Here is a 57,671-nt window from a genome sequence, read left to right on the forward strand (position 1 = left end):
AAGGTGCTGACAGCTGCTTCTAACAAAAAGCATCGCAGCTATCAAGTGAATTGGAGCGTAAGGCGCTCTGGCTCCTTCGGGAACAGCACGTGTCCGAAGATCCACTTGGGAAACCCATTAATCCATTCCCAAGTTAGCTGAGGCCGTGCCCGAGGAAAGCGAGCGACCTGAAGCTCAAATCCACACCATAAGCAAGCAGTAATCACTTGTGAACTCTTAGCTTAATAGTTACGTCGCAATTTCCTTCTACTATTCATGTCTTTAAAATAAAGCAACAGTCTTCTACAAAAATGGCCTTATAAAAAAATCCTCCCAGTGGATTTGGAAGGATTAGTCGTACCGTTGCATGAATAAATAAGCGATATTTCTATTGCTTTTCACACTCTATATAAATGGGCAGACTAATCCTATTTTGTATGTTTTGAAAGATGTGTTTTCAAACTTTAAAAATAAGATTAGTTAATCATTGTCCACCCATCATCCCTTTCGAAATTATTGACATGATTATACCATAAAGTCATCAAATAAACAGGCTAAAAGAATACAATCATTTCTTTATTCCCTGATCGATGTCTCCTTTTGTGCCTTATCCTTTAAAAAAACTTTCATCATGGGCGGTGTAACAATGGTTGTCACCAGGACTACGACAACAAGTTCGGCAAACATATCTGCACTTAAGAGCTTCGCCTCTAAACCTATGGCAGCAATAATTAATGCCACTTCACCACGTGAGACCATCGCTGAACCAATTCCCAATGCAGGCTTCCAACTAAATCCAGCAGCTTTAGCACCAAGGGATGCTCCTAATAATTTTGTCAGGATGGCGATGATACTAAGAATCGTAATAATACCTAGATGATTAGTTATACCATAAAATTCAGCGGTAATACCAATAGAAGTAAAAAATACAGGGACAAAAATCGAATAACTAATGGTCTCCACTTTTTCAAAAACTTCATGCTTAAAATGGGTAACACTTATAGCTACACCTGCTATGTACGCACCAATGATTGCCGCTACCCCAGTATATTCCGCCAAATAGGCAAAAATAAAACAGATGATCAGCGCCGAAGATATCACCGTCTCTGTTACCTTTAATGAAGTAAATCTCTTTAAAAACCAAGGAACAATTTTCCACCCTACGAGAATAGCTCCAACAAAGTATAAAACCTTTTTGATGATAACAGTTGTTAAATGAACATCCCCTCCAGCAAAACTCATGAGGAAGGCAAGGGCAATGACCACGACGATATCATCAATGACTGCCGCACCTAAGATCGTAGCCCCAGCTGGGGTTTTTAATTGATCCATTTCTTTTAGAGCTTGGACCGATATACTGACACTTGTTGCTGAGAGTAATAACCCTAAAAACCATGATTCTAAAGGGGGTAAATTCATGATCATTCCGACAAAAAATCCAATAATAAGCGGAATAATTATGCCACCAAAACCTACAAGCGTCGCCCCTTTCCCCGTTCTTTTAAATTCTTTAATATCTGTCTCTAATCCAGCGATAAACATCAATAATATGACACCCATCTCACTGAACTCCGATAATATTTCTGTGTCCTCTACCAAGCCCAATACAGAAGGACCTAATACTATGCCGATCAGAAGTTTCCCCAGTACAGAGGGTTGTCCTAATCTCACGCTCAGGCTACCGGCTACTTTTGAAGCTAATAAAATAATGGCTAATTCAAGAATAAGCATAGCGTTCGCCACCCTTCATTCTTATCATGCGTTTTTTTAGGGAAAGCATACCTATTATAAGCCTGAGTTACCCATCCACATAGGTTTTGAATTGATATAATGTCCTATTACTTCATCTCTACACCTCTCAAGTGCTACAATCATGATTGGACGGTCATTAGTACATAATAACAATGAAGGAGTGAACAACATGCAAAAAGATCAATTAGAAAAAATAAAGAACGGTAAAGGGTTCATAGCGGCCCTTGATCAAAGTGGCGGGAGCACACCAAAGGCACTGGCGAATTATGGGGTTTCAGAAGATGCTTATTCCAATGAAGAGGAAATGTTTAAGCTTGTTCACGACATGCGGACACGGATCATTACCTCACCAGCTTTTGATTCTCACTACATTCTTGGGGCCATTCTTTTTGAACAAACCATGGACAGTCAAATTGAAGGCTTATATACGGCAGATTATTTGGCACAGAAAAAAGGCATTGTTCCTTTCTTAAAAGTGGACAAAGGCCTCGCAGAACTTTCTAATGGTGTCCAAATGATGAAGCCAATTCCGAATTTGGTCGACTTACTCAAACGCGCCAATGAGCGTCATATCTTTGGGACAAAGATGCGCTCAGTTATTAAGGAAGCAAACCCTGAAAGTATTAAAGCAGTTGTTGACCAACAATTCGAGTTAGCCAAACAAATTATTGCTGCGGATCTTGTTCCAATTATTGAGCCAGAAGTCGATATCAATAGCCAGGATAAAGAAAAATCTGAAGCGTTTTTGAAAGAGGAATTGGTCAACCACCTAAACGACTTATCTGAGGAAGATAATGTCATGTTAAAATTGTCGCTTCCTACAATTCCTAATACCTACAAAGAATTAACCGATCACCCACGGGTAGTCCGTGTGGTAGCACTCTCAGGAGGGTATTCTCGCGAAGAAGCTAATGAAAAACTCAAGGAAAACGAAGGTGTTATTGCTAGCTTTTCGAGGGCATTGAGTAATGATTTAAATGTTAATCAGTCGGATGAAACTTTTAATGCAACCCTTGAGGAAGCCGTCAAATCAATCTATGAGGCTTCGGTTAATAAAAAGTAATCTGAACGAACCCGTTTTTATGACACCAATCACTAAGGTGTTCATGTGAACTTATTAAAAACTGTACTCGAGTCTGAAACGACAACCCTCGAGTGCAGTCCTTTAACCATCATCTAATCTCTCTTTTATTGGGGATAAACCTTATGTTCCCATTCACACTTCATGAATAATTGCTGCTCCATTAATTCAGCCTTTAGACCGCCATTCATTTTCTCCATTAAACTCTTCGCAATGGATAAACCAAGCCCAGTCCCCTTTCCTGTTCTTGTTTGGTCAGCTTTATAAAATCGATCGAACATATGACTTAGATCTTGGTCACTTAATTGGGGAGCAGGATTACTAATGATCAATTGAACTTTTGTACTTGTTTGTTTGAGTTCAATGGTCACATGTCCGCTTGAATGTTTAATTGCATTGTTGACAAGATTTTCAAGCACTCGTTTCATGGCAGATGTATCAGCCATAATGACAATATCTTGGTGGGGAATATTTATTCTCGGTTCTATATTCCTTTTATTAAACGCCTCGTAAAAGCCTAACAATACTTCTAAGATCAAAGGATTTAATGAGATTCTTTCCATTTTCACTGGATAATCAGTTTGTTCGATAATCGAGAGCTCGAAAAAATCTTCAAGTAAGACCTTTAACCGCAACGTACTATTTTTGATAATATGAATATACTCATTTCTCATTTCTGGAGTAATATCCTTTGATTCTAAAAACTGAATATATCCCAATATCGAGGTCATAGGGGTACGAATGTCGTGTGAAATAGAGGATATCGCCTGCTTCAATTCATTTTCGGTCAACCGCTTTTCTGCTTGGGCTTTTTTGGTTAAATCAATTTGGTCATTGACTGCCTTCACGAGCTTTTCAAAATCTTTATCAAAATAACGAAGATCTAATTTTTTTTCTGTGACATGGGCATTGCGTTCATTAAGCTGGCGGGAAACACGTTTGATTTCCCTTTTTAAAAAATAAAGACGGGTGAGAACATATAGAAGTACAGCTGCAACTATTAACGTTACGTAAATCAGATTTCTCACCCGCTTTCTGTCTTATTTAATTTCCTTCTTTCGGAAAATCAAGCTACCAAAAAAACCAAAGATTATGAATGTCAAGATTGGAACCCCTATAAAAGTCCATAACATCTCACCGTTCCAATGATCGATTTGATCAATGGTCAAGATGGAGCTCTGAGAAATAAATATCGAATGTGTGATGATCGGTTCCAAAAATGCAACCTTAGCACTGACAAACTCTAATAAGCTTCCGATAAGGGCAAGAAACAACAGGAGAAATCCAATCGTCTTCCCACTGTCAGTAAAAAGGGTCGAAAAGAAGGCCATAACCGAGGCAAAGGCAGCTGCAAAAAGTGAAATGAGACCAAGCGTTTGGAAAAAAAACGTCCATTCGGGCATCACATCGAAGCCTTTGTAAACAGCACTCGCTCCCATCATAACAATTGGTAATATTAACATGATGATGATTGATCCAATTGAAAAGATCGTCAATTTCGCGAAATACATGCGCACTCTACTATTACCAGAAGAAACGATGCTTTTCATTGTTCCCATTGAGTATTCACTGGCAATAAAGAAACCTGCTAAAATAGCCGGGAAGAGTCTCACGATATCACTGTTGATGGAAAGAATATTCCCTCTGTAAAAGTCATTCACATTTGCCTCTTTACCCACTTCTAATATTAAGGGATACAGAATAGCGAAAATAACTAAGAAACCTGTGAGGACCCAAAAAGATCGATCTTTTCGTAATTTATACCACTCTGTTTTCAACAAATTACCCATGCTGAACACCCCCTATACGACGAGTAAAGTAGGTTTCTAGGTCTTCACCCATAGGCATAAATGCTTCGATAATCAAGGCTTCATCGGTTAAAGTCTTTGATACCTTTCCAGGTTGATCGACATAGGCAAATAATTTGATTGATCCATCAGGCATGACTTCAAAGTTTTGTGTTTCCAAAAACCTTTCGATTACAGTAACTGCTTTGTTGCAATCATCAACTTTAATATGCAAGTATTGCTGGCATTTTTCATTTAGTTCTTTTGCCGATAACTGCTCTAGCAATATGCCATTATGAATAATACCATAATGAGTCGCTAATAAATGAAGCTCGCTTAAAATATGACTAGAAATTAAGATTGTAATCCCATATTCTTGATTCAATCTCTTTAGTAATTCACGAATTTCAACGACGCCCATAGGATCTAATCCATTTATTGGTTCATCAAGAAGTAAAAATTCTGGATCACCAAGTAAGGCAATCGCAAGCCCAAGGCGTTGCTTCATTCCTAAGGAAAAATGCTTGGCTTTCTTCTTTCCTGTACCTTGTAATCCTACAAGCGTCAGCGTTTTTTCAATACATTCCTTTCCAGGGATCCCCTTTAATAAGCGATGGGTTTCTAAATTTTCAACTGCGGTCATTTGTGGATATAAAGCAGGCCCCTCAATGATTGTCCCAATCCGTTTTCTCGCTTCAATAAATTCGCCGGTATTGTTGCTTTTGCCAAATAGCTCAAACGTTCCTGCTGTCGGAAAAGCAAGTCCCGTAATAAGACGGATTAATGTTGACTTGCCCGCTCCGTTTTGCCCAATAAAACCATAAATGGAGCCTTTTTCAATGGCCATACTCACTTTATTAAGGGCCATTTTCTTCTGATAGACCTTTGATAAATCATGGGTTTTAAGAACATACTCATTCATTGCCATTTTCCTTCCCAACTCAAACTTAATTTTGACATGTTGTCTACTTAATTACTATAAGAAGGAAAACATAAGAAAGCCTTAAGATAAATCTTAAGAATCCCTTAAGTTTTAAGGCGGTAGCCCATTCCCCAGATGGTTTCAATATACTCTTCATCAGGATTCGCTTTCGAGAGTTTATGTCTTATATTGCTCATATGTACATTTATCGTATTATCGTCACCATGGAATGCTTCATGCCACACGCTTTCGAATACATTTGCTTTTGTGAAGACTTTCTTTGGAGAGGACATTAACAGAAATAATATCTCATACTCAAGTCCCGTTAATTTCAACTCACTCCCCTTCACAAAAGCCTTTTTTGCCTCTGTATCCAGTAGAAGATCCTTATGATAAAGCTGATGGTTTACAGGTAGTTCTGACAGACGCCGGTATCTTCTTAAGCAAGCCTCGATTCTTGCCGATACCTCCTCAATATCAAAGGGTTTCGTAATATAGTCATCCGCACCTGCCTTTAAAGTGGCGATTTTTGTTTCTGTTTTCAGCTTTGCAGAAATAATAATGACAGGAACGGCACTCTCAGTCGACACTTTCCTTAAAATCTCTTCACCAGACAAACCTGGGAGCATCAAATCTAGCAGGACCATATCCCATTTTTGATTTTCGATATATATCAAGGCTTCCGTTCCGGAATAAGCCGGCTTTGGCGTATAGCCGTTCGTGCTGACAATATGACAAAGTAAGCGATTGATATCCTCATCATCTTCAATAATTAAAATATTTACATTATCGTTCATCTTATCCATCCTCACCTTTATTAACATTATCATTCATCGAAATAACGTCAATGTCAAGGTGCTCATTTTATAGGGTGCTCTTCTTTAGAAGTGCGGCACATATAAACAAGGAGTCCTAAAATCCTGAATATCAGCGGCTTTGTAAGGACTCATAGAACGCGTTAATCCTACAGACGTCTCGTGAATTCCTGGTGGGTTATCATTACAATTTGTACAATAAGAAAAAACAGGGCGTAAAGCATGTCCGGTCATTATTTAGTTGGGCATTTTTCTTCAGTATCCCTAAATCCGTCACGTCTATGTGACAACGCCGAAGCTAGTACATTAATACCACCGCCAAAAGTAAAGAACACTTTTCGAGCCCCGATGGTGCGTCGAACGCCGACCCTACCCACATCAAAAAATTGTAAAACATGATTTTTCCGCGAGGATTATTCTCTTAGCAGCTTTCCATAGTCGTATGGGCATGAGGAAAGCGAGCGTTCTGAAACGGAAATCCACACCGTCCTGATGATCAAAACTTATACCTTCTTGCTTCTAAAAATAACAATCGCCCCTTTTGTATAATTAAGGTCCCACCAAAATTATAAAAAGGAGCAATTTTCTTATGAAATATATTCTTTTATTCCCTTATTTTCTTTTTTCTTATCTAAAATCAGGTGGAATACGACGCGCAACTCCAGTTAAGATCGCAGTTTCAATAACAGCATGCCTCACCTTGTCTACCACATGCTCATTGAAAATACTCGGAATGATATATTGGGCATTTAATTCCTTTTCAGTAACGACAGCCGCAATAGCCCGAGCAGCCGCAAGCTTCATAGGCTCGTTTATAAGACTTGCCCGGCAATCTAGAGCTCCGCGATAAATCCCTGGAAATACAAGCACATTATTGATTTGGTTAGGATAATCACTCCGCCCTGTAGCAAAAACACTGACATGTTCCAGAGCCTCTTCTGGAGCTATTTCTGGATTTGGATTAGCCATCGCGAAGACAATTGGATTCTCTGCCATCTTCTGAACATCTTCTCCCGTTAATAGACCGCCTCTAGAGACGCCAATAAACACATCTGCATCTTGAATAACTTCCTTCAACGTTCCTGGTTGGCTTTCCACTTGTTCTTGTTCTGCAAGCCATTGCCACATTGGATAAGGATAGTTTCCACCATAGGTAATCGCACCCTCAAAATCGACAGGAACTAACCTCTTTACACCTGCACTGAGTAGCATTTTACAAATGGCAACACCGGCTGCACCTATCCCATTGACCACCACACGGATATCTTCAATGTTTTTGCCTACCACTTTTAAAGCGTTTAAGAGGCCAGCAATGACAACAACAGCTGTGCCATGTTGATCATCATGGAAAACAGGAATATCTAATTCCTTCGTCAATCTTTCCTCAATTTCAAAACAACGCGGAGAACTGATATCCTCTAAGTTAATGCCACCAAAGATAGGGGCAATATTTTTTATTGTTTGTATGATTTCTTCTGTATCTTGAGTGTCTAAGCATATTGGAAAAGCGTCGACGTCACCTAATTGTTTGAATAGCATCGCCTTCCCTTCCATCACAGGTGCCGAAGCAAGAGGTCCGATATCTCCAAGTCCTAATACGGCACTCCCATCGGTTATGACTGCAACAGTATTCCTTTTAATGGTCAAAGAGTAGGCTTTACGTTGATCTTCGTGAATCGCTGAACACACGCGGGCAACACCAGGTGTATAGACTCTAGACAGATCATCTCTATTTTTTATTGGAATTTTTGATTCAACTGATACTTTCCCACCTAAATGAGAGAGAAATGTTCTATCTGAAACATTGATCACTTTAATGCCATCAATGGCTTTCAGATTATCAAGAACTTGCTGTTCCTCGTTGTCTCCAACCTCAATGGTAATATCACGTATTGATGATTCCCCACTTGATGTAATTACATCAATAGATATGATGTCGCCACCCGCTTTTCCTATCACAGAAGCAACCTCACCAAATGATACATGGGTGAGTTCTACCCTGGCTATCAAGCTATTGTATGCCATCTTTTTTCTCTCTCCTTCTCTACTATACTTTCTTGAAAAAATCATTGAAGGTTTACCAATAGGTATTCCCCATACTAAAAGATATTCTCTATTGATTGAAGAAATCCTTTTATTTGTAAACCCTTTCAATATATAAGCGACATTGACAGAAATTTTCTTAGCAACAATCTCCTTAAATGCCTTCTTTATTTTAACAGATTTATATTGTTTCGTTGAGTTTTTTTATCAATTTCATGAGACTTCATCAAATAAAATCGATTTTACAATGGAAACTAATGCTTTTCATTACTTTTCTCACATAGTCTTCGTACAAAGTTTTCGTACAAAATCACTGGATTGCGTCCATGGCTTGAGTTCAATACGTGTTCACAAGAAAAACTCCTTCAACGAGTGAAGGAGTTTTAACTCTGATACGCTTAATCAATTTTTTACTTATTAATCCTCTTGGAATAGTGGGGTTGAAAGGTAACGTTCACCTGTATCTGGTAAAATCGTGACGATGGTCTTTCCTTTATTCTCAGAACGCGCTGCAACTTTTTTTGCAGCAGCGATTGCCGCACCTGAGGAAATACCAACAAAAATGCCTTCTTCTTTCGCAATCTTTCTAGAGGCTGCAAAGGCTTCTTCGTTGGATATTTTGGCAATTTCATCATAAACCTCTGTATTTAAGACTTCAGGAACAAATCCGGCGCCAATCCCCTGAATTTTATGTGGACCTGAAGAGCCGCCTGAGAGTACAGGGGAATCCTCTGGTTCAATAGCAACAGACCAAAGAGATGGCTTTTTCTCTTTAAGGACCTCTGTAATCCCGGTAATTGTGCCCCCAGTACCAATCCCACTGACAACAATGTCGACCTTGCCATCGGTATCATTCCAAATTTCATTTGCGGTTGTCTGGCGGTGCACCTCTGGATTAGCGGGATTATTAAATTGTTGGGGGACAAATGAGTTCTCATACTTTTCAGCAAGTTCGTTCGCTTTTTCAATAGCTCCCTTCATCCCCTTGGATCCTTCAGTAAGTACTAGCTCAGTGCCGAAAGCCTTAAGCATGTGGCGGCGCTCAACACTCATCGTTTCTGGCATCACTAAGATACAACGATAGCCTTTCACTGCTGCCACATACGCTAAGGCAATCCCTGTATTTCCACTCGTGGGTTCAATAATGACCGTATCCTTATGCAATTGTCCTTGCTCCTCTGCTGATTCAATCATAGCAAAGCCAATGCGATCCTTCACACTCCCAAGCGGGTTAAAATATTCTAATTTTGCTAGAACCTCTGCACCTGTTTCATCACTAATATTGTTTAATCGGACAAGTGGTGTGTTTCCTATTAACTCCGTAATGTTTTTAGCAATTTTTGGACGATTGAAAGTAAAATCCATCTCAAATTCCCCCATTTCTTTTTATTACTTCATATATATGTCTTTCCACTTGTAAAAATAGCAATATAGCTGGGCCATTTTCCAATACAACTTGACTTTTTATCGGTGTTAATTCCCCCTTTTTCAATTAAGGCACCTTTAAAACGCTTACGTAGAAGGTTTTCAAATTATAGCGTCCCTGAGCCTCATCCTTTAATTGTCCAAAAAAGTCTTTTAATCTTCTAAATACTAATTCTAGGAATAGGTTTAAAACTCCTGCTTTTATTGGTATATTATCACAGAAATTTATCTCATTTTAACCGAATCAACATCGTACTTCCTTAAGATATGAAAATTGATAATAAGTCCAAAAATTTCCTCAATAGCCCATCCCTAATGAGCTGCGGCTGTGTTTGTGAAAGCGAACTGTTTTGACAGAGCAATTCGCCTCATCATAAGAATAAAGAAAAATCCGTTCATTCAAATAGAATGTTCGGATTCCTCTATGAGTAAAGGACTTCTGTCCTAATCCTCTTGTGAAATGACCGGAATTATATTTTAATCCCAATATTTTTATACAAATAAGACTTTGCCGTTGGAGGAAAGACTCGATCAAGCGTTAATATCTCCCATTGATTAGGGTAAGCTTCGTTTAGAACACCGATAAAAGTCGTCCCCAAATGAACATCGTTAGCAATCAACTTAGAAACATGAACAGTGAAAGTCTTCTTCGTCAAGAGTGATTTGAGCTCCATCGTTTCGTCTAATAGGTCAACAATTTCAAATACTCCTTCAGATGTCCTCTGACTGCCGACTTCATCTAGTAACGTTTCACGACGAATATCTTCATATCCTGTCAAAAAAGGGTTCTCGACCTTTCCTCGGTAAATCTCTAACACTCTGATCGCGCTAAGAACCTCTTCTTGATATTTCGCTTCTACTGCTTCTACCCCACTTGCAAACAAAAAGTCGTGCTTTTCATGTTCGTCCAACCATCTCGCTAGGTCTAAAATGGTTTTATAAAAGGATTGAGCTTTACTTTGCGTTTGCTCATAATCTAAATCAATATAGGAAAAGGTCAGTAATTTTTCCCACACGTTTTTTTGACACTCTTCCCAAGAAGTGAATCTCTCATTCTCCATAAATTGGGTAAACAAAGAGAGCTCAGTCCGTAGCGCTTGGCCTTCATCAGGTTGTCGCACGGCCACCTTTTTAAAAAATGAAACGATAGCTTTAGCATAAAACACTTGCGTGGTTTGAGGGCGAAACCCTAATTTTTTATATAAAGGAATATCTTCTGATTTAATTTCAAGAGCTGTATTATGTTTATGATTCAAATCGTTTACCTTCTTTTTCAACTGGATTTCTTTCCTGTTTATTGTAACATGAGACTTCTTCCTAGAAAACTTGGCTTGCGCTCCATCGGATCCACTATGCACAGCCTGTTGTTCAGGTATACGCCTTCACACATAAAGGTGGTGCCAAGCCTTAAGGCGAAAGCCAAAGTTGAACTTATAAGGTCCTCCACTATGTTATAAATGATGAACGTTATTAAAAGAATATTAATAGGGACAGCACGCTATCGCCACTATAAAATATATAACCTTAGCCGCCTTCTTTTAGAAAACGCATTGCACTCTTTGGTATCCTATCCATTTATGACTTTATACCGGCAACGAGTAGCGGCATGTGTTGTTCATGACCTAACTCATGGAACTTCATGACATCCGACGATTTAATCAGTAGGTTTGCCCTTCTGAGTGCCTGCTTCCAAAGAAAAAGGGCGCTCTCGTCTATAAGGCGTTCTGTAGTTATAAATGTGCTCTTTTCATCACGTAAAGCCTCATGTATTTTACTGAGCAAGTTTTCCTCATCATATTTAATATTTAGATGTAACAGATCAGCCACAGACTCTACTTCTGGAGGCTCAGGGAAGCCAATGATTTCGTGAAAAGTTCGCACAGAAGTAATAAGATCAAAGAAATGGGGAGAAAAGTGATGAAGGATCTCCTTTACATCAAGACTTAAAAAAGTGACATTATTGAGTTTGAATTTTTCTTTAAGCTCATTTGCCACCTTGAGGCCATTTTTTTGGATATCAATACCTATGATCTTTGACTGTGGGAATAAGAGACCATAAAAACAAGTGACAATGCCATTATCACAGCCTATATCTAGTACTTTTTCAGGCGTTTGGTACTTGTACTTGGATGTATATTGAATAAGCCATTCAAAATAACTTCTGTAAAGGTTTGTGGAGTAATTGGCGACATCAAGACTTAATTTGAGGTTTTCATTTTTAACACGGTAAATTTCTTCCTCATTTGTTCCATCAATTTGTGCAATAAAGGCATCATCTAATCGGTCTAATAATGTGTCATCATGTCGACCTTCTAAATGGTTCCAGAAAGCTTCATTGGTCTTAAGGTCCTTTAACTCCAAAGCGTCTAAATAGCGCCACATTAACTGTTGCTTCTCGAGCTTTATATTCATTCCAGCCCCAACCTTCTCACCCTTTTATTATGAAATAGCCTATTCCAGCAGTAACTTAAGGAAACGAAAGATCTAACCAAAGGTATAGATCAAAAAACGTTCATAAGGATTGTTTTTATATAATTCTCTTAGAACAATTTCTTCTTTTAATTGAAATGGCGTTTGGTCTTCTAAAAAATAGGTATAATTCTCTGATGGATAATATAAGAGAACATCCATTTCTCTAGGGGCTTCCTCATAAGACACTAAAATATGATTAACAATCCTCTTAAACACCTCTATAGAAAAAGGGTTAAAAAAATAGAACTGACTATCTAAAGGGGTAATAGCATAATCTTCAGCTTGGCAGTTAAAGAATTGTAATTCCTCGTTAGAGACTTTATACTTTTTTGCGTAGCCCTTAAGATTCTCTTTAGCAGAGCTGTACAGGCCTTCGTTCATTTCTACACCTATCACTGACACTTTAAAAAAATAATGAAGATAAAAATTGATTCGCCCCATCCCACAGCCAAAATCGACAATCCGTCCCTTATGTCTGATCTCATATGCTTTAAATAGTGCCTCTAAGCCTTCATATGGTGTCGGTTCATAAGGATGATAATGCTTATTCTTTGGCACCCTCATAGGCTTGAAGGCTGTTTTTATATTTAACACTTTGTCATAGTAATGTTCTTTATCCATGTTGATCCCCTAAAAGTCAATCGTCTTTTTTGGTTCTTTTGTTGAAATCCCAAAGCATTCTTCCCGAACTTTAAACATTATCTATGCTTAAAAAGGCCCGTTCTCATTCGGTGATTGCTTAGGTATAGGTTGACCAATATCCCATAATTCAACGATGTTGCCCTCATGAAAGCGAAAAATATGTACAAGTGCCACTCCGAGGGATTCTTGATGTTGTCTCATATAGGAGTGCACAACCACAGTATCCCCTTCAGAAACAACTTGTTTGACCTCAAGGAGCTTGTTAGGATTCTGTGCCGCATCCTCTTCCATCGCCAACATAAGCGATTGTGAGTCTCCTTTAAAAAAAGGATTGTGATGACAAAAACAATCGTCCACATAACGTATGTAGGCCTCTCGCACTTTTCCCTTTGCGACAAGTTGAAGAAACGAAATCGCCTTTTCTTTGATCGAGAATGGATCATGTGTCTTGTCTACTATAGTCACTTCAATCATCCTTTTCTATAAAAGTTGAGGTCCTAACGAAGACCTTGTTGGCCCCCTTTAAATCTATTAAAAAAGTCAATGATGAATATTGCCCAAGCGCTTCTGTTGTGATATGTATTAATTTTAACATTGATTGTAAACCATCCCAATCATTTTATTTTCTTCGTACTAGACAGGCTCCTCCAGTTTAATACTATCATTTGTAAAGAAGCCTGTCCGAATTTGGGACAGGCTATCACCTTTTATTATTTATTGAAGTATATCTTCAATGGTATTGAGGGTATCTTCAGATAATTGGACACCAGATGCTTTAGCATTCTCTTCTATTTGTTGTGGTTTACTTGCCCCTACGAGTGCACTGGCAACACCGGGTTGCCGCAAGATCCAAGCAATGGCTAATTGCGATAAAGAAAGATCCAACCCTTTTGCTAATCCAATTAACTTTTCTACTTTTTCGAGTACGTTATCCTCTAAATACGCACTCATAAACATGTTAGAGGAAGGATCTGTGGCCCGGCTTCCTTCAGGTAAGGCTTGTCCCCGTCGGTATTTTCCTGTTAATACACCTTGTGCCAGTGGCGAAAAGACCACTTGGCTGATGCCATTCTTAACACTGGTTAGAAGGACATCTTGTTCAATGTCGCGATGCAACATATTATATTGTGGTTGATTAACGACGATTCGATCTAACAAATAGCGATCGGCAGTCCCTAAGCCTTCAACAATTTGGGCCGCTGTCCATTCACTGACCCCAACATATAAAACCTTCCCTTGTCGTACCATATCATCAATAGTACGAAGCGTTTCATCAACAGGCGTCTCAGGATCATAACGATGACAATAATAAATGTCCACATAGTCCATCTTTAATCGTTTTAGGCTTGCATGTAATTGTTCAAAGACATGCTTTCTAGATAACCCACGATCATTGGGGCCATCGCCCATTGGCCAAAAGACTTTAGTAGCTAGCACAAAGGATTCTCGTGGATACTTAGATAAAGCTTGGCCAACGATTTTCTCTGCCTCACCAAGCGCATACATATTGGCTGTATCAAAGGAATTAATTCCGAGATCATAAGCCTTATCAATAACTTTGGTCGCCGTATCTGCTTCTGTAGAATTCCCATAAGTTAACCAGCTACCTAAACTGATTTCACTTACCTTCAAACCCGTTCTTCCCAGCTTACGATATTCCATTGCGAATACCTCCCTGAAAAAAAGGATAGAAAAGGAAAACTCGAAATCAACCTGTTTCCCTTTTTCTAGCCATTCTTTATTCTTCCTCTAAAGCTTCTACCACTTTTTCTGCTGTGCTTTTACTGGAATGAGGATTTTGTCCCGTGATTAAATGACCATCTCTTACAGAATGATCCGTCCAGTTAGCTCCTGAAACAAAGTCAGCACCTTTTTCTCGCAGTTTCGTTTCTAAAAGGAAAGGCATATGTTGATCCAATTGCATTTCTTTTTCTTCGGAATCCGTGAAAGCCGACACCTTTTTACCTTTTACCAAAGGTGTGCCATCTTTATAGGTCACATTCACTAGACCGGCTGGTCCGTGACAGACAGAGCCAATCACCTTGTTTTCTTCTGCAAATTGTTGCAACACATAAAGAAGAGTTTCGTTCTCAGGGAAATCAAACATCGTGCCATGTCCACCCGGTAAAAAGACAGCGTCAAAGCCTTGAGCGTCTTCTTTAGAAAGCTTCGCTGTACCCTTTAATTCTGCTTCAGCTTCTTTCCATTCCTGCTTTTCTTCGATACTGTTTGGGTCTAAAGCAACTTCCCCACCGTCAATACTTGTGACTTTGACCTCGTATCCATGTTTTTTAAACACTAAATACGGTACAGCAAATTCTTCAAGCCAAAGACCTGTTTTATGATCATCTGTAATAGTAGTATGGTTCGTGACGACCATCAATATTTTTTTAGGCATTATTTATTCCTCCTATTCCTTGCGCTCCTTTGGAAAGCTCACTTGATATTGTTGAGGATAAGCTGTTGCTTTGTTTAGCTTTGCTGCAGCTTCTAACGTCCAGTATGGATTTCTTAACATCCCTCTACCAACAGCAACAAGATCAGCCTCTTCATTACCTATAACAGCATTGGCTAAAGCAGGCTCATCTAACCGTCCAACTGCAATGACTGGTACGTCTAATGTGTGCTTGATGTCTCTCGCTAATGGGACTTGATAAGCGGCATGTGTACCAGGTCTACCATGAGCGGCAATTTGGCCTTCACCACCAGCACTGACATGAAACATATCTACTCCAGCTGCCTTATATTCTTTAGAAAAGGCAATGCTTTCTTCAATACCGTAGCCACCCTCTACATATTCTTTTCCTGAGATCCGCATAATGAGTGGCATATCAGCTGGCATTTCGCTCTTAGCCGCTTGGATGACTTCCTTACCAAACTTGGCTAAGTCCTGACCGTATTCATCTGTTCGTTTATTAGTATAAGCGGATTGGAATTCATGAATTAAGTATCCATGGGCACCGTGAAGCTCGATCACATCAACACCTGCTTTTACTGCGCGAGCGACAGTCTGACGGAATTTTTCAACCATGTCCTTGATTTCATCAATCGTAAGTTCCCTTGGCGTTTTAGAATTTTCGTCAAAAGGAATGGCTGATGGCGCTACAGGTTCAGCAGCATCTTCTGCCTTGCGACCTGCATGAGCGATCTGAATGCCAACCTTAGCACCGTATTGATGACAAGCCTCAATGATTCGAGCTAAAGCAGGAATTTGCTCGTCAGACCACAAACCTAAATCATAATCTGTAATACGACCATCTGGTTCAACATCGGTCATTTCAATGATAATTAATCCTGCACCACCAATAGCTCTGCTCACGTAATGAACATAATGCCAATCGGTAGCAATACCATCCTTATTGAATACTGAGTATTGACACATCGGTGGCATAACCACACGATTTTTGAGTTCTAAACTTTTTATCTTATAAGGTGTAAATAAATGTTCCATTGAATGCCTCTCCTTTTTAGACAACGTCATCATTGTATAAGGTTGTCCTTCAAATAACTTGATTATTAAATGTATGCACATGCATAGATTAAACGATAATAAAGGTCATCGTCAAATAAAAAAACCTACCATAGAAAAATTCTGTTATCGAGCCATTCTTATGCACGCCTCTTTCCCTTTTAGCGAAAAGCAACATATGGCCTTTAAACAGGTTTTTTTAGTCTTTGATCGGTTTTAGTAATAGGGCCCTTAGTCCCTCTTGAATATCTTTTTCTGTGATTGCCGTTTTTATTATGGAGTGACATGTCTGCATTGCTTTTTGTAATTTATCTTCACCTATTGTTGTAATCGACGTATAAATATTCCGTCGATCATCCTGGCAAATTTCTCGTTGGAGTGCTCCACATCCTTTGGCTTCAAAGCGTGCAACGAGCCTGGACATGGCACTCTGGCTCAAACCTACCATTTTCTGCAATTGGTTTAGCTTTAACTTTTTTTCAGACGTTTCAGAGAGAAAAAGTAAGACATAGAACTCTTTTAATGTTAGGTCATGGTCTTCTTGCAAAGCGCCTTCTAACCGATTCATAACTGCTGTATAAGCATTTGTCAAAGAAAGCCAACCTGAAATCAATGGCTTATCAATGTGCTCCATTTAGCCTCACCACCGTATAATGACTCCTTCTATTATAACTGATGAAAGTTTACTCGTGTTTTTTATTTTGTACATTTTCATTTATTTTTAACTTAAATGACTTACCCATGTTCTATATACCGATTATTGAATAGAGAAATGGCTTGAACCAATGTAAGGGATATGTTTTTCGTGCCCATTATTTCCTGGCTCTTTTGACGATAATTTTAGTTGTGCCCAAAGCAATAGCAAGCGCTAGGAACACGATAACCAGTGAAGGAATAACACTTGCATTTCCAAAATCAACTTGAGAGGGTAAAGTTGAGGTCGCATCCAATTAGGGGTATAAAAAAGTGTTAATACCCAACCCGATAACACCTGTAGAATAACAAAAGCAACAAGAAAAACTCCTGTAAACAACAAATATTTTTTCAACTTTAAGCCTCCCTTCCATAATATTATTACGTTGATTACCCTCAGAAGCTTTAAAATATAAAATTCATTTTTAAAATCAAAAGAAGCATTAGAAAACTCGACTTATACCTTATCGCCTCGCTAAGCACAACCTAATGTTCGTGCTATCGCACTCACTAAGGTTGTCACCCAGCCTTAATGGCGAAAGGAAAAGTTGCAATTATAAGGTCTTCCACAAAGTTATGCTTTCTGACGCTAGAATGAAAAAGAACCTTTTATCTCATGAAAGAGGAAAAGGTTCTTTTTTTTACTAACTTTCAAGATGCAGAAGCTGACTGCAAATTTCTTTCTCCAAAAAATGGTCTCTAAGGACCGTTTTTCTTTAGTTTAAACCGAGCGTTTTTGCAGTCGCAATCTGAATTTCATGTAGCAAATCAGGGTTATCCATTAAAGAAACCCCATAAGAAGGAATCATTTCTTTTATTTTTGGTTCCCATTCTTCCTTTCGTTCTGGGAAGCATTTGTCCAATACTTCAAGCATAACGTGAACAGCCGTAGAAGCACCCGGGGATGCACCAAGCAATGCGGCAACTGAACCATCCGCAGCGGTCACCACTTCTGTCCCAAATTGAAGTGTCCCTTTACCACCTGTTTCGGTGTCTTTGATCACTTGGACACGCTGACCCGCTACAACAATATCCCAATCCTCACTTTTTGCATTAGGAACAAATTCACGTAATTCTTCCATCCGTTTTTCATTAGACAACAGCACTTGTTGAATCAAATATTTAGTCAACGCCATCTCTTTAACGCCCGCTGCTAGCATTGTAAAGACATTATTCGGTTTTATAGAACCAAACAAATCAAAATAGGAGCCTGTTTTTAAGAACTTAGGTGAAAATCCGGCAAAAGGGCCAAACAGTAACGATTTTTTGCCGTCAATATACCTTGTATCCAAATGCGGAACAGACATCGGAGGAGCGCCAACCTTCGCTTTGCCATAGACCTTGGCTTCGTGCTCAGCCACAACATCTGGATTTTTGCATACCATAAAGAGACCACTAACCGGAAAGCCTCCAATATGCTTGGATTCAGGAATACCTGTCTTTTGTAATAAAGGCAGACTGCCACCTCCACCACCAATAAAAACAAATTTAGCCGTATGATATTCCACAGCACCAGTCTCGAGATTGCGTACTTTCACTTCCCACAACCCATCATTCGTCCGTTTAATATTTTTCACCTTATGTTTGTAATTAACTTGGACATTTTGAGTCTTTAAGTACTCAAACAACATACGTGTTAAAGCGCCAAAGTTAACATCCGTACCTGTATCAATTTTTGTCGCAGCAATGGATTCAGTCGACGCACGCCCTTCCATGATTAGAGGGATCCATTCCTTTAACTTTTCTGGATCATCGGAAAATTCCATCCCCTGGAATAAGGGATTGCTTGACAACGCTTCAAAACGTTTCCTCAAAAAAGTAACGTCGGCATCCCCTTGTACTAAACTCATATGAGGCAAAGGCCTAATAAAATCCTCTGGATTTTGAATAAGCTTACGATTAACGAGATAAGACCAAAACTGCCTTGAAAGCTGGAATTGTTGATTAATATTAATAGCTTTACTTATATCTAAAGATCCATCAGGTTTTTCAACCGTGTAGTTGAGCTCGCACAGTGCGGAATGGCCCGTACCCGCATTATTCCATTCATTAGAACTTTCTTCACCTGGACTCTCGAGTTTCTCAAACACTTTGATTTCCCATTCGGGTGCTAACTCTTTCAGAAAAGATCCCAAAGTCGCACTCATAACTCCGGCACCAATTAAGATAATGTCTGTTTTTGTCTGTATGTTGCTCATTATAACCTTCCTCATCCACTATATTTGCAAAAAAGTGTAAATGCTCCTGCAAAGTGTCCACAAAAAGAAAGGGTTCACCTAGGAACACACCTTTTCTGTCTCAAATATAACCCTATCATAGTCTATTATAAGTACTTATAAATTAAAATATCTACTATCATCCTATAATTATAAACTATTTAAAGCTGGTAAAAAAGAGAAAAGTCCCTACTACGGATAAGAAACACATAATAAACCAAGGAAGCACCTCAGTTTTGACTAAAGTAGAGTCTTACAGGCGGTATGCGATGACTAAAGAAGTCTGCCCAGTAAAACACCATAATTAAGCTATCGTTGTAATGATTGGTTGATCCCTTGTGATAATGATGGTGTGCTCATGTTGTGCACAAAAGCCCTTATCGGGTAACCGAAGAGTCCACCCATCCGAACTTTCAACAGCATACTCTGCCCCAGTCGACAGAAAAGGCTCAATAGTAATCACTGAACCCTCCTCCAAAACACGTTTATCATCTTTACTATAGAAAGGTAAAATTTCTTCAGGTGCTTCGTGGAGAGATTTTCCAATGCCATGACTGCACAGATTCATTATGACCTTATAGCCACCTTTTCTGGCCTCGCGCTGAATTATTCTTCCGATTTCATTTACTTTTACACCAGCCTTAAGAGATGAGATCACCTTCATCATCGTATTGTACGTATGTTGGCAAAGGCGCGTCAATGAAGGATTGAAAAGAGGCATTTGAAAAGAATGGCCCGCATCGGCAAAATAACCTCCGAGTTCTGCGGAGACATCAATATTGATGAGATCACCCTCTCGGATTTTCCGATCTCCCGGTATTCCATGTGCCACTTCTTGGTTTATACTAATGCATGTATTCCCTGGAAAATTGTAAGTGACCTTTGGGGCAGAAACCGCACCATGGCTTTTTAAAAAACGTCCTCCAATCTCATCTAATTCCTTGGTTGTCATTCCAATACGTGTTTGACGTTTCATTTCACTTATTGTCAACGCAACGATTTTGCCGATTTTCTTGAGACCTTCAATATCTTCTTTTCCTCCAACTGTCATATAGGGTATCCTCCATTTTTTTAATATTTATATTTTACCACATAGGAAAGGGACACTATACAACATTCTCACTGGTGCCTAAACAAGAGTCCCTCGGGAAAGGCAACGAGCAACAACTCCATATAGACGCCTGATTTGTACCAAGAATGCTTTCTTCGTAGCCCGTGATTTTGCATCAAATGCCAACCCTACTACGTCAAAAACAGTAAAAACAAAATTTTCCTGCGAAGCTTATTCTCTAAGAAGCTTTTCCCTGAACAATACGGATGAAGAACGCGCGTGTTCTGGAGCAAAAATCAACACTAGCCATTCTGAAGACAAACTAAAATTTATGTTTTTTTATATTAAAAGAGTGGTACCCACTAATTTAGGCGGGTACCACTAGCCTCTTTACAAAGGAGTGTTTATAAACTTAAAAACTACCACTATCATATTTAGCTAAACCATAGTCTTTAATGATGGTTAATATCTTACTGGCATATGTTGGATCGGTTGAATAACCGCCACTTTGAATGCCATAGGCGTAATCTTCAAGACTATGAGCATTCCTCAAATAGTTTTGGTATCTTGAAAGTTGCAATGTCTTGGCATGATCTACCATGCTTTGATAATAGGTGTCATACTTTTTAAATCCGGCTTTAACCGTAATTGTATTGCCGTTCACCACTTCATTGGTGTCGATAATGTAGGTACCAGCAGGACCTTGGCCTTTAATCCCAAACAAGTTTTTTGCCTCAGTGGCCAGTGTTGATAGCTGTCCGCCACTTTCTAAAATTATTTGAGCAATGGTAATCGCTGCAGGGATACCTGTGCTCTTATCAAGTTGTTGCGCAGGGTCAACAAACTGCTGAATTTCCTTGGGAATATTGGAATTAGAAAGTAACTTCCTTTCCCATTCCTTAAGTTCGGCTCTATGAATTTCTTCTTGTTTTTTATAGTACGCGACTTGCTGCTGTTTGCTTTTAATTGTCGTTTGAATTTCATTTCCCTTTTCCTTAAGCCGTGTCAAATAAGCCTGTTGACTGGCCTTTTTACTATCAAGGGTTGACTTAAGATTTTTGAGATTCTGGAGATCACCGTTCAATTTATTTAAGGTGTTTTTAAGCTCGTCTTGATTTTTTTCTAGCTTCTTTTTATCATCCATTTGTTCATCAAGTATGGCACGATCATGTTTTTCAATTTGACTGATAAAATAAATCCGGCTAACAAAGTCACCAAAGTCCTCAGAGTCTAAAAGCAATTTTAAATACTGATGCGTTCCACTCTGTTTATAAGTAGCCCGCATTCTTTTAGCAATATATTCTTTTCGCTTTTTCATTTGATCTTGAAGACTTTTAATATGTTTTTTTAGTGATTGGACCTCTTTTTGCTTTTTATCGATCCCGTCTTGTTTTACTTGAATTTTATTATTATACTCTTCAATTTGAGATTCAAGCTCTTGGACTTTTTGAGTAATATTAGCTTGTTGACCCTCGATGCCATTTAAATCGGCTTTTTTATCTTGTAAATCATCAAGCGTCTTTTCGCGATTCTCTATATCCTGATTTATTTTATTCTTCAAATCGTTTGCATTCTCGGCTGACGCCATTGGCGTTTCCGTTAGAAAAATAAAGATAATAACTACGAGACAAAATCTCAATAATAGCTTCATTCCTAAGTACCTCCGTTATCAATACTGGTGCTTTAATATCTCCTTTCAAACAAGGTGTAAGAACTACAACGTGATGTCATTAAACCGCTATTTCTCGTAATATTTCTACACGATTCCATTGACTCCAACAAGATCTACGATCATTTGCCCGTTTTTATCATAATATATCAAGATTAGGGTTTTGTTTTAAATCTATTAAATTTATATTACTTGTCGTTTAGTCAGTCTTTATATTTCACTTCATATACCGATATTCCATCAAGCTTTTTAAAATGGAGATATCTTGTAGGATTTTCTCGCCAACATTCGTTTCTCTGACCTTTTTTCTCTCTAATTCCTCATCGACCAAACGTTTAACCGATAAAACATCGGTTCCATCCCTCAAGACATCTTCTTTTGAACTAAACTTTTTATGGGCAACCAGTTGCATCCCAAAGGAATTAAACAGTAAAGTGTATCCCGCAATCCCCGTTGTCGATTGATATGCTTTAGAAAAGCCACCATCAATGACAACCATCTTGCCATTGGCCTTTACGGGATTTTCCCCTTCAATTTCCTTGACGGGTGTGTGGCCATTAATGATATGCCCGTGGTCAGGATTAAGCCCAAATTCACTTAAAATATTTCGACAGATGTCTTCGTTTTCACGCAAATAGTAGTATGGATTTTTTCTCTCTTTATGTGTAGCTTTATCCCGAATGAAATACCTTTCAAAAGTTGTCATTTCTCGTTTTCCAAACAGTGAGGAATATTCACCTGTCCATAAGTACCAAACCATATCAGTTGAAAGATCCTCTGTCTCCTCTGGGTGAGCAAAGCTATAGCGTAAATGCTTTTCAAAAAGGTCCAGCAAGTCACGACCGGCATAGGGCTTATCCTCAATGACCATTTTTTCCATTTTTCCTGATCCATCTAAAGGAATACAACCATGGATCAATAGGTTGCCATTATACTTTAAATAAAGACTACCCTTTTTCATAAGGAAATTCATATGTCTCGTCAATTTTTCCGAATGCTGGACAGAGAACAGGAGCTTGTCCATCACTTGTACTTCTTCCTCCAACAATTGATCAGGCTGATCAGGGTTCACTGTAGCAAAACAAGTATTTTCTAAGAGATAGGTCTTGTCATGAAGTGTTATTTCGTTTTTCTCATAATTGATTTTCTCAAGTAAAAGTCGATCCTGCATATTGAAAAAGGAACGTCTCTTAATAATAGGACTCTCTAGTTTAAATTGAATCATAGCAATGGCTTGATGAATCTTCGTGATTTGTACCGTTTCTTGATCAGATAGCTTTACTCCTGATTGTAATTTAGGTCTAAAAGCGGGGTTGTCACCATAGTATTTCTCCGCAAGATTGAGAAGCGGTCTTAAATTAATCCCATAGGCATCTTCAATGATGGCCAAATTATTATAACGTGCACAAATACGAATAATATTGGCCAGGCACACTTTAGATCCAGCATAGGCGCCTAACCATAGGACATCATGATTGCCCCACTGGATATCAGTGGAGTGATAATTGATCAATGTATCCATGATTTTGTCAGGTTCAGGTCCACGGTCATAAATATCGCCAACAACATGCAAGTGATCCACAACAAGCTGCTGAATCGTGTAAGCCAAACCGATAATCAGTTTATCTGCCTGTCCCAGAGAAATAATATGTTCAAGGATACTCGAATAATATCGTTTTTTATTGGCAAATTCATCCGTTTTATAAAGTAACTCTTCAATAATGAATTCAAATTGTTTTGGCAGAGCCTTACGAAGCTTCGAGCGAGTATATTTAGAAGATGTATAAGGGATCAGCCTAATCATTTTCTCGATAAACGATTTATACCATTCATTTAAGGCTTTATCATTAGCGAACCCTTCTTTAATCAGTTTCAGTTTATCCTCTGGATAATAAACTAATGTCGCAAACTCGTTAATTTCTTGTTCAGTGAGCTCCTCTTTAAAAATATCTCTTATTTTTTCTTTTACCTTCCCTGAACCATTCCTTAACACATGCTGGAATGCCTGAAATTCTCCATGTAAGTCACTCACAAAATGCTCTGTTCCCTTTGGGAGATTAAGAATCGCTTCCAGATTAATAATCTCCGTTACGACTTTTTCTTCACTTTCATATTTTTGAGCTAATAAATCTAAAAATTTTGTGTTCAAATCCCCGAAACCCCTTTTAGCGTGTTAAATATATTTTAAATATTTAATCAAACTTTATTTAATATGTCCATTAAAACTTTAACATAAAAAAGAATGTATAGCGTCATGATGTCGTTTAAGAATTTAAAAAACTGGGGAAGAGCGATCCTCGTTGAGACATTGAATAGTCTTTTACTAAAAGGCAGCGCCAGCAACTCTTATTATCTATATTGAATGCAAAGACACCAACCCTTAAAGGATTGGTGTCATTCATTTACAATTATTATTTTGCGAACACATGATGACCAATTTTTACTGTAACAGGTCGAGATAAAATCCATGCACTTGAAGATGTTGCTGGATTATAAAAGTAAAGTGAACCACTACTTTTACCCATTAATGCCAAAGCTTCGTTGACAGCTTTTTTCGATTCCGCATCCGCTGGCTCGTTAATTCGACCATCTTGAACAGGAGTAAAAGCATAATGCCCTCCAGAAATTTGGTAAATAACGCCAGAGACGGTATTGGGAAACAAAGAACTTTGCACACGGTTTAACACGACCGTTGCAACAGCAACTTTTCCTGCATAGAGTTCTCCCACAGCTTCAGCATGCACCAAACGATAAAGCAGTTTTTTATCCGATAAAGAAATAGGAGAATTAGGAAGTGTTATCGTCTCTCCTGCATAAAGGGGTTTTTGATGATTAGCCGTCATTAAGCTATTGATTCGAATCCCAAATCCCTTGGCGATTTTCCAATAGGTTTCACCATAGGACACTTTATGCGAGGTCGCTGCCTCTGATTGTCTATTAAAAACAAAAGCAGAAAGGGATAATACTATAATCGAAACAACGAAAATTTTCATCACTTTGTTCATCAAATTCATATGAGCCTCCTAGTAGTCTCTATTCCTGAACTACTATTAGGCTATCAAATGTAATATAAACAATCATTATCCAAAAGTTGGGTTATTATCTATAAACGAAAGAAAGGCTTGGTGAATATAGCCTTTCATCGAATAAGTTAAAAATATCCATCCATAAACCATTACCAATATCCCCCATCAGAGGTTCAAAAACCCTCATATATTACAAAGGGTTACGAGATTGTAACAAAAGTTCACCAATAACTATACAAAGGTTTCTCATCAAAGCGTCTATTTCTTCAAACCCTTTGAACCTAAACTTTGAACAGTGAGTAACTCTTTGTACTACATCTTTTTCAAAGCTTCCTTAATAGGTGTGTCTCCAGAAACCACTTGAAATTCTTTCCCAATTGTCGCTGGATCTTCTAGACATTCCAAAATGACGTTTGCCACATCCTCACGAGGTACGGTTCCTCGTTCAACTTCAACTCCCACATTGACGAGACCTGTTCCTTTATCGTTGGTCAGCCCTCCCGGATGGACGATGGTATAGTCTAAATCTGTGGCTCTTAACCATTCGTCTGCATAATATTTTGCTGCAACATACGGCGCAAAGGAAGGGGAGGCGGAAAGAATGGCTTCACGTCTTGTATCAAAAGAGCTAACCATGATCACTCTTTTGACACCTGCTGATTGAGCCGCCTCAATCGTCTTGACGGCACCATCTAAATCCACCATTATGGTTTTATCCTTTCCTGTATGAGGGCCAGAACCCGCAGTAAAGACAACGGCATCGACCCCTCTCACGGCTTTTGTTATCTCTTCGACTCCCCGCTCTAAGTCCATGACAAATGTCTCAGCCCCTAATGCTTCAAAAGAGGCGGCCTGCTCTTTACTCCGAATCATTGCTCTCGCACTATGATGACCACTTTCCTGAATACATTTCACTAAATGCTTGCCAATTTGTCCATTGGCTCCAACAACAAGAACTTTCATTGGCTCCATCCTTTCTATAATCATTCTACCTTTATCCTAAGCGTTTGATATTCTTTATGTCCAACAATGAGATTAGCCTTATTTATATCCTATCAATATTAAGGTACACAATAAACGCTCTGGTTATAATCAATAAACTTAAATTCTTTTTTGTCTCACATTAATAAAAAGACAGATAGTCCATAGACCTGCCTCATTATTAAGTGATTCCTTAAGTTATGACTATTGCATCTTCTTTTCCCATGCGGCTTGGACTTCAATCCCTGTCGCCTTTGCAGCTTCTTCTAATGCTTGAATTTCCTGTTGGGTCAAAATAACCTTAGCAGCTGATATGGCGCCTTCAATATGCTTCGGTTTTGTGACACCAATAATCGGCACTGTCCGCTTTGCAATAGACCAGGCGATCGCAATTTGCGCCGGATCGACTCCATGTGAGTGCGCCATTCTATCCATTACCTCTAATAAAGAAGACAAATTTTGAAGCACTTCTGTATTAAAGGCTTCACCTCTCCTTGTGCCTGTTTTGAACGGATGTTGGGCATTATATTTCCCTGTTAGTGCACCTTGCTCTAAAACCATATAAGAAAAGAATAAAACATCATGTTGATTGCACCAATCAATAATTCCAGCTTCTTCAGAGGAACGATAAAGCAAGCTATAATGATTTTGAACGGCAGAAAGTTGTAGGCCTTCCTTTTCCAAAATCGACGCAGCCAGTTTTATTTCCTCTAGGTTATGGTTTGAAACACCTGCATGCTTAACTTTTCCACTTTTCATCAGTGGAATAAGTTTCGTTGTCCATTTATTCACATCATTAGGGTTATGGATCCAATAAATATCAGCATGATCGACACCTAAACGGTTTAAGCTGTCAGTAAGAGCCTGATCCATAGATTCCTGGGCACCTGGAGTAAATTTTGTTGAGATTAGAACATTGTTATTGGCTTGAATAAATTTCCCTAAAATTGTTTCTGAAGCCCCCATTCCATAAACAGCAGCAGTATCCCATAAATTGAATCCAGCCTCCATTGCGGTCTCGAACACGGGCTTTAAGTCTTCATCATTTAGATTGTTACCAAAAACAGTATCTCCGCCATTGACACCGTTACCCCAGGACCAGGTCCCTAACGCAATTGGAGGAATCTCTTGATTTTTTAATCGTACATATTTCATGTCTACCTTCCACCTCTCAAAAATATTACGTCTCCATATAAAACACATCACTTGTTAATACAATGATAATTAAGCTCAGTTAAAAATAGCCATTCATCATAATATAACCATAACATACAGACGAAAATAGGTCCCGTACAGGTTTATGTGTAGAAGGTATCGCCTAAAGTTGGCGGAGCGTGTAGTCAAGGATTAAGTCATCTTTGACGTAGAAATCGAGCGATTAAATCCTTTATTTAACTATGTATTTGGTATGCCCTAATGACGAAGAACATACACTCATATTTTTTAGAATCAGTGTCTGAGAGTTCACTAAAGATTCCAACGATATTCTGCGTCTCCCCTTGGAATACCTTCTCCTTTAGTTTCTGCAATGAGTCCTTTCATTTGATTTATAATAGGAGAAAGCACCATTGACCCATGCCAAGAGCAACCAAGAATAAAATAAGGCTTGTTATATACCAGCCTTGTTGAAACAAGACTACATGTAAACTCCCCATTAACAACCTTGTCACTAGAAGTAAAGTCCCTCCCAGCATAACAAAACGATGAAGAAGAAATGTAATTCTGTACGAATGGCGGAGCTCTGTCATCGTTTGGGCTGTTCTTTTTATGAAAACAAAAACAAATCCAGGTCCCATTCCCAAAATTGCTGAAAGTATATGAATAAGGACTAAAATTTTATAGGATATAACCAAGTTAACCTCCAGAAGCGAACATAACTTCATGATAAAACTTTTTCACCTCCATTTCTGTGATATACATTACAAATGAAGGTCCAAAATGAAAAGCGAATAAAGGATGTATAGTAATCCCCACGAAAAGGATGGACCAATACCATTAACCCGGACTTGTCCTGGTAAAAGCTTCTCTCCGCCCTTTTAAACACGTTAATAAATATCGATTGAAAATTCTATTTTCCTTGAAACTCTCCTTCCTTATATCTATAATTTTATATGTTGTTTTAATTTTCTACATACCGCACATTATCAAACTATTTTCACACATCAGGAAAGGATGAAATGGATTGATTAAAAGCCCAACACCAGATACTAAACCATTAAAAAAAGGTCCCATTTTAGTCATTATGATTTTAGGTGCTTTCTTTGCTATTTTTAATCAAACGACAATGACTGTCGCTCTTCCCACGCTCATGGATGACTTCAATATACAAGCTTCAACTGGACAATGGCTGACTACTGGTTATATGTTAGTCAACGGTGTGCTTATCCCTGTTACTGGCTTTCTAATGCAGCGTTTTACGACGCGACAGTTATTCCAAAGCTCGATGTTTATTTTCCTCATAGGAACCCTTGTCTCTGCCTTAGCTCCCCACTTTTCTATCCTTCTTATTGGACGTCTCATCCAAGCGGCCAGTACCGGGATTATCATGCCATTACTCATGAATGTCGTATTATCCCTTTTTCCTCCAGAAAAAAGAGGCACTGCGATGGGAATGGTCGGGCTGGCCATCATATTTGCGCCTGCAATAGGCCCTACACTTACGGGTTACGTTCTCGATGCTTTCCCTTGGCAAACTTTATTTTACGGCATGATTCCTTTTGTTATCATCATTATCATTTGTGGTTTTATTTTTCTAAAAAATGTATCTGAAACAACGCCGAGTCGGATTGACGTGATGAGTTTAATTCTTTCAACAATAGGATTTGGTGGACTTCTTTATGGGTTCAGTGAAGCTGGAAACGAAGGCTGGAGCAACATTGAGGTCATCCTCTCGTTACTCATAGGGGCGATAACCATTGGATTATTCACATGGAGACAATTAATCTCTAGTCACCCTTTCCTTGACCTTAAGGCTTTTAAATATAATATGTTTTCTTTAACAACAATCATTAATTGTGTTATTACAATGGTCATGTATGCAGATATGATTCTATTACCGTTATACCTTCAAAACGCTAGGGGATTTACTGCGTTAGAGGCGGGAGTCTTAATGTTACCTGGGGCTCTATTAATGGGGCTATTAAGCCCTGTCGTTGGAAAACTCTTCGATCGCTTCGGGGCAAAATGGCTTTCAATCATTGGGATTACAATAATCCTGTTTACCACATATAGCTTTACAAACTTAACGGATTCAACGAGCTATACCTTTCTGATCTTGTTATATGCCGGTCGTCGTGTGGGCATGGCGTTATTTTTAATGCCGATCCAAACCGCAGGACTTAATCAACTCCCTTCTCGTCTTAATGCCCATGGCACCGCTATTTCAAACGCCGCTCGGCAAGTCGCTGGTGCGATAGGCACTTCTTTGCTTGTCACGATTATGACAAACAGAACAAAAACACATCTCAAAGAGATTATGACACTTCATGCCACAAGTGGTGAATCCCAAGCTCATATGGTGATGGATGCTTCCATCCAAGGGATTAGCGATGCCTATCTGACTATCTTGATCGTCGGGGTTATTAGTTTAATCCTATCCTTCTTTATCAAAAAAGTAGAACGAGCAGAACAAACAGGGAATGAAGCGTGAATGAGGGGGATCTATAAAGTTTTAGTACTTTTTCACTTATTTAATGGCATTACCATCTCCCTTGCACATTTTCCCCTAAACAAAAACCACTGTATATGATAACATTCAACATTTACAGTGGTTTTAACTTTATTTTAACAATTATACCAACGGCATAGCGTCAATCAATGTAGTGCTGCCCATGATTTAACCCGTTTGTCGTCCTCATTTAGCCCATGTCTGAGTGGGACAAGGTTCCTGTCCCTCTGTCCCGCTTCTTTCCCCAAAATTGGTAGTAGTCTGTTCGAATCATACCATTAAAGAGCTTGCGTTTTTTGGTGGCTTTGCGCCCGTAGAGCTTTTCAAAGTTTTCGTTGGATGTAATAAAATAGAAAGACCAGGTATCATATTTCTTGAAAACCTCACCCATTTTACGGTACATCTCTTCAACTTCTCTTTTTTCACCCAAGCGTTCGCCATAAGGTGGATTACCGACCATGACGCCATTTTCTTGATTTGTTGTAAAGTCAGTGACCTGCATTTGCTTAAACTGTATAAGGTCACCAAATCCCGCTTCCATAGCATTGTTTTTCGAGAGCTCAACCATTTTATGATCGATATCTGAGCCAAAAATAGTGAGAGGTTGATCATAGTTGGCTTTTTCATCAGCTTCTGCACGGGCTCTTTCCCATTCGTCATTCTGAAATAAAGGCCATTCTTCAGAGATAAAGTCGCGGTTGAAGCCAGGTGCAATGTTTTGGCCTATCATTGCAGCTTCAATGGGCAAAGTCCCTGATCCACAAAAAGGATCAACAAATGGCCGATCGGGTGTCCAACGTGTTAAATAGATCATCGCTGCCGCTAATGTTTCTTTTAATGGGGCACCACTATGTAAATATCTGTAACCACGTTTATGAAGCCCCGGCCCCGTCGTGTCAATGGTCAGTGTTGCGATGTCTTTTAATAATGAGACTTCTAGCTTGTACTTAGGGCCGTCTTCATCAAACCAGTCTTGATTATAATGTTGTTTTAAGCTTTCGACAATGGCTTTCTTAGTTATCGCTTGACAGTCCGAAACACTAAAAAGCTTTGATTTTACAGATTTCCCCGAAACAGGAAATTCAGCATTAACGGGGAGATATTCTGCCCACGGTAAGGCTTTAACCTTTTCAAAAAGTTCTTCGAAGGTTGTGGCTTTAAAGGCTCCCACTTTAATTTTCACACGATCTGCGGTTCGTAACCATAGATTGGTACGACAGATATCGTAAGGCTCACCTTTAAATGTAATCCTGCCGTTTTCCACAGTTAGGTCTTTATAGCCGAGTGCTTTGAGTTCATCTGCAGCAATGGCTTCAATTCCCATTGCTGTGGTTGCGATCAATTCTAACGACATAGGTAGCCTCCAATAATTAGATATTAATATGTACTGATGCTCATCACTCTATGTATGTACAGTCTCATCACTTGGATTTTAACGTAAAACAAGGAACAGTTACAAATCTCGCCTTACAAAATAGGTGAGAAGCTATGAGAAAAACCGAGAGTAAAGCATACCCGTTCCCTATTCCGTTAGGCATAAAATTGCTTTTCACCAAAAGTCAACATCAACAACAGCCACTCATTGGACTTCAAATTATAAATTCTGGTATTATACAAAAAACGCAATATCTTCTCGTTCCTTACTCTTTATAAAACAAAAAGCCCCATAAAGGGACTGGTTGCTTCAGTGTTGTTAAGTCTGTAAGCCATGTTCTGTTCCAATGTACTGAATAACGAAGCAAGACTTCTCGTACTTTTGGTGGTAATCATCTATCTACAGGCTAATCGCCTGTCCCTCCTTCAGTTCATTTCCTTCTGGAGAGTTCCTCTACCAAATTTGAGTTTCTCGCTCGAGGGGTTTACCGCGTTCCACTTCCCGTGTTTCCTTGGGAACTCCGTCACTGTGGCACTTTTCAGAGAGGTCACACCATATCCAAATGGACTTAGGCGCTTCTCTCGCCGTTAGCCCGGACGCCATGCCGAGCTACCCTAGCTTATTTTTTGACTAGGCACGAACACTACGATCATCTCAGATCGTGCGAGCATGGACTTTCCTCTATACTCTCAAGTGGAGTACAGCGATTACCCAACCTCAACAACACTGTCACAAAAATTAATTATACTAAAACACAAGAGAAAACGCAAGTGTTTAGCATTGGCAATTCATAGAAAAGCTTAATCAATCCTGTAAACGACTACCAAACACATGCTTCTCAAGATTAGACAATCGTTTCAGAATATCATAATTAGTCTGTCCTTGTGCAGCCATAGGGCGCCGTTGCTCTGATTTTTGTTGTGTCAGTTCTTGTTTCATACGTGCATTTTCTTGTCTTAACCTTTGAATTTCTCGATTCATAGCTTCGTAATCTTTTATTATGGTATCCAAAAACTGATCAACATCATCAGGAGAATACCCCCGTAAAGCTGTTTTGAAATCTTGTTCGAGAATATCTTTTGTCGTTAATTGCGTTAATTTATTGTCCAATGAACGTCACCTCAAGCCATTGACATGATAATTTATATTGTTTCAGACCAACAGAAAATTGTCAATCATTATTGTGACCAATATCTTGGATCGCTCTCGATCAAATCTTGTGAAGCCGCTTCTAAATCATAACGATTAACATAAATAATGGGGTAATCCCCTGTCATTTGTTTTTGTTTTGCCGGAGTAAGATAATAACTTGGCGACCCCGGTGTTTCTTCATCATACAAGACGAGGAGTCCATCACTCTTTTGTATGATGAAATCATTTTTCAGTCTAAGCTGCCCCGGATTTTCATAAGGGCGCTTTGTGATACTTTCAACAAAATCCGCTTCACTTAAGATCATTTGATATTTCTCTTTGGCAGGATCTGGCCAGCGCGCTTCTTGCTCAAGGAATGGGGTCAAAATACACAATTGCACTTGAGGATAGTCATCCCTTAATTCTAGTACAAGCTCTGAAGCCCATAATTCAACCCCTGGCTGTCCACTTGTTAAAAACCACTCTGTACCTTCATTAATAAAAGATAGCAGTTGGTTCCTTAATGCATGCTTAATCACCTTTAAACCAGGGTGATCATCATTAAAAATGCCAAGTTCGTGAGGTTTATATCCAGTAATTGCTAATACATTAACCATTATACACCTCTGTTCCAGGCTCAAACCATATTCATAACGACAAAAACAGTACAGATCATAACCAAAAACATCACAACAAGTAAGCGTGACATCCCTTTTCCCCCTTAAATTATCTTGCCTATTCATTGTATATCGTTTCACGATTCGACAAAAGAGGGATTTTTTCGTTCTTCGCTGACAATTGTTGTCAATAAAATGGCGTATTTTGCCTATTTATGCGCTTGCCCGGGGAATAAAAGCCTTTTCTTACTTATTTCCCTTTACTTTCACTTCGATTTGTGCTGAAGTCTTGCCAGCCGATGTAATACCTCAGCTCTCATCTTATGATACTTTCCTTTATTTATGATCTTTTTCTTGTCTAAAATTTCAAGGGCCTTCTCCCCATAGTACATTGCCTGTTCATAGTCTTGTTTCTGATGCTCAAGAATTTTTGCGATTTCAATACAAGAATTCACAGAAGGATAGTCTAACTCACCCACAACATAGTGATAATATTGCAAGGCAAGATCATTTTCACCCAATTTTTTATAGCATTCGCCGAGCAGCTGATACGCACCCGCACGGCTTTTATCGTGGTTAGTGTCTGTATCCGTCAAAGCTCTAAGGACTATAATAGCTTCCCGTGTCATTCCTAAACTGGCAAACCAATGGGCAATAGCATAAGACTCCTTAGGTGTTCTCTGAACATTTTTACCATGAAGTAGATGCGTAAGATGAATATAAAGGACAAGTAATGTCTTAATATCATCATAATTATGTTTAAAAATCCCCTCGATAAGGGAGGCCTTAGGACTCTTTAGAAACTGAAAATATAGAAAGGGTGCCATATGTCCTGGGACATCACCCGCGCGCCCTAACTCGAGAACTTTCTCTTCAATTGTTTGCAGGCGCACATTCTCCCAATCCTCTTTCCAGAGCCGCCGCGAAGCATGCAGCAGATCATAATGACCAAAAGCAGGTAGCATAGGGACCCGTTCACGCACAAATTGCACTCGCGTCTTCACCCGAGGCCAATCAAAAGACTTGCCATTGAAGGTCACCAAGTTCGTTAAGTCTGTCACGTCTTTTAGAAAATGATAATAAAAGGCCGTTTCATGACCTGGTCCCGGTAAAAAATATTGTTTAACAACAAAATCCTCTCCTTGAATCCATCCACACCCGAGGAGAAAGATCATATGCCCTGCCCCACTCTGAAGCCCTGTTGTTTCAGTATCAAAAAACAAGAGATCTGAAGCCTTGCGTCCTGCTGCAGACAGAGGGTGCTCTACTAAGTCATTTTGCCACATCGCTACCGCCTCATGGATGTCTGCTAAGGGATATCTCCCGTACTTCTCCTGCAAAGAGACACGTTGCTCTTTCACTAAGATCGCTTCTTGTTCATGAGTAAGGATGGAGGCTCCAAGCTGTCCTGCTGCCTCCTTCATACTTTTTTCTAATTGGATATCTGTTAATGAGACGCGCGGTGTTGTCTCCTTTTCCACATGCCCTGGCTGCTTTAAATGTTTCTTATAACGATCCAACTGTTTTTTAAGAGACATAAGTGTTCTCACCTATTAGCGCTCTTAAAAGTTTTTGAATGCCCTTTTTATCTCCGGAATCTGTCCCAATACAAGAAGGACAACCGCTTTCGCACTGACAACGTTCGACCATTTTCAACACTTCTTTTAATAAGAATGGCATACGTTCATACAACTTCTCACTCAATCCGATGCCTCCAGGATATTTGTCATATAAAAAGATCGTCGGCTTTTCATTATGTGGCGCTTTAATCATCGGGACAACCGCCAGATCGACAGGATCACACATGACAAATAATGGTGCCGCATGTCTTAAAATTTGAGAAATCCCCAACAACGCTTCTTCAAATTTGGTTGCACCTAACTGATTTACAAAGCTTTCAGAAAAGCTCATCCAAGCAGCGGAGGTATGCATTTCCTCCTCGGGTAAATGAATAGGCCCCCAACCTACATTATCATGGGTTTCAAAGCGGATTTTCTTAAAAAGGGTAGCTTTGGCTCGGACAGACACATCACCGTAAGCCCGCTCCATCATTTCAGAATCAACAGCGGATTTGTCAGCTTCTAGCACATCAAGCTGAACCGCTAAATTGGCATCTGTATAATAATTGACATCGACTTGGCGAACAAAGGCTTTCTTTTCTTCCCAATCTAAGGTTTCCACTTGATATTGTTCCCCTTGGTGCATATAAATCGCCTCTTCGTGTAAGAGAGTCATGGCACTGAAACGATCCATTTCCCCTAGCACTTTTACATTTGCCACTTGTGTTTGATCAATAATGACCACATTATCTTGTGTAGCAGATCGCAAGCTAATATTAGTTGCTGGAAAACCGTCATTCATCCAAAACCATTTTCCAGCCTGGAGATGAAGGACATCTTCATCACTTAAAAAGCGGCAAATTTCTTCAACCTCTATCCCATCAAAGGTAGCCTCTTCCTTAAAAGGGAGTTCATAAGCCGCACACTTAATGTGGTCGACTAAAATAATAAGGTTATCAGGATTAATTCTCGCTTCCTCAGGATTCCGATCAAAAAAGTAATCAGGATGTTGAATAATATATTGGTCAAGCGGACTTGATGTCGCAACCAAGAGAATCACCGCCTCGTCCTCGCGGCGCCCTGCCCGTCCCGCTTGTTGCCATGTGCTGGAAACAGAGCCTGGATATCCCGTCATAATACAGACTTGAAGCTGACCAATATCGACTCCGAGCTCTAAAGCATTCGTGCTGACAACCCCTTGAATGTCCCCAGAGCGTAAGCCTTTTTCAATTTCCCGCCTTTCTGAAGGTAAATAGCCCCCACGGTAGGCACGAATGGTTGCCCTGTCTTTACGCCCTTTATTCAAGGTCTGTAAATAGCTCAGTAAAATTTCAACCCGTGTTCGACTTCGAGCAAACACAATCGTTTGAATCTCGTTTTCGAGGAATTCCTTCGCTAAAGTTCGAACTTCTAAGGAAGCGCTTCGGCGTATATTCATTTGCTGATTCACAACCGGTGGATTGTAAAAGATAAAATGCTTCTTAACAGAAGGTGCCCCATTATCATCAATGAGTGTCATCTTCCGTCCTGTGAGGCGTTCGGCATGCTCTTTAGGATTCGCGATGGTTGCCGACGTACAAATGAAGGTGGGGTTACTCCCGTAATATTGACAAATCCGTTTCAAACGCCGGATGACATTCGCGACATGACTGCCAAATACACCGCGGTAAGTATGGAGCTCATCAATCACAATATACTTAAGATTTTCGAATAAAGACACCCACTTCGTATGATGGGGCAGGATTGCCGAATGAAGCATATCAGGATTCGTGATCACAATATGCCCCGCCTGCCTAATTTTTTGACGTATATTCCCTGGCGTATCGCCATCATATGTATAACTATTTAAAGAAACGCCCATTTCATCAATGATGTCGTTCATTTCACTTTTCTGATCCTGTGCTAAGGCTTTTGTCGGAAACAAATAAAGCGCACGTTTACTTGAGTCTTTTAAAACTGTCTGAAGCACAGGCAAATTGTAACACAACGTTTTCCCTGAAGCTGTTGGTGTCACAGCAACAAGGTCTTTCTGCTGTTCAGCTATATGAAAGGCTTGCGCCTGATGTGTATATAAGGATGGGATGCCACGGCGTGTTAAAGCGTTAACGAGTCGATGATCCATCGTTTCCGGAAACGCGACCGATCGCGCAGCTTGACCAGGGATCGTCTTCCAATAGGCAATATTCTCATCTTGTTTTAATACCGATAAAATATCGGCCATTGTCTTCCGTACCTTCATATAAAGGTCTCTCCTCTACTATTATCCTCTCTATCATATCAACCTTCGAAAGGACTGCCAATGCTTTGGCACTATACTTCTATCATAACGAATAAGCGTTCGTTTGTGGAGTAAAAAAACCTTCCAAATTTAAGGAGCTTGTAAATCGAGATTAGGATAATCGTTTCTGGCCAAAACAATCTATTATTTCCCAATTCCAGACCCTATCAAGCAAGATGTTTGGTATACTAGTAAGTAAATTCACTTTTCTTTTAGGGGGCTAATCTATGTCCTTTCCAAGTTTTGAAACTGAGAGATTATATTTACGTGAAATAACTGAACAGGATGCTGAAGATTTTTATCACGTCATGTCCTTAGATGAGGTCACCCATTATTACGGAATGGACAGCCTATCGAGTAAAGGGCAAGCGGAGCAAATTATTGCTTCGTTCAAATCCACTTACGCCAGACAGATCGGCATGCGCTGGGCGATTATTTTAAAAGAAAGTCAAACCTTTATCGGAACAATAGGTTATAACAATTTAAGTCAATGGAATAAACGTTCTGAGGTTGGGTATGAGTTACATCCACACTATTGGAATAAAGGCTATACCTCCGAGGCTCTCAATACTTTGATTGAATATGCCTTCGATGGCTTAGGACTTTTCAGGCTAGCCGCCGTCACTTTTCCAGAAAATGCAGCTTCGGTTCATCTCCTGATCAATCAAGGCTTTAAAAAAGAAGGAGTGCTCCGAGGCTACATCTTTCAAAACAATCAATCCCATGATGCGTTACTCTTTTCGCTTCTCCGTCCGGAATGGCAAAAGGAAAGGAGTCTACAATGGACTATATCACAGAACTAAGAAAATTAATTGGACATCGTCCGGTCATTCTCCCCGGCTCAGTAGTCATTATTCTGAACGAAAAAGATCAGGTCCTTCTTCAGCAACGCAAACATCCTTATGGTATCTGGGGGCTCCCTGGAGGATTAATGGAGCTTGGAGAATCAACGGAAGAAACTGCCCGAAGAGAAGTCTTTGAGGAAACCGGACTAACCGTTGGCGCTCTCGACCTTCTTGGTGTTTTTTCTGGAAAAGATTATTTCGCTGTTGCCGAAAATGGTGATGAATTTTATGTTCTCACCATTGCTTATGTGTCTCGTGAGGTATCGGGCTGTTTGACACTCCACGATGATGAATCACTTAATCTTAAGTACTTTCCAGTAGAGGAACTTCCACCCCTTGTCAAAAGCCACCAAAAGATTTTAGCGTCTTTTAGTTAAAATCGTCACGTCCTGTGACAACACCGATCCTACCCACGTCAAAAAATCGTAAGAACACGATTTTTCTGCGAGGACTAATCTCTTAGTCGCTTTCCTTAGTCCTGTGGGCATGAGGAAAGCGAGCGACCTGGAGCGGAAATCAACCTCTCGACAACACCTTGTTGTAAAGAGGACTTTTTCAGTGCTCTCGCTCAACGCCAAGTTCTTTTTTAATTTTCCATTTATTCCTCTTTTCGCTTCCAGTTAAACCCTCTACCCCCTTTTGAAGTTTCTTGCAAGAATTCACTTATATTTCTAGTTTAGAGGAGTCGTTACCCAACCTTTCCGCTTAAAAAGTTGATCTCCTCCTTCTTGGAAAAAGCTCACTTTTTTAAGGGGTAACACAATCGAATTTTCCAATGAAACTTAATCGCCAACATACGAAGTGTCACAATAACAAAGACAATCAGTGTTAGTTGGAGCGGTTGCGTCCAATCTAAGCAAACGCACAAACCACAAAGAATGGTTAAAACCGTGTGAATTTCTTCTTTCAAAGCGAGTGGCTGTTTTCTCGCAAGAAGATCTCGAATCATCCCCCCACCAACACCCGTAAACATTGCAGACAACAAAACAAACCCAAAATGTTCATGAGCAAACCTCGCTAATAAAGCTCCCTGTAACGCGAATGTCGCAAGACCAATGGAATCAAAAAACAATCCCCATTTCTTCCAATGTTGCATCCATTTTACCGGCAAAAGGACAATGAGCGTTAGCGTTATGAACACTACAGCGCTCGTTTTTGAATCCCATAGATTTGACAGTGGTGCTTCAATAATAAGATTTCTAACCACCGCTCCCCCAAAAGAGGTTGTTAATCCTAACACAAAGACTCCTATAAACGAATATTTTGTTTCTATTGCCACCAGCGCACCACTTGCAGCATAAGCCATGATTCCAATGATGTGCAACACAGTCCAAGACACAATCCAGCCTCCAAAATTTATGGAAAAGTAAAAACTCCTCTATAAGGGTCATTGCCATTATCGACAAATCACCTCAAAGAGGAGTAATAAATTAGCACACCGTACTAACATACCATTCCAGTTAGCATCAAACAGCTGATAGAGCCATAACACGATATTATCATCGCTCCAACGGGTTGTTTCTTATCTTTTATTATAAACCAAGTTTATCTACGTCTCAATATAAAGGAAAAAATAGCAAACAATCTTTCCAAAACGTTATCTCTGCTTTAGATGATTGAGATAAAAAACAAAAGTCAACATGATAAAAGAAATAACAATAATCGTCAGTACCCATAGCCAAGCCTGCCCCATTTCGCCCGAATCAAAGGCGACATATATAGCTGTTGGTATCGTTTGGGTTTTCCCTGGGATATTTCCCGCAAACATCAAAGTCGCTCCAAATTCACCTAAAGCTCTCGCAAAACTCATAACCGCACCGGTAATCAATGAACTTGAAGCAAGAGGTAAGGAAATATACCAAAACACTTTAAAGGGATCCGCACCATCTAATTCGGAAGCATTCTCTATGTCCTTATCGATAAGCTCGAAACCGGTTTTTGCTGACTGATACATGAGCGGAAAAGCGACAACAGATGACGCAATCACTGCAGCTGCCAATGTAAACATAAGCTTCAAATGGAGTAAGTGTGTAAAAAACTGTCCAACGAGCCCTTCCACCCCAAAGATTATAATCAGTAAAAAACCAACCACTGAGGGTGGGAGAACAAGGGGTAACAAAAGGATTGTCTCTAATACAATCTTCCCCCTGAAATGTCGCCGCGCCATCCCTTTGGCCATAAGTGTGCCTAAAATGCAAACAACGATTAAAGAAAGGAATGAGACCTCTAATGAGAGTTTAACAGGCGTCCAAAAATCGGTCATCACTCTTCATTTCCTAGTTGTGTTACAAAACCATACTCCTTAAAAATGTCTTTGGCTTTTTTACTTTGGAGATAATCATACACCATTTTCGCTTCCTTTGGATGTGATGTCCCTTTTAATATTCCCAAAGGATAAATAACAGGAGTATGACTCCCTGATGGTGCTAATGCAATCACTTTAACCTTATCTGAAATCGCAGCATCTGTTTTATAGATGATCCCAGCTTTGACACTATTAGTTTCTATGTAAGATAGCACCTGGCGTACATCCTTGGCATACACCATTTTATCTTTTAATGAATCCCACAAGTGGAGATGCTCAAGTGTCTCTTTTCCATACTGACCAGCAGGCACCGATTCAGGCGTACCAATGCTTATCTGTCCTTTAACATTGCTTAAATCATTAAAAGATTGAATTGGGCTTTGACTATTTTTAGGGACAACAAGGACGATTTCATTGCCTACTAAGTTCACAGCATCCTTCTTATCAATGAACCCTTTTTCTTCAACTTCTTTAAATTGATCCTCGGCAGCCGAGAAAAATAAATCAACAGGGGCCCCTTGTAAAATCTGTTGCTCTAAAGTCCCGCTAGATGCAAAATTATAAGAAAGCTTAATATTTGGATGGTCTTTTTCAAATGACTCTTGGGCAGCGGTTAATACATCTTTTAAGCTTGCAGCCGCTGAGATTGTAAGCTCAACCTTCGCTTTTTTTGTTTCCTTTGTTTCCTTTGCTTGGGAGCTCTCTATCCCTGTTGATGAGCAGCCCGTGATGATTAGTAATATCCCCACCATCATCAAACCTAAAATCTTTTTCATTTAATCCACCTGTTTCTCCTTTTTCTGTTGTCTATTTTTGTTCGTTTGTCATTCTTTCTAAAAAAGGAAATTCGTTCTCCTTTCTCACTGCTTTTTTACCCTCCGCTCACCGGAGGTATAAAGGCCACTGTGTCACCTTCTTTTATTTCCTCCTCTTCTGTTACAAAATTTTCATTGATAGCCGTCATCGATTGCTTGAGTACTTGACTTGGATATTTCTGTCCGAGATATGCTTTCAATTCTCTTACCGTCTGAATCCCTTCCGATTCGATCTCTAATCGGTCCATCCCCAGTTCTTCTTGAATCCCCGCAAAAAGTAAAATATGAATCACTTTAATTCTCCTTCCTCAATAGGTCTTCCGGCAGGATAGCGGACGGTTTCAAGCTGATTACCTACCCATTCCGTCCCATCCTCCCAATGTTCCTTTTTCCATATGGGGACGATTTCCTTAATTCGCTCAATTGCATATTCGTTTGCTTCATAGGCTGTTTTTCTATGTGGGGAAGAGACCGCAATGACCACTGCAATGTCCATGATGTCTAATTTTCCAATACGATGCGTAATAGCAACCATTGCATCCGGCCATTTCTCTTTAATTTCTTCGCCAATTTTACTCAACATCTTTTCCGCCATGGTTTGATAGGCTTGATATTCAAGAAATAAGGTTTTCTTACCACCCGTAAATTCCCTAACCGTGCCTATAAAGGTTGTAATAGCCCCCACTTCTCTACTTGCTACTTTATGTATGAGATCCTCAATTATTATCGGCTGGTCAACAATTTCAAAAAGTCGTACCTCATTCATTCTTTCCTCACCACCTTATTCAATAAATAATCCATATAGCGTTGCTCCTCTTCAACTTGAAAGCAGCGGAGATTGGGAAAATGTTCTTGAGGAATAGGGACATGAGTAATCACGCAAAGCACACGCGTCAGCTTAGTGAGTAAATGAAGCTCTTCTTCATGACGAATACAAACAATTTTAGGATAATCTTCCTGTTTATACCCTTCAATCAACAAGAGATCAACAGCAAAAAAATCATAGAGCTGTATGAGTTTCTCAAGGCTCCACTCAGCCACATTCACTGATAAGCGTAAAACGCCCGCCCCTGCTACACCCGCAGCAATAGCTCCAGCATTAAAATGGCGGAGACTATCCTTTGCAGTGATTTCACTATCAGGCGACCCACCATGCCCATGATGCTTAATGACGGCCGTGCTCACGCCCTGTTCCTTTAACCTTCCAATGAGCTTCTCTACTAAGGTTGTTTTCCCACTATCTTGATAGCCTACTACCTGTAGGATAAAACGACTTTGTCCCAAGGCCACTCACTTCCTTGAACCTCTTCTACTAATAAAGCATCGACTACGCTGCCACGCTCGTTATTTTTCGTTTTGGCTGGAATGACTATTAAGACATTTGTTTCCGCGAGCGATGTCACAGCATTTGACTTATTAAAACCTGACGGCGTGACAATACAACGTCCTTCAACATCATAGTCTAGTTGGCCGCGAATAAATCGAGTAAAAGGATTGGCTTTTTCAAAATCCTCTCCCAATAACGCTTTAATGTGCTTCAAATGGGGGGTCCCATTATACAAAAAGGTCTGAATGACAGGACGAGTAAACAGTTCAAACCCTACATAACAAGCTGAAGGATTTCCAGATAAGCCAAACAAGAGTTGGTCATTGAATGAGGCAACCGTCGTCACACTTCCTGGTCGCATTGCCACTTTGTTAAAAAGAACGGTAGCGCCTAGTTTTTCATAAATCGCGGGTAAGTAATCAAAATCACCGACCGACACTCCTCCTGTCGTGATCAAAAAATCCACTTGCGCAAGCCCCTCTTTAACAGCATTAAAACAAGTATCAAAATCGTCGCTGAACTGACCAAAGTATATAACCTCTCCGCCCGCCCTTTCAATTTGCGCCATAATCATATACGCATTACTATTGCGGATCTTTCCATCTTCAAGCGGTTGATCTACTTCCAGCAACTCACTACCTGTTGCAATCACGCCAATCAACGGTTTTTTAGCAACTTTCACCTCGCTATAGCCAAAAGTGGCGAGTAAAGCTGAGATCCCTGGATTGATATAGGTTCCCTTTTTCGCTAAGATTGTCCCTTTTTTTGTGTCTTCTCCCTGAAAAGAAACATTTTCTCCTGTCTCAAAAGGTTTTTTTATCGTTATAAGGTCCTTTCCGTTATCTACTGATTCCTCAGTAAGTTCAAACTTGACCACACAATCACATCCCGAAGGAAGAGCCGCACCTGTCATCACCCGTACCGCCTGCATTGCTTCAACCGTATCTTTATGTACAAAGCCGGCACCAATAGCGCCAACTACTTCCAATGTGATGGGATGATCAAATCTTGCTCCTTGGGTATCCACCGATCGCAACGCAAAACCATCATAAGGTGAACGATCAAAGGCGGGGACATCATGGGCAGCGATTAAGTCCTCTGCCAAATATCTTCCCGCAGCCTCTGTCAAAGAGACCCTTTCCTTTTCGCCCAACTTGGCATAGTTCATCACTCTGCTCACTGCTTCACTTACTAATATAGGCTGTCTTCTTTCAACCATTCCTTCCACTCCTTTTATCCAAGCAAACGATAGTAAATGCTCTTGGCCTCTTGGATATTTTTCGTCCCATGAATAAAGGATCTCCCATCCTTAAAAACAACGAGACGGTAATCATTTTCCAATTGACAAGACAATAAATAAGGGTTCCTTTTAACTTTCCCATGTTGCTGAAGCTGTGACTCAAGCTGCTTAAAATCATATTGTTTGAGGCTTGCCGGTCTAATTTGCACTGTATCCCTACCACATAACACTTCCATTTTTGTTTGATTTTCATAGGATAAATAAGGATAGGTAGGTGCTAAGCCACATGATGGGCATTCATTATCTTTCATTCTATCCACTTTAAAGCTGTTATATTGGTTATTCCATAAATCAAAGGATAAATAGCTATTTCGAAGAGCCGCCTCATCTCCCACAAGAATTTTCATCGCTTCTGCAATTTGATGACTAGCCACTACTTGTACAGCGGGACTAATAATCCCTACGGTGTCACAAGTTGCTCCCCCTATTGGTATTTGTTTCAGTAAACAGTTGAGACAAGGGGTTTGTCCAGGGAGAATTGTAAAAGAAGCGCCGTAACTCCCTACGCAAGAACCATAAATCCACGGCACGCGGTATTTTTGAGAAAGATCATTCAAAATAAACCGAATATCAAAGTTATCGGTGGCATCAATAACAACATCAAGTTCTGGGAACAAGGGCTCTAGAAGATCCATCGTCGCATCCGCAACCCATGCTTGGAGATGTACATCTGAATTGATCTGTTCCAAGCGTCTTTTGGCAGCCATGGCTTTTGGCGTTTGCTCTTCTGCATCTCGCTCACTATAGAGCTGCTGACGCTGCAAGTTACTCCACTCCACATAGTCTCTATCAATAAGCGTTAATTTCCCTACGCCAGCACGAACAAGAGCCTCTGCCGAAGCACTCCCCAAAGCCCCAGCACCGACGACCAATACATGCTTTCTTCCAATCTGCTTTTGACCATGTTCGCCAATTTTATTAAAAAGACGCTGGCGTGAATAGCGATCCTTCATACTTTTTCTTCCTTTCGCGGGCCTTAACATCCCTTATAAAAGCCTCACTCATTATATCCGTGAGTAAGTCCTCTTTTACAAAACTTTTATTATTGAACAGTATTGAACAAAATGACTTTATGTATAATCCGTGTCATAATATATTAGAATGAAAGGGAGCAGGGGTCCTCTTAATCCATTGCTTCACAAGGAGTTGTATTACACGTGCATCAAACACATCTAAACTTTCCAATCGCCACCGCTGTTTTAACCGTCAGTGATACACGAACAATTGAAACCGATAAAAGTGGCAAAGAAATCATTCATCTATTACAAGACCATCACCATGAGATTGTCGATTACAAAATTGTGAAAGATGATTTTCAGGACATTACCTCCACCATCCAATCTTGGTGTGAAGCAACATCCATCCAAGTGATTATTATAAATGGCGGTACCGGTTTTTCACCGAGAGATGTGACATACGAAGCTGTTTCAGCATTACTAGATAAAGAAATGTACGGATTCGGTGAATTATTCCGTTCGTTAAGCTTTGATGACATCGGTGCACGAGCGATGTTTAGTCGGGCGATTGCCGGATGTTGTCAAGATACCTCCCTTTATGCACTTCCGGGTTCTACTAATGCTGTCAAACTAGCGATGCAAAAACTAATCATACCCACGATGCATCACTTCGTAGAGGAATTGCACCGAAAATGACCATCGCTGGTGTCGTCCTCGCCGGTGGAAAATCATCACGATATGGAAAACCGAAAATGTTTGAAATCTATCAAGGTAAATATTTTTATGAGCACAGTTTGGATGCCCTAAAAGCCAACGGCCTATCCCCGCTCATCATTGCAACCAATCATGAGCTCAAGTGCTTGTTTCAGCGTAGAGATGTCCAATATGTATACGAACATGAACAGCACACTTATCAGGGGCCATTATATGCCCTTTGCCATGTGATGTTACAAGAACCCAAGGCGGCATGGTTCTTTGTATTATCAAGTGACGTTCCCTTTGTTACACCTAAGTTTGTAAGCGAAATGCTTGCCTATACATCCTATGATGGAATAGAAGCTGTGGTTCCGATACAAGATGGTAGAAGACAACCCTTATTTGCCCTTTATCATCGCCGTGCGCTCAAAGAGATGCAGCAGTTGATCGCGCAAGGTGAAAGAAAAATAGGAATGTTGTTCGACCGAATTAATGTATTGAATCCCGCTTTCCCTAAAGAGGAGAAAGTTTTTATTAATATTAATACAAAGCAAGACTGGCTGCGTCATCAATAAAGCTAATAAAAAGGAGCCCTAACATGAGTACATTTTCACACTGGAATGAAGAAGGAAGACCACAAATGGTCGATATTTCCAAAAAAGAAGTCACAGAACGGACCGCTATCGCCCAAAGCAGAGTTTCCATCTCAAATGAATTGTATGAGGCCATCAAAAATGGACACATAAAAAAAGGCGATCCCCTTCAAGTGGCCCAAATCGCTGGTATTATTGGAGCCAAGAAAACCTCCGACATTATTCCTATGTGTCACCCAATTGCTTTACAGGGCACTGATTTTACTTTCCATTATGAAAAAAATGGCGAAGGCTATGATTTAATCATCCAAGCCACAGTAAAATGTTCTGGAAAAACAGGCGTAGAAATGGAGGCTTTAACCGCTGCTTCCATCGCTGCCCTCACTTTTTATGACATGTGTAAAGCCGTTGATAAATCCATGATCATTGCTGAAACCTTCCTAGTCCGAAAAACCGGTGGTAAAAGCGGTGACTTTACCCACGAAAAAATCAAATAATCGACCCTTATTTTGAATGGATTAGGCATACTTGTGCCTAATCTCTCTAATTATTCTTTAAGAAACACCTTAAATTACAAAGAGAAAGCACATAAAACGCTCCCCTTAGGAACACTTACCCACCAATATGAGACATTTCAACTTTTGATTTTTTTCGAGTAGCGTGATTGGCCCGATCATCAGAATAGCGATCCACACGATGATTCCATACTTCATATATTTTTTGTTTCACTACCTGATCATCAGCACTTGATTGTAATAAGGCTCTAAGATCAAAGCCGTTGGCAGCAAACAAACATGTATAGAGTTTTCCTTCAGCGGACACTCTTGCTCGAGAACAGTTTGCACAAAAAGAATCCGTTACCGAAGATATAATACCAATCTCTTGCCCATCATCAACATATTGATATCTTGTAGCCACTTCCCCGACATAATTGGGATTGATTGGTTTTAGTGGCATGTTGGCATGAATGGTGTCTAATATGTCCTTTTTAGTCACCACTTCTTCCATTTTCCAACCATTTGAATTGCCCACGTCCATATATTCTATAAAACGGAGAATATGGTGTTTTTCTTTGAAATACTTCGCCATCGGCAAAATGTCCTGTTCATTCTTCCCTTTTTGAACGACCATATTAATTTTTACTGTTAAGCCTGCGGCAGCGGCAGCTTCAATGCCCTCTAACACCCGTTTCACCTTACCCCTATTGCCGTTGAGTTGTCTAAAGCGTTCCTCATCTAAAGAGTCAAGGCTGACGGTGACTCTTTTTAATCCGGCTTGATATAAATCATGTGCATGAGTTTTTAGCATTGAGCCATTGGTTGTGATGGCAATGTCTTCGACGCCATCCATTTTATTGATCCGTGCAATAAGATCTGGCAAATCCTTTCTGAGTAAAGGTTCACCACCGGTAATCCTAACCTTTTTTACACCTAGTGCCACAAAAATGGCTGTTAATCTCTCCATCTCTGCAAAAGAGAGAATTTTATCAGCAGGCAAAAAAGGATAATCTGGTCCAAAAATTTCGGCGGGCATACAATAACGACAGCGAAAGTTGCACCGATCGGTCACAGATAATCGCAAGTCTCGTAATGGGCGTTGTAGTTTGTCTACCACGATATTTTTCATGGATTCCCTCCCCCTCTCCCTTTATCTTATTCAGACTTTCCCGTGACATTAATGATTCGTTCGGGCTTCGTATAAATATTAAAAGAGTCATTACGAATAAATCCAACTGTCGTAATCCCAAGTCCTTCAGCTAGCTCTAAGGCAAGAGCCGTAGGAGCCGATTTTGACAGGACCATTTCACACCCAATTTTCGCGACCTTCAATAAAATCTCTGAGGATATCCGCCCACTAAAGGCGATAATCTTTCCTTTGATGGATATATCATTTTTAAGACAGTAACCATATATTTTGTCGAGGGCATTATGGCGCCCGATATCCATTCTACTGAGCAACATGCCATTTATATCACATAAAGCTGCACTATGAACACCACCGGTCTGTTGAAAGGTCAGTGCGGAGCTTTGCAATGCGTTCATTAAGCGAAAACAATCATCTGGTTTTAATCGGATATGAATATCATCCATTTTCTTTGCTGTTAAGGCGTCATTTACAAAAACAAAACCTTGTCTACTTGCTCCACAGCACGAGGTGATATACCGTTTGTTCTGGAAATTTTGATAGTAAGGGTTGACATTCGTCGTTTGAACATGAACATAGCCCTCATCCTCCTGAACCCATATGTCTTTTATATCTTCGTATTTTCTGATCACACCCTCTGAGGCTAAATAACCAATAACCATGTCCTCGATATACTCCGGTGTACAAACCATGGTGACAAATTCTTCACCATTAATTTTAACGGTGACTGGCACTTCGGTGACAATAGTGTCTTCTTTAAAAACGCTCTCACCTTTTGTAAAACGGATAATTTCTCTTTGAATGACTTTTGATTTCATCGCGTATTCCCTCTTACGTAATATTTTGATCAAAGATAAATACAGAAATGGCCATATCTTCTTCTACCTTCATATCGGAGAATAAATGCAGCAGTTTTGCCCCTAATAATGCTTCCATTTTCTCCGGGGGTTTTTCAGAATACACATCCTGAATCATTTTTGTACGCGCTGAATGAACCATTTCTTTTCCTTCTTCCGTTTTTGAAATAAACAGTTCTGTAGGCGTTAAATTTCCATACAATGTTGATATAGCCATATTCTCTACAAAAACAGTGTGAATTCGCTCTGGACCTTTTCCATAATAGTCTTTACGGAGTTTCCGGATGATATCATTAAATTCATGAATAACTTTTGACACAGTGCACACTCCTTGAAAAAGAATACTTTTCCCATTTTACTCTAGAAAAAAATTTTTACAAATCATTTATTTTTTAGTGTCTAAAATATAAATTGTAACTTTATGTGGTTAGCGTTATAATAGTCAAAGTATGAGGGATGGACCCATAATATTGTATTGTTATGGCTCTATCTTCAGTACACTTTAACTTAATTGGCTTGGATTGGTCTATTAGTAAGTTCTGCTATTAAACTATTCCACCATGACTACACAATTCTTTTTAGACACTTGTGTTCATGGTGGTTTTTTTGTGTTTTAGAAAAACCGGGCGTAAAGCGGGCCTAGTCCTTATAAAGTACAGAAAAAGTTTTAATACCAAAGTGCACATCAGTACCAGATGGATTGGAGCGGAAGATGCGAGACTCCTTCGGGAACAGCAACCAGCGTGACTTCACGAATACACTTCGAGTTGTTTTGTTCCAAGAAAGCTTACTACGAAGCAATATGAGTAGACACAGGAACAGGAGATTTGTAGCCTAAAGACTTGAAAAAAATAGACCATTCCCAAGTTAGCTGGGGCCGAGCCCAAGGAAAGCGAGCACTCTGGAGCGAAAATCCACACCGTTCTGATGACCATAATTTTATGCTCTCTTATATTCCAAGAAAAGAAAAAGGAGGCTGCATTATGAATGATTCCATTGTTCATATTAAAATAAACGATGTGGACTATGAAGCAAGTGCAGGCACTAAAATCATCGAAGTCCTTAATCAAAACAATATTCCTCATCCGCAGATATGTTATCTTCCATCTGTTGATCCAATCCAAACGTGCGACACGTGTATCGTCGAAGCGAACAGCGAACTTGTACGTTCATGCTCAACACTAGTCGAAGACGGAATGGATATTAAACTAGACTCTAGACAGGCTAAGGCATCCCAAACAGAGGCGATGGATCGCCTGCTCGCAAACCACTCTTTATACTGTACGGTTTGCGATAACAATAACGGGAATTGTAAACTACATAATACTGCAGAGCTCATGAATATTGAACACCAAAAATACCCCTATACGCCCAAAGTCGATTCCAGTGAAGTCGATATGTCTCATCCATTCTATCGCTATGATCCCAATCAATGTATTACTTGTGGTCAGTGTGTTGAAGTTTGTCAAAGTCTCCAAGTCAATGAAACACTCTCTATCGACTGGGAAGCGGATCGCCCCCGTGTCATTTGGGATGACGGCGTTGCCATTAATGAATCTTCATGTGTCGGTTGTGGCCAATGCGTCACCGTCTGTCCTTGTAATGCCTTAATGGAAAAGTCAATGCTTGGCAATGCCGGTTTTATGACCGGTTTAAAACCTGATATGTTAGAACCCATGATTGATCTTGTCAAAGAAGTTGAGCCTGGCTACAGTGGCATTTTCGCCGTTTCAGAGGTTGAAGCAGCGATGCGAGAAACACGTACGAAAAAGACAAAAACCGTCTGTACTTTTTGCGGAGTGGGTTGCTCTTTTGAGGTATGGACAAAGGACCGAGAAATTCTTAAAATCCAGCCGAGCGAAGGCCCTGTCAATGCGGTCTCAACATGTGTCAAAGGAAAATTCGGTTGGGATTTCGTCAATTCAGAGGAACGCCTTACCAAACCGTTAATTCGTAAAAATGGCCAATTTGTTGAATCAAGTTGGGAAGAAGCACTAAGCTTAGTCGCAAAAAAACTCGGTGAAATTAAGAGTCATTACGGTAAAGATTCAGTTGGTCTCATTTCTTCATCCAAAATCACCAATGAGGAAAACTACCTCATTCAAAAGTTAGCGCGACAAGTCTTTGAAACCAATAATGTTGATAATTGTTCACGGTACTGTCAGTCACCCGCTACCGATGGTTTAATGCGGACAGTAGGTATGGGTGGAGATGCAGGTACAATTAAAGACATTGCCAAAGCAGGCTTAGTTATCATCGTTGGGGCTAACCCTGCGGAAGGTCACCCTGTCTTAGCGACACGCGTGAAACGCGCCCATAAATTACACGGACAAAAATTAATTGTTTCCGATATTCGCAAAAACGAAATGGCTGAGCGTTCGGATATCTTTATCCGTCCAAAGCAAGGGACAGATCAAGTGTGGCTCATGGCTGTCACCCATTATATGATTCAGCAAGGCTGGCATGACCAGCATTTCATTGAAGCCAATGTCAACTTCTTCTCTGAATATAAAGACATGCTTGAAAAATATACTCTTGAATATGCTGAAGAAATCACAGGCATTTCAAAGGAAACGCTCATCTCTATTGCTGAAATGATTCGGGATGCCGATGGTACCTGTGTGCTTTGGGGTATGGGTGTAACACAAAACAACGGTGGTTCAGATACCTCTGCTGCTATTTCCAATTTGTTACTCGCAACAGGGAATTACCGTCGCCCAGGCGCTGGTGCCTACCCTCTTCGGGGTCACAATAATGTCCAAGGGGCTTGTGACATGGGAACTCTTCCTGGCTGGCTTCCTGGCTATCAACATGTAGAGGATGATAATGCTCGCGCAAAATTCGAGGTTGCTTATGGTGTAAGCATTGACAAAAAGCCTGGTCTCAATAATATTGAAATGCTGCAATCCATCTCTGAAGGAAAAATGAAGGCAATGTATCTCGTCGGTGAAGATATGGCTCTTGTTGATGCGGATGCTAACCATGTCGACAAAGTGTTGTCTGCACTCGATTTCTTTGTTGTCCAAGACATTTTCTTTTCAAGAACTGCTCAATACGCCGATGTTATCTTGCCTGCAGCGCCTTCTCTTGAAAAAGATGGAACATTTACGAATACTGAACGCCGCGTGCAAAGATTATATCAGGCCTTACCTACTCTTGGAGACTCGAAGCCCGATTGGTGGATTATTCAAGAGGTGGCCAATCGTCTTGGGGCAAATTGGAACTATACACATCCAAGTGAGATTTTTGCTGAAATGGCTAGCCTCTCTCCTATTTTTGCAAAAGCAAACTATGAAACTCTCGAAGGCTGGAACAGCTTTTTCTGGGGAAGTCCTAACGGAGAAAGCACGCCCCTTCTTTATGAAGATGGCTTTAATTTCCCTGATAATAAGGCACGCTTTGCGCTTTCCGATTGGGTAGAACCCTACTCATTTGCAGAGGAATTTGATCTTCACATTAATAATGGTCGGATACTCGAACACTTCCATGAAGGCAATATGACGAATAAATCTAAGGGAATTCAAGCCAAGGTTCCAGACATTTTTGTCGAAGTCTCTCCTGAGCTTGCCAAAGAACGTGGAATAACTGACGGCGCGCTCGTCCGTCTCGTCTCTCCCTTTGGTGCAGTTAAATTAAATGCACTCATAACAGATCGCGTTCAAAAAAACGAATTGTTTTTACCGATGAATTCAGTGAATAAAGAGTCTGCCATTAACTTCCTAACTGGCCCCATTTACGATAGCCGTACAAACACCCCTGCATATAAGCAGACCAAAGTACGTATGGAAGTCCTAAGTGATAGAGGAACAAAGCCTTTACCTCAAACCAATCCACGAGATAAAAAAAGGCATCCGCAAAATGGTGTTGAGGTTGAACGTAAATGGCAGCGACCAGGATATGTGCATTTAACTACGTAATCATAAGGAGGATGGTTTTCATATGGCAGAACCGATTACACACATTCATAAGCCGACATTCACCGAAGAACAAGTCATGGAGCAAAAGCTTGAAGTATTAAAGAAGCAATTTGCCAACAACGAAGACGCCTTGAATAAGATTCTTGACATTGTGGGTGAACTTCATGAAATAGGCGTATTAGAGGCAGCAAATAGCGCCCTTCAAGCCAAAGAGAAAATCGCCAAGATCGTTCTAGAACAAGTATCGAGAGAACCGGTCACCCATTTATTAAACACGCTTATGGGAGCAACAGGCGCGATGATGGCTGCCAATCCTAACCAAATCACAACATTAATTAAAAGTGCAATGGCCGGTGTCGATGCCGGTAGCCAATTCGTTCAAGAAGATAAAAGGGTCCGAGTGAGAGATCTTATGAAAACATTAAAAGACCCAGACATCAATCGGGCCATCGGTTTTGGACTTCATTTCCTAAAAGGAATGGGTAAGGAACTTCAAGAGAATGATCAACCACAGAAGTAGGCTCTTATGCCTACTTCTTTTTGGTATGAAATAATGTCTTCCTTATTATATAGGATGAAATTATTCAGACTGAAACTTCAAGTGGTTGACCATAATGAATCATGAGTAATTTCGTGAAGGAGGATGAGTGATGATTTCCAAAGAGATGTTGATCCACGCATTATCAACAGTAAAAGATCCTGATTTTCAGAAGAACATTATTGCGTTAGACATGATAAACACAATCCAAATGAATGAAACAACTGTTTCACTCAATATTAAATTGGCTATGCCCAACGATCTTTCAAAAGACAAAATTGAAAAAGAAATTAAACGTGTTCTTTCATCTATAGGAGTTCCTCATGTATCAGTGACTTTTACTGCGATGTCTAGCGAAGAACGCCAATCGTTAACCCAACAACTTAAAGCATCCATGACCACACCGAGTGGATTGCCTAAGCTTCTAAGGCCCGAATCGGGAGTGACCTTTCTTGCCATTACAAGTGGTAAAGGCGGTGTAGGAAAATCAACTGTCACTATTAACCTTGCGACAGCCATGGCACGAATGGGCTTAAAAGTTGGTATCCTCGATGCTGATTTATATGGTTACAGCATTCCTAATATGATGGGTATTCAGCAAAAACCAATACAAATTGACCACATGACACTCCCCGTATACAGTCATGGGATTAAAGTGATGTCTATCGGTCTTTTCGCTACGGAGAATCAATCGATAACATGGCGTGGCCCCATGCTTAATAAATGGATCAAAAACTTCATCGTCAATACGTTTTGGGGAGAACTGGACTATTTATTGATTGACCTGCCGCCCGGGACAGGTGATATTGCTATTGATATTGCTACACTTATTCCCCAAGCTAAGGAATTAATTGTGACGACACCTCATTCTGTCGCTTCCCATGTCGCCACAAGAGCGGGCGCGATGGCGCGCCATACCAAGCACGATATTCTAGGCGTTATTGAAAATATGGCCTATTATAGGGAGAAGGATGGTTCAAAAAACTTTCTCTTCGGTAAAGGTGGGGCTGAGAAACTTGCTTTTAAATTACAAACAGAAGTCATTGCTCGCATCCCTTTCGGTAAACCAGAAGAAAGTTTAACTGCCTCCGTCTATGATGAAGACACTTATATCGGAGAAGTTTTTCAATCTTTAGCCCAAGATGTGATCTACAGGACGAAAATGAGAACGCAGGATGATAAAGAGCAAAATACAAATAAATAAATTGTTGTTCTCTCCATACTATGTAAAAAGTCTAATAAAAACCTTAAAAATAACCCCTCATGTGCGGGAGTAGTCCAAGCCCTGAGGGATTATTCTCCTTAATGTGCCTCACCCTTCTTGGTGGGGTTCGTCTAGGTGCCCAGATGACTCATCACTAAAGCTTAAATTTCATCTTAATATCAACAAGAATTCCCTAGTTTTATCGGGTCCTCCGCTTATTCAGCTCATCAACTCTTTAGATGCTTATCGACATATCTCGTTTCCAGGAGACTATTCCTTTTACTAAAAATCTAATAAAGATCCACTATCATTTGTTGAATCATTTGCAGCTAATTCTTGATAATCTTGAGGCTTTTCATCCTTCTTGTCATTTCTTCTTACCGGAGCAAGTGGCTCAGGAAACTGTATATATTTTTGACCCTTTAATGCTCTGAGTTCTTCTTTAAGTTTAAAATTCTCATCTATCAAATCGTTTAAACTACTCTGTAATTCAAGAATTTCGGCGTTTAACTCAATGTTATCCAACTCTTTTGCCATCTTTATGATTTTTCTCAACGCATCAAATGCATTCATTATCATTGATCCTCCACTTAGTCATTTTCTTGCAATTTATCCTGCCTTTATCCTGTTAGTTTAATGGGTTATGGATTCGGTTTCCACTTAAACGCATTATATTCAAATTTCCTACAGTTTTCCCCCTCCTTCAAATGAGCAACTTAGCTTGTCGTCAAGCCTAAGGTGCCACTTATAAGGGGTGAAAAACTAAGCAAGATCCTCTGTCCAGTGTGGGGGGGATTACCTTAGTCTACATTCCTATAAACGCTGGATAACTTATACATCCCCTTAATAAAGCTGTCTTTTAAAAAACGGTGTGCAATCCCCTTTGCTCACGTGTAGCCTCTTACTCCATCAGTAACACGCCATTCACAGACTTCATCCATACCTAAATTTTTGTACAGCTTATGTGCAAGTGGATGGGTATCAAAGCGGTAAGAGACTAAAAAATGACGAGGTACCAAAAATGATATGCACACGAGTATAAAAAACTCCACTTTGGTCGCCATTAAGGACCAAGTGGAGTTTTATTTATCCTTCTATATCAGGTTCTGGAGCACTAGGTTTTAAATCATTCCTGCAGTTTTCACACACATATAATATCCGTCTGTTGAGAACTTCATCATTCTCTTCTGTTTGTTGTGTACCACAGACTTCACAAACCTTCATTTTTACACCACCCCTTAATTTTTACTCAGATTATTCTTGAATAGAGAAACCTGAGTCTTTTAACGCTTGGACAAAATCGTCATAGGAGGCAGAGTTTTCATTGTAGCTGAACTTAGCTTCTTGCCTTTCCAGACTCACTTCCGCATTTCGAACGCCCCAGACATCCTTTAAAGCCTGTTCCACTTTATCCACATCTTCCTTTGACTGTAAATCACTTATTTTCACTTGTCGTTCTTCCATTTTTTCCAAGCCCTCCTCATTAGGCATGACCCTTTTCGCGTTGAAGAGACTCACCCATTCCTTCTAAAATCGTGATCAACATGGCCAGCGACTCTTTCACCTCTGGTTTCTTCATGGCTTTCCCTAATGACCAAAGGCTTGTCTTCTTATCGTTTGACTCTGTTGCTGTTGCTTTATCAACGCCATGACCAATGCCATCCATTAACATCTGGATTTGATCAGGATTGAGTGAACCAAGAAATTTGAACATATTCATCCCATTTTTCATGACTTTGTGCATCGCAGGTTGATTCACTTGGTGAATCATAATCTCTGCTACATCGACACGCCTTTTTGCTAATGCGTCTAAGGCATCTAATACACCCATTTGATCGAGTTGAGAAACGATATCCATGACTTTCATAATCGCTTCCCCGTTTTCTGCTACGGCTCCAAGGATTTTACTTATGGATTGAGCTTGTAACTCTTCTGGGGTAGGATCAACTCTTCTAATTTGCGTGATAGCTTTCGCCAAACTCATCTCCTCCTAATTTAAATAACTCTGGAATCGGCGTAAAATCCTCACGTTTCCATTTATCTTCAACCCTTACGCTAATTTGCGGGATGCGATGACCAAAGCGATGGTTTTTATCCGGTAAAGGAGATGGCCCCTCATCTTCTAAAATTTCCATCTTAACTCCTGCTTCTTTATAGTTTGGGGTATGGGTGATGTAATCAAAATAGCTACTGGTCAGACGGTTCACCATTTCATTATCTTTACGAGCATTCATGGTGAGATATAACTCTTTTCCTTGCACACGGTCCGTCACGACTGCCCGAACCTTAATTTTTCCATATGGTGACGTCAATCGAACCAATGCCCCATCTTCTATTCCACGATCACGAGCCTGTTCAAGAGAAATTTCCACCCATGGTTCATGCACTTTGTGATTGATACCTTCTGATCTCCCTGTCATATTCCCCTCATGAAAATGTTCCAGTAATCGACCATTATTTAAATGGAAGTCAAATTCTTCGCCAATGTCATGAGGCTTAGTCCAGTCAACCGGGATAAGCCTTGCTTTACCATCTGGAAATGCAAATGTATCTTGATATAAAAGTGGTGTGCTTTCACCGTTTTTCTTCACCGGCCATACTTGACTATTAAAGCCTTCCAGCTTCTCATAACTCACGCCAGCAAAATAGGTCGCAAGGCTGGCGGCTTCAGCCATAATGTCACTTGGGTGCTTATAATCCCAGTGTGCCCCCATTTTATTCGCGAGCTCCTGAAAAATCTGCCAATCAGGTTTGGAATCACCCATAGGTTCAAACACTTGATACAATCTTTGAATGCGTCTTTCCGTATTCGTAAAGGTGCCTTCCTTTTCTAGGCTTGGTGAAGCCGGTAAAATCACATCTGCAAATTGAGCCGTTTTACTGAAAAAGACATCTTGGACAACAAAAAAGTCAAGGTTTTCTAAGTTTTTATCTACATAATTAATATTCGAATCCACAATCGCCATCTCTTCACCAAATAAGTAAAGAGCTTTTAGATCCCCCTTCTCGATTCCTTCAACCATCTGATGATTGTCATAACCAGGATCTTTCGGCAATTGAACATCCCAAGCCTTCTCATAACGTGCTCTAACCTCGTCATCCTCAACAGCTTCGTATCCCGGGAACCAACCCGGCATCGTCCCGAAGTCGCAAGCGCCTTGTACATTATTATGTCCACGTAATGGATAAGCCCCTGTCCCTGGGCGTCCAAAGTTACCGGTAATGAGCAGTAAGTTGGCGATCGCGGTACTGGAATCTGTTCCACCCATATGTTGGGTAATGCCCATCGCCCAAAGCATACAAACTGATTTAGCCTCATGAATCATATTCGCCATTTGAATCAATTCTTCTTTAGAAATGCCTGTATGTTCTTCAGCGTATTCTAATGTGAATTTTTCAAGTGATTTTTTATACTCCTCTAATCCATTGACTCTATTGTTAAGGAATGCTTTATCTTCCCATCCTTGATCAAGGAAATACTTTGAGAGTGCATTCAACCAAATCATATCGGTACTTGGCTTCGTATGAACAAATAGATCGGCGCGCTCAGCAAGTTCATTTTCTCTCAGATCAACAACCATGAGCTTTTGACCGTGAAGTTTATGGGCGCGCTTCACACGAGTCGCTAGCACGGGATGTGATTCTGCAGGATTGGCGCCAATTGTGATCACTAAATCAGATTGCTCGATATCGCGAATAGTACCAGAATCGCCACCAATGCCTACTGTTCGCATTAAAGCTGAACTTGCTGGGGATTGACAATATCTTGCACAGTTATCGACATTGTTAGTGCCAATAATAGCACGCGCAAACTTTTGAAATAAAAAGTTTTCTTCATTTGTACATTTAGAAGAGGCAATAAACCCTAAAGCATCCGCCCCATGCTCTTTTTTAATGGCTCTAAATTTACTTGCAATCAAACTGAGCGCTTCATCCCAGCTTGCTTCAACAAATTCATCACCACGGCGAATTAATGGTTTTGTTAATCGTTCTTCACTGTTAACAAAATCCCATCCGAATTTTC

General features: G+C 40.0%; 54 protein-coding genes and 1 other RNA gene (1 of these 55 running past the window's edge). 10 read left to right on the plus strand and 45 right to left on the minus strand.

Annotated elements, in window-relative coordinates; genetic code table 11:
• Positions 1-555: 555 nt before the first annotated feature.
• Positions 556-1,710 (minus strand): cation:proton antiporter, encoded by a 1,155-nt coding sequence (locus IEV91_RS16410; RefSeq protein WP_188498516.1) that lies wholly within the window; start codon positions 1,708-1,710, stop codon positions 556-558.
• A 190-nt stretch (positions 1,711-1,900) separates the two neighbouring features.
• On the opposite strand from IEV91_RS16410, the gene IEV91_RS16415 reads away from it, so the two are divergent.
• Positions 1,901-2,794, plus strand: coding sequence for a fructose bisphosphate aldolase (locus tag IEV91_RS16415; protein WP_188498517.1), 894 nt, complete (start codon positions 1,901-1,903; stop codon positions 2,792-2,794).
• A 125-nt stretch (positions 2,795-2,919) separates the two neighbouring features.
• Here IEV91_RS16415 and IEV91_RS16420 read toward each other — a convergent pair whose 3' ends face one another.
• The 23 genes from IEV91_RS16420 to IEV91_RS22105 all read right to left on the minus strand — a co-directional run bounded on the left by IEV91_RS16420 (position 2,920) and on the right by IEV91_RS22105 (position 27,906).
• Positions 2,920-3,840 (minus strand): sensor histidine kinase, encoded by a 921-nt coding sequence (locus IEV91_RS16420; RefSeq protein WP_308420043.1) that lies wholly within the window; start codon positions 3,838-3,840, stop codon positions 2,920-2,922.
• A gap of 12 nt (positions 3,841-3,852) precedes the next feature.
• Entirely contained in the window at positions 3,853-4,602 is a 750-nt protein-coding gene (locus tag IEV91_RS16425; RefSeq protein ID WP_188498518.1) for an ABC transporter permease, read from the minus strand.
• The gene (locus tag IEV91_RS16430; RefSeq protein WP_188498519.1) at positions 4,595-5,521 is read right to left on the minus strand and encodes an ATP-binding cassette domain-containing protein; all 927 of its coding nucleotides are present in this window, start codon (positions 5,519-5,521) and stop codon (positions 4,595-4,597) included. Before IEV91_RS16430 ends, IEV91_RS16425 begins: the two co-directional genes overlap by 8 nt.
• Positions 5,522-5,625: 104 nt before the next feature.
• Positions 5,626-6,318, minus strand: a complete 693-nt coding sequence (locus IEV91_RS16435; RefSeq protein WP_188498520.1) for a response regulator transcription factor — start codon at positions 6,316-6,318, stop codon at positions 5,626-5,628.
• Between the two features lie 645 nt (positions 6,319-6,963).
• Entirely contained in the window at positions 6,964-8,361 is a 1,398-nt protein-coding gene (locus tag IEV91_RS16440; protein WP_188498521.1) for an NAD-dependent malic enzyme, read from the minus strand.
• Positions 8,362-8,796: 435 nt separating this feature from the next.
• Positions 8,797-9,744, minus strand: coding sequence for a cysteine synthase A (gene cysK, locus IEV91_RS16445; RefSeq protein ID WP_188498522.1), 948 nt, complete (start codon positions 9,742-9,744; stop codon positions 8,797-8,799).
• Between the two features lie 530 nt (positions 9,745-10,274).
• Positions 10,275-11,060 (minus strand): hypothetical protein, encoded by a 786-nt coding sequence (locus IEV91_RS16450; protein WP_188498523.1) that lies wholly within the window; start codon positions 11,058-11,060, stop codon positions 10,275-10,277.
• A gap of 319 nt (positions 11,061-11,379) precedes the next feature.
• Positions 11,380-12,216 carry a class I SAM-dependent methyltransferase gene (locus IEV91_RS16455; protein ID WP_188498524.1) on the minus strand — a complete coding sequence of 279 codons (837 nt, stop codon included), beginning with the start codon at positions 12,214-12,216 and terminating at the stop codon, positions 11,380-11,382.
• Positions 12,217-12,288: 72 nt separating this feature from the next.
• Positions 12,289-12,897, minus strand: coding sequence for a class I SAM-dependent methyltransferase (locus IEV91_RS16460; RefSeq protein WP_188498525.1), 609 nt, complete (start codon positions 12,895-12,897; stop codon positions 12,289-12,291).
• An 87-nt stretch (positions 12,898-12,984) separates the two neighbouring features.
• Positions 12,985-13,392 (minus strand): nuclear transport factor 2 family protein, encoded by a 408-nt coding sequence (locus tag IEV91_RS16465; RefSeq protein ID WP_188498526.1) that lies wholly within the window; start codon positions 13,390-13,392, stop codon positions 12,985-12,987.
• A gap of 240 nt (positions 13,393-13,632) precedes the next feature.
• Entirely contained in the window at positions 13,633-14,580 is a 948-nt protein-coding gene (locus tag IEV91_RS16470) for an aldo/keto reductase family protein (RefSeq protein ID WP_188498527.1), read from the minus strand.
• A gap of 76 nt (positions 14,581-14,656) precedes the next feature.
• Positions 14,657-15,316, minus strand: a complete 660-nt coding sequence (locus tag IEV91_RS16475) for a type 1 glutamine amidotransferase domain-containing protein (RefSeq protein WP_188498528.1) — start codon at positions 15,314-15,316, stop codon at positions 14,657-14,659.
• A gap of 12 nt (positions 15,317-15,328) precedes the next feature.
• Entirely contained in the window at positions 15,329-16,369 is a 1,041-nt protein-coding gene (locus IEV91_RS16480; RefSeq protein ID WP_188498529.1) for an NADH:flavin oxidoreductase/NADH oxidase, read from the minus strand.
• A 217-nt stretch (positions 16,370-16,586) separates the two neighbouring features.
• On the minus strand, positions 16,587-17,021 hold the full coding sequence (locus tag IEV91_RS16485; protein WP_188498530.1) for a MarR family winged helix-turn-helix transcriptional regulator: 435 nt from the start codon (positions 17,019-17,021) through the stop codon (positions 16,587-16,589).
• A 234-nt stretch (positions 17,022-17,255) separates the two neighbouring features.
• A complete protein-coding gene (locus IEV91_RS16490; protein ID WP_188498531.1) occupies positions 17,256-17,435 on the minus strand; it encodes a hypothetical protein in 180 nt (59 codons plus the stop codon).
• A gap of 361 nt (positions 17,436-17,796) precedes the next feature.
• Complete coding sequence (locus tag IEV91_RS16495; RefSeq protein WP_188498532.1) at positions 17,797-19,278, minus strand: malate:quinone oxidoreductase; 1,482 nt, start codon at positions 19,276-19,278, stop codon at positions 17,797-17,799.
• Between the two features lie 322 nt (positions 19,279-19,600).
• Positions 19,601-20,347 carry a type I methionyl aminopeptidase gene (map, locus tag IEV91_RS16500; protein WP_188498533.1) on the minus strand — a complete coding sequence of 249 codons (747 nt, stop codon included), beginning with the start codon at positions 20,345-20,347 and terminating at the stop codon, positions 19,601-19,603.
• A 412-nt stretch (positions 20,348-20,759) separates the two neighbouring features.
• Entirely contained in the window at positions 20,760-21,998 is a 1,239-nt protein-coding gene (locus IEV91_RS16505) for a glucosaminidase domain-containing protein (protein ID WP_188498534.1), read from the minus strand.
• 235 nt (positions 21,999-22,233) lie between these two features.
• A complete protein-coding gene (locus IEV91_RS16510; RefSeq protein ID WP_188498535.1) occupies positions 22,234-24,165 on the minus strand; it encodes a fructose-1,6-bisphosphatase in 1,932 nt (643 codons plus the stop codon).
• A 262-nt stretch (positions 24,166-24,427) separates the two neighbouring features.
• Positions 24,428-25,021: a cell wall hydrolase gene (locus IEV91_RS16515; RefSeq protein WP_188498568.1), complete on the minus strand. Its 594-nt coding sequence runs from the start codon at positions 25,019-25,021 to the stop codon at positions 24,428-24,430.
• A gap of 333 nt (positions 25,022-25,354) precedes the next feature.
• The gene (locus IEV91_RS16520; protein ID WP_188498536.1) at positions 25,355-26,005 is read right to left on the minus strand and encodes an SDR family oxidoreductase; all 651 of its coding nucleotides are present in this window, start codon (positions 26,003-26,005) and stop codon (positions 25,355-25,357) included.
• A 222-nt stretch (positions 26,006-26,227) separates the two neighbouring features.
• Positions 26,228-27,178: an aldo/keto reductase gene (locus IEV91_RS16525; RefSeq protein WP_188498537.1), complete on the minus strand. Its 951-nt coding sequence runs from the start codon at positions 27,176-27,178 to the stop codon at positions 26,228-26,230.
• Between the two features lie 392 nt (positions 27,179-27,570).
• The gene (locus IEV91_RS22105) at positions 27,571-27,906 is read right to left on the minus strand and encodes a DUF2269 family protein (RefSeq protein WP_373284460.1); all 336 of its coding nucleotides are present in this window, start codon (positions 27,904-27,906) and stop codon (positions 27,571-27,573) included.
• Between the two features lie 359 nt (positions 27,907-28,265).
• On the opposite strand from IEV91_RS22105, the gene IEV91_RS16535 reads away from it, so the two are divergent.
• The gene (locus tag IEV91_RS16535; protein ID WP_188498569.1) at positions 28,266-29,672 is read left to right on the plus strand and encodes a DHA2 family efflux MFS transporter permease subunit; all 1,407 of its coding nucleotides are present in this window, start codon (positions 28,266-28,268) and stop codon (positions 29,670-29,672) included.
• A 208-nt stretch (positions 29,673-29,880) separates the two neighbouring features.
• Here IEV91_RS16535 and IEV91_RS16540 read toward each other — a convergent pair whose 3' ends face one another.
• The 6 genes from IEV91_RS16540 to IEV91_RS16565 all read right to left on the minus strand — a co-directional run bounded on the left by IEV91_RS16540 (position 29,881) and on the right by IEV91_RS16565 (position 36,611).
• Positions 29,881-31,044: a THUMP domain-containing class I SAM-dependent RNA methyltransferase gene (locus IEV91_RS16540; RefSeq protein ID WP_188498539.1), complete on the minus strand. Its 1,164-nt coding sequence runs from the start codon at positions 31,042-31,044 to the stop codon at positions 29,881-29,883.
• 343 nt (positions 31,045-31,387) lie between these two features.
• Positions 31,388-31,784, minus strand: an RNA gene (gene rnpB, locus IEV91_RS16545) — RNase P RNA component class B.
• Between the two features lie 85 nt (positions 31,785-31,869).
• Positions 31,870-32,175, minus strand: a complete 306-nt coding sequence (gpsB, locus tag IEV91_RS16550; RefSeq protein ID WP_188498540.1) for a cell division regulator GpsB — start codon at positions 32,173-32,175, stop codon at positions 31,870-31,872.
• A 68-nt stretch (positions 32,176-32,243) separates the two neighbouring features.
• Positions 32,244-32,813 (minus strand): SLOG family protein, encoded by a 570-nt coding sequence (locus tag IEV91_RS16555; RefSeq protein ID WP_188498541.1) that lies wholly within the window; start codon positions 32,811-32,813, stop codon positions 32,244-32,246.
• A gap of 266 nt (positions 32,814-33,079) precedes the next feature.
• Positions 33,080-34,351: a ribonuclease H-like domain-containing protein gene (locus tag IEV91_RS16560; RefSeq protein ID WP_188498542.1), complete on the minus strand. Its 1,272-nt coding sequence runs from the start codon at positions 34,349-34,351 to the stop codon at positions 33,080-33,082.
• Positions 34,341-36,611, minus strand: a complete 2,271-nt coding sequence (locus IEV91_RS16565) for a DEAD/DEAH box helicase (RefSeq protein WP_188498543.1) — start codon at positions 36,609-36,611, stop codon at positions 34,341-34,343. The genes IEV91_RS16560 and IEV91_RS16565 overlap by 11 nt, the downstream gene beginning before the upstream one ends.
• 266 nt (positions 36,612-36,877) lie before the next feature.
• Here IEV91_RS16565 and IEV91_RS16570 point away from each other — a divergent pair, with 266 nt between their 5' ends.
• Complete coding sequence (locus IEV91_RS16570; RefSeq protein WP_188498544.1) at positions 36,878-37,453, plus strand: GNAT family N-acetyltransferase; 576 nt, start codon at positions 36,878-36,880, stop codon at positions 37,451-37,453.
• Entirely contained in the window at positions 37,432-37,872 is a 441-nt protein-coding gene (locus tag IEV91_RS16575) for an NUDIX hydrolase (RefSeq protein ID WP_188498545.1), read from the plus strand. The genes IEV91_RS16570 and IEV91_RS16575 overlap by 22 nt, the downstream gene beginning before the upstream one ends.
• Before the next feature lie 362 nt (positions 37,873-38,234).
• On the opposite strand, the gene IEV91_RS16580 is transcribed toward IEV91_RS16575, so the two are convergent.
• The 8 genes from IEV91_RS16580 to IEV91_RS16615 form a co-directional block, all read right to left on the minus strand.
• Positions 38,235-38,834, minus strand: coding sequence for a trimeric intracellular cation channel family protein (locus IEV91_RS16580; protein ID WP_188498546.1), 600 nt, complete (start codon positions 38,832-38,834; stop codon positions 38,235-38,237).
• 258 nt (positions 38,835-39,092) lie between these two features.
• Positions 39,093-39,758 carry a molybdate ABC transporter permease subunit gene (modB, locus tag IEV91_RS16585; protein WP_188498547.1) on the minus strand — a complete coding sequence of 222 codons (666 nt, stop codon included), beginning with the start codon at positions 39,756-39,758 and terminating at the stop codon, positions 39,093-39,095.
• Positions 39,758-40,576 carry a molybdate ABC transporter substrate-binding protein gene (gene modA, locus IEV91_RS16590; RefSeq protein ID WP_188498548.1) on the minus strand — a complete coding sequence of 273 codons (819 nt, stop codon included), beginning with the start codon at positions 40,574-40,576 and terminating at the stop codon, positions 39,758-39,760. The genes modB and modA overlap by 1 nt, the downstream gene beginning before the upstream one ends.
• Positions 40,577-40,671: 95 nt before the next feature.
• Positions 40,672-40,908 carry a molybdopterin converting factor subunit 1 gene (moaD, locus tag IEV91_RS16595; RefSeq protein WP_188498549.1) on the minus strand — a complete coding sequence of 79 codons (237 nt, stop codon included), beginning with the start codon at positions 40,906-40,908 and terminating at the stop codon, positions 40,672-40,674.
• On the minus strand, positions 40,905-41,381 hold the full coding sequence (locus tag IEV91_RS16600; protein ID WP_188498550.1) for a molybdenum cofactor biosynthesis protein MoaE: 477 nt from the start codon (positions 41,379-41,381) through the stop codon (positions 40,905-40,907). The genes moaD and IEV91_RS16600 overlap by 4 nt, the downstream gene beginning before the upstream one ends.
• Positions 41,378-41,905, minus strand: coding sequence for a molybdopterin-guanine dinucleotide biosynthesis protein B (gene mobB / locus IEV91_RS16605; protein ID WP_188498551.1), 528 nt, complete (start codon positions 41,903-41,905; stop codon positions 41,378-41,380). The genes IEV91_RS16600 and mobB overlap by 4 nt, the downstream gene beginning before the upstream one ends.
• A complete protein-coding gene (locus IEV91_RS16610; protein WP_188498552.1) occupies positions 41,869-43,161 on the minus strand; it encodes a molybdopterin molybdotransferase MoeA in 1,293 nt (430 codons plus the stop codon). The genes mobB and IEV91_RS16610 overlap by 37 nt, the downstream gene beginning before the upstream one ends.
• A gap of 14 nt (positions 43,162-43,175) precedes the next feature.
• Positions 43,176-44,195, minus strand: coding sequence for a MoeB/ThiF family adenylyltransferase (locus tag IEV91_RS16615; protein ID WP_188498553.1), 1,020 nt, complete (start codon positions 44,193-44,195; stop codon positions 43,176-43,178).
• Positions 44,196-44,399: 204 nt separating this feature from the next.
• Here IEV91_RS16615 and IEV91_RS16620 point away from each other — a divergent pair, with 204 nt between their 5' ends.
• From IEV91_RS16620 to moaC, 3 genes are read left to right on the plus strand one after another with little or no spacing between them, the layout of a single operon-like run.
• Positions 44,400-44,894: a MogA/MoaB family molybdenum cofactor biosynthesis protein gene (locus tag IEV91_RS16620; protein ID WP_188498554.1), complete on the plus strand. Its 495-nt coding sequence runs from the start codon at positions 44,400-44,402 to the stop codon at positions 44,892-44,894.
• Positions 44,891-45,469 carry a molybdenum cofactor guanylyltransferase gene (gene mobA, locus IEV91_RS16625; protein ID WP_188498555.1) on the plus strand — a complete coding sequence of 193 codons (579 nt, stop codon included), beginning with the start codon at positions 44,891-44,893 and terminating at the stop codon, positions 45,467-45,469. Before IEV91_RS16620 ends, mobA begins: the two co-directional genes overlap by 4 nt.
• A 23-nt stretch (positions 45,470-45,492) precedes the next feature.
• Entirely contained in the window at positions 45,493-45,984 is a 492-nt protein-coding gene (gene moaC / locus IEV91_RS16630; RefSeq protein ID WP_188498556.1) for a cyclic pyranopterin monophosphate synthase MoaC, read from the plus strand.
• Between the two features lie 115 nt (positions 45,985-46,099).
• On the opposite strand, the gene moaA is transcribed toward moaC, so the two are convergent.
• The 3 genes from moaA to IEV91_RS16645 are packed head-to-tail and all read right to left on the minus strand — an operon-like array spanning position 46,100 to position 48,307.
• On the minus strand, positions 46,100-47,113 hold the full coding sequence (gene moaA, locus IEV91_RS16635; protein ID WP_188498557.1) for a GTP 3',8-cyclase MoaA: 1,014 nt from the start codon (positions 47,111-47,113) through the stop codon (positions 46,100-46,102).
• Positions 47,114-47,139: 26 nt separating this feature from the next.
• The gene (fdhD, locus tag IEV91_RS16640) at positions 47,140-47,949 is read right to left on the minus strand and encodes a formate dehydrogenase accessory sulfurtransferase FdhD (protein WP_188498558.1); all 810 of its coding nucleotides are present in this window, start codon (positions 47,947-47,949) and stop codon (positions 47,140-47,142) included.
• A 13-nt stretch (positions 47,950-47,962) separates the two neighbouring features.
• Positions 47,963-48,307 (minus strand): Na-translocating system protein MpsC family protein, encoded by a 345-nt coding sequence (locus IEV91_RS16645; protein WP_188498559.1) that lies wholly within the window; start codon positions 48,305-48,307, stop codon positions 47,963-47,965.
• Positions 48,308-48,971: 664 nt separating this feature from the next.
• Between IEV91_RS16645 and fdhF (IEV91_RS16650) the strand changes: the two genes are divergently transcribed.
• The 3 genes from fdhF (IEV91_RS16650) (at position 48,972) to IEV91_RS16660 (ending at position 53,647) form a co-directional block, all read left to right on the plus strand.
• Positions 48,972-51,905, plus strand: coding sequence for a formate dehydrogenase subunit alpha (fdhF, locus tag IEV91_RS16650; protein WP_239541044.1), 2,934 nt, complete (start codon positions 48,972-48,974; stop codon positions 51,903-51,905).
• A gap of 22 nt (positions 51,906-51,927) precedes the next feature.
• On the plus strand, positions 51,928-52,425 hold the full coding sequence (locus IEV91_RS16655) for a helical membrane plugin domain-containing protein (protein WP_188498560.1): 498 nt from the start codon (positions 51,928-51,930) through the stop codon (positions 52,423-52,425).
• A gap of 130 nt (positions 52,426-52,555) precedes the next feature.
• Entirely contained in the window at positions 52,556-53,647 is a 1,092-nt protein-coding gene (locus tag IEV91_RS16660; RefSeq protein ID WP_188498561.1) for a P-loop NTPase, read from the plus strand.
• A gap of 282 nt (positions 53,648-53,929) precedes the next feature.
• Here the strand turns inward: IEV91_RS16660 and IEV91_RS16665 are convergent, their stop codons facing one another.
• From IEV91_RS16665 to fdhF (IEV91_RS16680), 4 genes are all read right to left on the minus strand, one after another.
• Positions 53,930-54,220, minus strand: a complete 291-nt coding sequence (locus tag IEV91_RS16665; RefSeq protein ID WP_188498562.1) for a hypothetical protein — start codon at positions 54,218-54,220, stop codon at positions 53,930-53,932.
• 681 nt (positions 54,221-54,901) lie between these two features.
• On the minus strand, positions 54,902-55,111 hold the full coding sequence (locus IEV91_RS16670; protein ID WP_188498563.1) for a heavy-metal-associated domain-containing protein: 210 nt from the start codon (positions 55,109-55,111) through the stop codon (positions 54,902-54,904).
• Positions 55,112-55,130: 19 nt separating this feature from the next.
• Positions 55,131-55,625: a helical membrane plugin domain-containing protein gene (locus tag IEV91_RS16675; RefSeq protein WP_188498564.1), complete on the minus strand. Its 495-nt coding sequence runs from the start codon at positions 55,623-55,625 to the stop codon at positions 55,131-55,133.
• Positions 55,600-57,671 carry the 3' portion of a formate dehydrogenase subunit alpha gene (gene fdhF / locus IEV91_RS16680; RefSeq protein ID WP_188498565.1) on the minus strand. The gene runs 910 nt beyond the window's last position, so 2,072 of the gene's 2,982 nt are visible here — the last part of the coding sequence; the start codon falls outside the window, past its right edge; its stop codon occupies positions 55,600-55,602. Before fdhF (IEV91_RS16680) ends, IEV91_RS16675 begins: the two co-directional genes overlap by 26 nt.

Origin of the sequence: Pullulanibacillus pueri (assembly GCF_014639255.1) — a bacterium.
Taxonomy (GTDB): domain Bacteria; phylum Bacillota; class Bacilli; order Bacillales; family Sporolactobacillaceae; genus Pullulanibacillus; species Pullulanibacillus pueri.

What these genes read in the sequence shown, in the direction of transcription:
- moaC (WP_188498556.1), top strand. Translation starts at nt 45,493, where the DNA reads ATGAGTACATTTTCACACTGGAATGAAGAAGGAAGACCACAAATGGTC.
- IEV91_RS16430 (WP_188498519.1), bottom strand. Translation starts at nt 5,521, where the DNA reads ATGAATGAGTATGTTCTTAAAACCCATGATTTATCAAAGGTCTATCAG.
- IEV91_RS16515 (WP_188498568.1), bottom strand. Translation starts at nt 25,021, where the DNA reads ATGAACAAAGTGATGAAAATTTTCGTTGTTTCGATTATAGTATTATCC.
- IEV91_RS16525 (WP_188498537.1), bottom strand. Translation starts at nt 27,178, where the DNA reads ATGAAATATGTACGATTAAAAAATCAAGAGATTCCTCCAATTGCGTTA.
- fdhF (WP_239541044.1), top strand. Translation starts at nt 48,972, where the DNA reads ATGAATGATTCCATTGTTCATATTAAAATAAACGATGTGGACTATGAA.
- moaA (WP_188498557.1), bottom strand. Translation starts at nt 47,113, where the DNA reads ATGAAAAATATCGTGGTAGACAAACTACAACGCCCATTACGAGACTTG.
- IEV91_RS16600 (WP_188498550.1), bottom strand. Translation starts at nt 41,381, where the DNA reads ATGAATGAGGTACGACTTTTTGAAATTGTTGACCAGCCGATAATAATT.
- IEV91_RS16425 (WP_188498518.1), bottom strand. Translation starts at nt 4,602, where the DNA reads ATGGGTAATTTGTTGAAAACAGAGTGGTATAAATTACGAAAAGATCGA.
- IEV91_RS16655 (WP_188498560.1), top strand. Translation starts at nt 51,928, where the DNA reads ATGGCAGAACCGATTACACACATTCATAAGCCGACATTCACCGAAGAA.
- IEV91_RS16435 (WP_188498520.1), bottom strand. Translation starts at nt 6,318, where the DNA reads ATGAACGATAATGTAAATATTTTAATTATTGAAGATGATGAGGATATC.
- IEV91_RS16560 (WP_188498542.1), bottom strand. Translation starts at nt 34,351, where the DNA reads ATGTCTCTTAAAAAACAGTTGGATCGTTATAAGAAACATTTAAAGCAG.
- IEV91_RS16480 (WP_188498529.1), bottom strand. Translation starts at nt 16,369, where the DNA reads ATGGAACATTTATTTACACCTTATAAGATAAAAAGTTTAGAACTCAAA.
- cysK (WP_188498522.1), bottom strand. Translation starts at nt 9,744, where the DNA reads ATGGATTTTACTTTCAATCGTCCAAAAATTGCTAAAAACATTACGGAG.
- IEV91_RS16455 (WP_188498524.1), bottom strand. Translation starts at nt 12,216, where the DNA reads ATGAATATAAAGCTCGAGAAGCAACAGTTAATGTGGCGCTATTTAGAC.
- IEV91_RS16670 (WP_188498563.1), bottom strand. Translation starts at nt 55,111, where the DNA reads ATGGAAGAACGACAAGTGAAAATAAGTGATTTACAGTCAAAGGAAGAT.
- IEV91_RS16610 (WP_188498552.1), bottom strand. Translation starts at nt 43,161, where the DNA reads ATGGTTGAAAGAAGACAGCCTATATTAGTAAGTGAAGCAGTGAGCAGA.
- IEV91_RS16575 (WP_188498545.1), top strand. Translation starts at nt 37,432, where the DNA reads ATGGACTATATCACAGAACTAAGAAAATTAATTGGACATCGTCCGGTC.
- IEV91_RS16415 (WP_188498517.1), top strand. Translation starts at nt 1,901, where the DNA reads ATGCAAAAAGATCAATTAGAAAAAATAAAGAACGGTAAAGGGTTCATA.
- IEV91_RS16460 (WP_188498525.1), bottom strand. Translation starts at nt 12,897, where the DNA reads ATGGATAAAGAACATTACTATGACAAAGTGTTAAATATAAAAACAGCC.
- IEV91_RS16410 (WP_188498516.1), bottom strand. Translation starts at nt 1,710, where the DNA reads ATGCTTATTCTTGAATTAGCCATTATTTTATTAGCTTCAAAAGTAGCC.
- IEV91_RS16470 (WP_188498527.1), bottom strand. Translation starts at nt 14,580, where the DNA reads ATGGAATATCGTAAGCTGGGAAGAACGGGTTTGAAGGTAAGTGAAATC.
- modB (WP_188498547.1), bottom strand. Translation starts at nt 39,758, where the DNA reads ATGACCGATTTTTGGACGCCTGTTAAACTCTCATTAGAGGTCTCATTC.
- IEV91_RS16505 (WP_188498534.1), bottom strand. Translation starts at nt 21,998, where the DNA reads ATGAAGCTATTATTGAGATTTTGTCTCGTAGTTATTATCTTTATTTTT.
- IEV91_RS16555 (WP_188498541.1), bottom strand. Translation starts at nt 32,813, where the DNA reads ATGGTTAATGTATTAGCAATTACTGGATATAAACCTCACGAACTTGGC.
- modA (WP_188498548.1), bottom strand. Translation starts at nt 40,576, where the DNA reads ATGAAAAAGATTTTAGGTTTGATGATGGTGGGGATATTACTAATCATC.
- IEV91_RS22105 (WP_373284460.1), bottom strand. Translation starts at nt 27,906, where the DNA reads ATGAAGTTATGTTCGCTTCTGGAGGTTAACTTGGTTATATCCTATAAA.
- IEV91_RS16475 (WP_188498528.1), bottom strand. Translation starts at nt 15,316, where the DNA reads ATGCCTAAAAAAATATTGATGGTCGTCACGAACCATACTACTATTACA.
- fdhD (WP_188498558.1), bottom strand. Translation starts at nt 47,949, where the DNA reads ATGAAATCAAAAGTCATTCAAAGAGAAATTATCCGTTTTACAAAAGGT.
- IEV91_RS16565 (WP_188498543.1), bottom strand. Translation starts at nt 36,611, where the DNA reads ATGAAGGTACGGAAGACAATGGCCGATATTTTATCGGTATTAAAACAA.
- map (WP_188498533.1), bottom strand. Translation starts at nt 20,347, where the DNA reads ATGACAGTTGGAGGAAAAGAAGATATTGAAGGTCTCAAGAAAATCGGC.
- IEV91_RS16535 (WP_188498569.1), top strand. Translation starts at nt 28,266, where the DNA reads ATGATTTTAGGTGCTTTCTTTGCTATTTTTAATCAAACGACAATGACT.
- IEV91_RS16570 (WP_188498544.1), top strand. Translation starts at nt 36,878, where the DNA reads ATGTCCTTTCCAAGTTTTGAAACTGAGAGATTATATTTACGTGAAATA.
- IEV91_RS16660 (WP_188498561.1), top strand. Translation starts at nt 52,556, where the DNA reads ATGATTTCCAAAGAGATGTTGATCCACGCATTATCAACAGTAAAAGAT.
- IEV91_RS16665 (WP_188498562.1), bottom strand. Translation starts at nt 54,220, where the DNA reads ATGAATGCATTTGATGCGTTGAGAAAAATCATAAAGATGGCAAAAGAG.
- mobA (WP_188498555.1), top strand. Translation starts at nt 44,891, where the DNA reads ATGACCATCGCTGGTGTCGTCCTCGCCGGTGGAAAATCATCACGATAT.
- IEV91_RS16615 (WP_188498553.1), bottom strand. Translation starts at nt 44,195, where the DNA reads ATGAAGGATCGCTATTCACGCCAGCGTCTTTTTAATAAAATTGGCGAA.
- IEV91_RS16540 (WP_188498539.1), bottom strand. Translation starts at nt 31,044, where the DNA reads ATGTCGTTAGAATTGATCGCAACCACAGCAATGGGAATTGAAGCCATT.
- IEV91_RS16520 (WP_188498536.1), bottom strand. Translation starts at nt 26,005, where the DNA reads ATGAAAGTTCTTGTTGTTGGAGCCAATGGACAAATTGGCAAGCATTTA.
- IEV91_RS16495 (WP_188498532.1), bottom strand. Translation starts at nt 19,278, where the DNA reads ATGAGCAACATACAGACAAAAACAGACATTATCTTAATTGGTGCCGGA.
- IEV91_RS16465 (WP_188498526.1), bottom strand. Translation starts at nt 13,392, where the DNA reads ATGATTGAAGTGACTATAGTAGACAAGACACATGATCCATTCTCGATC.
- IEV91_RS16485 (WP_188498530.1), bottom strand. Translation starts at nt 17,021, where the DNA reads ATGGAGCACATTGATAAGCCATTGATTTCAGGTTGGCTTTCTTTGACA.
- IEV91_RS16440 (WP_188498521.1), bottom strand. Translation starts at nt 8,361, where the DNA reads ATGGCATACAATAGCTTGATAGCCAGGGTAGAACTCACCCATGTATCA.